The organism is Lysinibacillus capsici (assembly GCF_020217405.1).
GTDB classification, from domain to species: domain Bacteria; phylum Bacillota; class Bacilli; order Bacillales_A; family Planococcaceae; genus Lysinibacillus; species Lysinibacillus capsici.
Genome location: NZ_CP084108.1, coordinates 922,745 through 980,415 on the forward strand (window position 1 = coordinate 922,745; position 57,671 = coordinate 980,415).

Annotated in this window: 50 protein-coding genes and 1 riboswitch (2 of these 51 running past the window's edge); of the genes, 33 read left to right on the forward strand and 17 right to left on the reverse strand. The window is 37.4% G+C overall.

The annotated features are described in order from the left end of the window. From LCP48_RS04315 to LCP48_RS04390, 16 genes are all read left to right on the forward strand, one after another. Positions 1-117, forward strand: the final stretch of a protein-coding gene (locus LCP48_RS04315; protein WP_004224624.1) for a CoA-acylating methylmalonate-semialdehyde dehydrogenase. It extends 1,404 nt beyond the left edge of the window; 117 of the gene's 1,521 nt are visible here — the last part of the coding sequence; its start codon lies off the left edge, out of view; its stop codon occupies positions 115-117. Positions 118-180: 63 nt separating this feature from the next. Then, on the forward strand, positions 181-1,497 hold the full coding sequence (locus LCP48_RS04320; protein ID WP_004224627.1) for a GntP family permease: 1,317 nt from the start codon (positions 181-183) through the stop codon (positions 1,495-1,497). Positions 1,498-1,509: 12 nt separating this feature from the next. Beyond that, the gene (locus tag LCP48_RS04325; RefSeq protein ID WP_004224632.1) at positions 1,510-2,271 is read left to right on the forward strand and encodes a 3-hydroxybutyrate dehydrogenase; all 762 of its coding nucleotides are present in this window, start codon (positions 1,510-1,512) and stop codon (positions 2,269-2,271) included. 15 nt (positions 2,272-2,286) lie between these two features. Beyond that, entirely contained in the window at positions 2,287-3,471 is a 1,185-nt protein-coding gene (locus LCP48_RS04330; protein WP_009371206.1) for an iron-containing alcohol dehydrogenase, read from the forward strand. 151 nt (positions 3,472-3,622) lie between these two features. Continuing rightward, positions 3,623-4,390 carry a 2,4-dienoyl-CoA reductase gene (gene fadH, locus LCP48_RS04335; protein ID WP_009371207.1) on the forward strand — a complete coding sequence of 256 codons (768 nt, stop codon included), beginning with the start codon at positions 3,623-3,625 and terminating at the stop codon, positions 4,388-4,390. Positions 4,391-4,453: 63 nt separating this feature from the next. Continuing rightward, positions 4,454-4,693, forward strand: coding sequence for a hypothetical protein (locus tag LCP48_RS04340; RefSeq protein WP_004224638.1), 240 nt, complete (start codon positions 4,454-4,456; stop codon positions 4,691-4,693). A 199-nt stretch (positions 4,694-4,892) separates the two neighbouring features. After that, on the forward strand, positions 4,893-5,333 hold the full coding sequence (cbpB, locus tag LCP48_RS04345; protein WP_004224640.1) for a cyclic-di-AMP-binding protein CbpB: 441 nt from the start codon (positions 4,893-4,895) through the stop codon (positions 5,331-5,333). A 68-nt stretch (positions 5,334-5,401) separates the two neighbouring features. Next, positions 5,402-6,289 (forward strand): transcriptional regulator CcpC, encoded by an 888-nt coding sequence (locus LCP48_RS04350; RefSeq protein WP_004224650.1) that lies wholly within the window; start codon positions 5,402-5,404, stop codon positions 6,287-6,289. Positions 6,290-6,450: 161 nt separating this feature from the next. After that, a complete protein-coding gene (locus tag LCP48_RS04355; protein ID WP_216487078.1) occupies positions 6,451-8,844 on the forward strand; it encodes a DUF7408 domain-containing protein in 2,394 nt (797 codons plus the stop codon). Beyond that, complete coding sequence (locus LCP48_RS04360) at positions 8,844-9,779, forward strand: ABC transporter ATP-binding protein (RefSeq protein WP_004224654.1); 936 nt, start codon at positions 8,844-8,846, stop codon at positions 9,777-9,779. The genes LCP48_RS04355 and LCP48_RS04360 overlap by 1 nt, the downstream gene beginning before the upstream one ends. Next, entirely contained in the window at positions 9,776-10,621 is an 846-nt protein-coding gene (locus LCP48_RS04365; protein WP_103117519.1) for an ABC transporter permease, read from the forward strand. Before LCP48_RS04360 ends, LCP48_RS04365 begins: the two co-directional genes overlap by 4 nt. A 12-nt stretch (positions 10,622-10,633) precedes the next feature. Next, positions 10,634-12,061 carry a hypothetical protein gene (locus tag LCP48_RS04370; protein WP_225340741.1) on the forward strand — a complete coding sequence of 476 codons (1,428 nt, stop codon included), beginning with the start codon at positions 10,634-10,636 and terminating at the stop codon, positions 12,059-12,061. An 11-nt stretch (positions 12,062-12,072) separates the two neighbouring features. Continuing rightward, a complete protein-coding gene (locus tag LCP48_RS04375; protein WP_004224659.1) occupies positions 12,073-13,068 on the forward strand; it encodes an AAA family ATPase in 996 nt (331 codons plus the stop codon). Then, positions 13,065-13,940 (forward strand): DUF58 domain-containing protein, encoded by an 876-nt coding sequence (locus LCP48_RS04380; RefSeq protein WP_066037221.1) that lies wholly within the window; start codon positions 13,065-13,067, stop codon positions 13,938-13,940. Before LCP48_RS04375 ends, LCP48_RS04380 begins: the two co-directional genes overlap by 4 nt. 11 nt (positions 13,941-13,951) lie before the next feature. Then, complete coding sequence (locus LCP48_RS04385; protein WP_216487074.1) at positions 13,952-15,697, forward strand: vWA domain-containing protein; 1,746 nt, start codon at positions 13,952-13,954, stop codon at positions 15,695-15,697. Then, positions 15,681-18,275 (forward strand): VWA domain-containing protein, encoded by a 2,595-nt coding sequence (locus LCP48_RS04390; protein WP_004224662.1) that lies wholly within the window; start codon positions 15,681-15,683, stop codon positions 18,273-18,275. The genes LCP48_RS04385 and LCP48_RS04390 overlap by 17 nt, the downstream gene beginning before the upstream one ends. Before the next feature lie 186 nt (positions 18,276-18,461). Here LCP48_RS04390 and thiW read toward each other — a convergent pair whose 3' ends face one another. From thiW to LCP48_RS04425, 7 genes are all read right to left on the reverse strand, one after another. Further along, positions 18,462-18,962 carry an energy coupling factor transporter S component ThiW gene (gene thiW / locus LCP48_RS04395; RefSeq protein WP_004224663.1) on the reverse strand — a complete coding sequence of 167 codons (501 nt, stop codon included), beginning with the start codon at positions 18,960-18,962 and terminating at the stop codon, positions 18,462-18,464. 94 nt (positions 18,963-19,056) lie between these two features. Then, a riboswitch (TPP riboswitch) is annotated at positions 19,057-19,164 on the reverse strand. A 66-nt stretch (positions 19,165-19,230) separates the two neighbouring features. Then, the gene (locus LCP48_RS04400; RefSeq protein ID WP_004224664.1) at positions 19,231-20,427 is read right to left on the reverse strand and encodes an MFS transporter; all 1,197 of its coding nucleotides are present in this window, start codon (positions 20,425-20,427) and stop codon (positions 19,231-19,233) included. A 569-nt stretch (positions 20,428-20,996) separates the two neighbouring features. Next, entirely contained in the window at positions 20,997-22,070 is a 1,074-nt protein-coding gene (locus LCP48_RS04405; protein ID WP_004224665.1) for an ABC transporter substrate-binding protein, read from the reverse strand. Then, positions 22,067-22,864 (reverse strand): ABC transporter permease, encoded by a 798-nt coding sequence (locus tag LCP48_RS04410; protein ID WP_004224671.1) that lies wholly within the window; start codon positions 22,862-22,864, stop codon positions 22,067-22,069. The genes LCP48_RS04405 and LCP48_RS04410 overlap by 4 nt, the downstream gene beginning before the upstream one ends. Continuing rightward, complete coding sequence (locus tag LCP48_RS04415; RefSeq protein WP_004224672.1) at positions 22,861-23,670, reverse strand: ABC transporter permease; 810 nt, start codon at positions 23,668-23,670, stop codon at positions 22,861-22,863. The genes LCP48_RS04410 and LCP48_RS04415 overlap by 4 nt, the downstream gene beginning before the upstream one ends. Continuing rightward, positions 23,660-24,766, reverse strand: coding sequence for an ABC transporter ATP-binding protein (locus tag LCP48_RS04420; protein ID WP_004224673.1), 1,107 nt, complete (start codon positions 24,764-24,766; stop codon positions 23,660-23,662). The genes LCP48_RS04415 and LCP48_RS04420 overlap by 11 nt, the downstream gene beginning before the upstream one ends. Before the next feature lie 17 nt (positions 24,767-24,783). Continuing rightward, positions 24,784-25,326: a helix-turn-helix domain-containing protein gene (locus tag LCP48_RS04425; RefSeq protein WP_004224674.1), complete on the reverse strand. Its 543-nt coding sequence runs from the start codon at positions 25,324-25,326 to the stop codon at positions 24,784-24,786. A 406-nt stretch (positions 25,327-25,732) separates the two neighbouring features. Here LCP48_RS04425 and LCP48_RS04430 point away from each other — a divergent pair, with 406 nt between their 5' ends. The 8 genes from LCP48_RS04430 to LCP48_RS04465 all read left to right on the forward strand — a co-directional run bounded on the left by LCP48_RS04430 (position 25,733) and on the right by LCP48_RS04465 (position 31,896). Next, positions 25,733-26,275, forward strand: a complete 543-nt coding sequence (locus LCP48_RS04430; protein WP_004224676.1) for a peroxiredoxin — start codon at positions 25,733-25,735, stop codon at positions 26,273-26,275. A 145-nt stretch (positions 26,276-26,420) separates the two neighbouring features. Next, complete coding sequence (locus LCP48_RS04435; RefSeq protein WP_004224678.1) at positions 26,421-26,876, forward strand: TlpA family protein disulfide reductase; 456 nt, start codon at positions 26,421-26,423, stop codon at positions 26,874-26,876. Between the two features lie 141 nt (positions 26,877-27,017). Further along, a complete protein-coding gene (locus LCP48_RS04440) occupies positions 27,018-27,680 on the forward strand; it encodes a potassium channel family protein (RefSeq protein ID WP_004224679.1) in 663 nt (220 codons plus the stop codon). A gap of 6 nt (positions 27,681-27,686) precedes the next feature. After that, positions 27,687-28,166 carry a hypothetical protein gene (locus tag LCP48_RS04445; RefSeq protein WP_202342400.1) on the forward strand — a complete coding sequence of 160 codons (480 nt, stop codon included), beginning with the start codon at positions 27,687-27,689 and terminating at the stop codon, positions 28,164-28,166. Positions 28,167-28,299: 133 nt separating this feature from the next. Then, positions 28,300-29,403: a GNAT family N-acetyltransferase gene (locus LCP48_RS04450; protein WP_225340742.1), complete on the forward strand. Its 1,104-nt coding sequence runs from the start codon at positions 28,300-28,302 to the stop codon at positions 29,401-29,403. A 16-nt stretch (positions 29,404-29,419) separates the two neighbouring features. After that, positions 29,420-30,385: a S66 family peptidase gene (locus LCP48_RS04455; RefSeq protein ID WP_009371219.1), complete on the forward strand. Its 966-nt coding sequence runs from the start codon at positions 29,420-29,422 to the stop codon at positions 30,383-30,385. A gap of 18 nt (positions 30,386-30,403) precedes the next feature. Next, positions 30,404-30,919, forward strand: coding sequence for a GNAT family N-acetyltransferase (locus LCP48_RS04460; RefSeq protein ID WP_225340743.1), 516 nt, complete (start codon positions 30,404-30,406; stop codon positions 30,917-30,919). Then, a complete protein-coding gene (locus LCP48_RS04465) occupies positions 30,916-31,896 on the forward strand; it encodes a S66 family peptidase (protein WP_225340744.1) in 981 nt (326 codons plus the stop codon). The genes LCP48_RS04460 and LCP48_RS04465 overlap by 4 nt, the downstream gene beginning before the upstream one ends. A 37-nt stretch (positions 31,897-31,933) precedes the next feature. On the opposite strand, the gene LCP48_RS04470 is transcribed toward LCP48_RS04465, so the two are convergent. From LCP48_RS04470 to LCP48_RS04480, 3 genes are all read right to left on the reverse strand, one after another. After that, positions 31,934-32,476, reverse strand: coding sequence for a GNAT family N-acetyltransferase (locus tag LCP48_RS04470; protein ID WP_004224690.1), 543 nt, complete (start codon positions 32,474-32,476; stop codon positions 31,934-31,936). A gap of 115 nt (positions 32,477-32,591) precedes the next feature. After that, the gene (locus tag LCP48_RS04475) at positions 32,592-32,795 is read right to left on the reverse strand and encodes a hypothetical protein (protein ID WP_221679630.1); all 204 of its coding nucleotides are present in this window, start codon (positions 32,793-32,795) and stop codon (positions 32,592-32,594) included. Between the two features lie 176 nt (positions 32,796-32,971). Beyond that, a complete protein-coding gene (locus LCP48_RS04480) occupies positions 32,972-34,234 on the reverse strand; it encodes a dicarboxylate/amino acid:cation symporter (protein ID WP_004224698.1) in 1,263 nt (420 codons plus the stop codon). Positions 34,235-34,629: 395 nt separating this feature from the next. Here LCP48_RS04480 and LCP48_RS04485 point away from each other — a divergent pair, with 395 nt between their 5' ends. The 3 genes from LCP48_RS04485 (at position 34,630) to mprF (ending at position 39,898) form a co-directional block, all read left to right on the forward strand. Beyond that, the gene (locus tag LCP48_RS04485) at positions 34,630-36,231 is read left to right on the forward strand and encodes an ATP-binding protein (RefSeq protein WP_225340745.1); all 1,602 of its coding nucleotides are present in this window, start codon (positions 34,630-34,632) and stop codon (positions 36,229-36,231) included. After that, positions 36,232-36,939 (forward strand): response regulator, encoded by a 708-nt coding sequence (locus LCP48_RS04490; protein WP_004224701.1) that lies wholly within the window; start codon positions 36,232-36,234, stop codon positions 36,937-36,939. A gap of 433 nt (positions 36,940-37,372) precedes the next feature. Then, positions 37,373-39,898, forward strand: coding sequence for a bifunctional lysylphosphatidylglycerol flippase/synthetase MprF (gene mprF, locus LCP48_RS04495; RefSeq protein WP_004224703.1), 2,526 nt, complete (start codon positions 37,373-37,375; stop codon positions 39,896-39,898). Positions 39,899-40,136: 238 nt separating this feature from the next. Here the strand turns inward: mprF and LCP48_RS04500 are convergent, their stop codons facing one another. Then, the gene (locus LCP48_RS04500) at positions 40,137-41,486 is read right to left on the reverse strand and encodes an IS1182 family transposase (protein WP_225340732.1); all 1,350 of its coding nucleotides are present in this window, start codon (positions 41,484-41,486) and stop codon (positions 40,137-40,139) included. Positions 41,487-41,834: 348 nt separating this feature from the next. Next, positions 41,835-43,100 (reverse strand): MFS transporter, encoded by a 1,266-nt coding sequence (locus tag LCP48_RS04505; protein ID WP_036219122.1) that lies wholly within the window; start codon positions 43,098-43,100, stop codon positions 41,835-41,837. Between the two features lie 509 nt (positions 43,101-43,609). On the opposite strand from LCP48_RS04505, the gene LCP48_RS04510 reads away from it, so the two are divergent. Beyond that, entirely contained in the window at positions 43,610-45,178 is a 1,569-nt protein-coding gene (locus LCP48_RS04510) for a glycoside hydrolase family 10-like protein (RefSeq protein ID WP_004224707.1), read from the forward strand. A gap of 59 nt (positions 45,179-45,237) precedes the next feature. Here LCP48_RS04510 and LCP48_RS04515 read toward each other — a convergent pair whose 3' ends face one another. Beyond that, complete coding sequence (locus LCP48_RS04515; RefSeq protein ID WP_225340746.1) at positions 45,238-48,327, reverse strand: efflux RND transporter permease subunit; 3,090 nt, start codon at positions 48,325-48,327, stop codon at positions 45,238-45,240. A gap of 99 nt (positions 48,328-48,426) precedes the next feature. Here LCP48_RS04515 and LCP48_RS04520 point away from each other — a divergent pair, with 99 nt between their 5' ends. Beyond that, on the forward strand, positions 48,427-49,260 hold the full coding sequence (locus LCP48_RS04520) for a TetR/AcrR family transcriptional regulator (RefSeq protein WP_225340747.1): 834 nt from the start codon (positions 48,427-48,429) through the stop codon (positions 49,258-49,260). Between the two features lie 46 nt (positions 49,261-49,306). On the opposite strand, the gene LCP48_RS04525 is transcribed toward LCP48_RS04520, so the two are convergent. The 3 genes from LCP48_RS04525 to LCP48_RS04535 all read right to left on the reverse strand — a co-directional run bounded on the left by LCP48_RS04525 (position 49,307) and on the right by LCP48_RS04535 (position 52,264). Further along, positions 49,307-50,095, reverse strand: a complete 789-nt coding sequence (locus tag LCP48_RS04525; protein ID WP_225340748.1) for a protein kinase domain-containing protein — start codon at positions 50,093-50,095, stop codon at positions 49,307-49,309. Between the two features lie 286 nt (positions 50,096-50,381). Continuing rightward, complete coding sequence (gene rnjA, locus LCP48_RS04530; RefSeq protein ID WP_004224711.1) at positions 50,382-52,049, reverse strand: ribonuclease J1; 1,668 nt, start codon at positions 52,047-52,049, stop codon at positions 50,382-50,384. Positions 52,050-52,054: 5 nt separating this feature from the next. After that, the gene (locus LCP48_RS04535; RefSeq protein ID WP_004224712.1) at positions 52,055-52,264 is read right to left on the reverse strand and encodes a DNA-dependent RNA polymerase subunit epsilon; all 210 of its coding nucleotides are present in this window, start codon (positions 52,262-52,264) and stop codon (positions 52,055-52,057) included. Between the two features lie 436 nt (positions 52,265-52,700). Here LCP48_RS04535 and LCP48_RS04540 point away from each other — a divergent pair, with 436 nt between their 5' ends. Then, positions 52,701-53,471 carry a Cof-type HAD-IIB family hydrolase gene (locus LCP48_RS04540; protein WP_004224713.1) on the forward strand — a complete coding sequence of 257 codons (771 nt, stop codon included), beginning with the start codon at positions 52,701-52,703 and terminating at the stop codon, positions 53,469-53,471. Between the two features lie 54 nt (positions 53,472-53,525). Here the strand turns inward: LCP48_RS04540 and LCP48_RS04545 are convergent, their stop codons facing one another. Then, positions 53,526-54,281 (reverse strand): DeoR/GlpR family DNA-binding transcription regulator, encoded by a 756-nt coding sequence (locus LCP48_RS04545; RefSeq protein ID WP_004224714.1) that lies wholly within the window; start codon positions 54,279-54,281, stop codon positions 53,526-53,528. Between the two features lie 151 nt (positions 54,282-54,432). Between LCP48_RS04545 and LCP48_RS04550 the strand changes: the two genes are divergently transcribed. The 3 genes in view from LCP48_RS04550 to LCP48_RS04560 are tightly spaced (each overlapping or abutting the next) and all read left to right on the forward strand, a layout consistent with a single transcriptional unit that may run on beyond the window. Beyond that, a complete protein-coding gene (locus LCP48_RS04550; protein ID WP_004224716.1) occupies positions 54,433-55,185 on the forward strand; it encodes an ABC transporter ATP-binding protein in 753 nt (250 codons plus the stop codon). Then, positions 55,178-56,809, forward strand: a complete 1,632-nt coding sequence (locus LCP48_RS04555; protein WP_004224718.1) for an ABC transporter permease subunit — start codon at positions 55,178-55,180, stop codon at positions 56,807-56,809. Before LCP48_RS04550 ends, LCP48_RS04555 begins: the two co-directional genes overlap by 8 nt. Further along, a protein-coding gene (locus tag LCP48_RS04560) for an extracellular solute-binding protein (protein WP_004224719.1) crosses the window boundary here: on the forward strand, positions 56,806-57,671 show its 5' portion. 121 nt of this gene lie beyond the right edge of the window; the window shows 866 of its 987 coding nt (coding positions 1-866); it begins with the start codon at positions 56,806-56,808; the stop codon falls past the right edge of the window. The genes LCP48_RS04555 and LCP48_RS04560 overlap by 4 nt, the downstream gene beginning before the upstream one ends.

Here is a 57,671-nt window from a genome sequence, read left to right on the forward strand (position 1 = left end):
ATGTTTGGCCCAGATCAAGCACGATTCTTTACAAAAACTAAGACAATTTCAGAGCGTTGGATGGCTGGTAATGCCTCCTCAGCATCCACATTTGCATTCCCAAGCAATAACGACTAATAAAACCTAGAGCTGTAGAGCTATACAGCTCTTTTTCTAAAAAAGGGGATGGGTGGGGTGTAAATGTTAGCGTATATTGGTCTTTTTGTTAGTTTAGCATTATTAGTTTATTTAACAATGAAGGGTGTAAATCTACTTATTTCAGCACCGTTAACTGCGCTTTTAGCAGCCTTAACAAACGGTCTTGCATTTTTTCCTCAAACAGCTGATAAAGATCAGGCCAACTTTCTAACGAGCTATATGGATGGATTCACAGGATTTGTTGGTTCATGGTATTTAATGTTCATGGCGGGCGCTATTTTCGGTAAAGTCATGGAGGACACAGGCGCTGCAGATAGTGTCTCTAAATGGATCGTAGAAAAAATAGGGGTGAAATATGCAACATATGCTGTAGTCTTAGCTGCTGCAGTACTCACATATGGTGGTGTTTCAGTTTTTATCGTAGCCTTTTCTGTTTATCCAATGGCTATTAGTTTATTTAAACAAGCAAACTTTCCACGACGTTTTATTCCTGCTGCACTGGGCCTAGGTTCTGTCACATTTACGATGACATCAGCAGGCTCACCTGAGATTCAAAATTGGATACCGATTCCATATCTTGGTACAACTCCATATGCTGGTTGGCAAGTTAGTATTGTCGTGGCTATTTTTATGGCCGTTGGTGGCTCGCTTTGGCTGAATTGGATGATTAAACGCGCTGTAAACAATGGGGAGATTTTCATTGAGCGCTCCACTGATCCAATAGCTGATAAAACACGTAAGCTACCGAGTCCCCTTTTGAGTCTCGTACCATTATTAGTTGTTTTAGTCATTTCTTATATTTTCCATGATTCACTTGGAACCTCTGCTTTAATTGTAGCCTTAACTAGTGGCTGTATCGTGGCTTATTTAGTGAGTTACAAATATGCAAAGTCAGTTGGCGCAACATTAGCAGCAGGTGCGATGGGTGCTATTATTGCCATTGCAAATACGGCGGCTGTTGTCGGCTTTGGTGGGGTAGTAAAAGCAACACCATCCTTTGTTGCAACTGTTGATGTAATGACCAATATCCCTGGCAGTCCGCTGATTGGAGGAGCCTTAGCCATTGCGGTTATTGCTGGTTTAACAGGTTCAGCATCAGGGGGACAAACAATTGCAATGCCCTTACTAGCACCACATTATATTGAGATGGGTGTAGATACAGAGGCGTTGCATCGGACAATCGCTATAGCATCTGGTTCCCTAGATTCATTGCCACACGGAGGATATGTTGTGACAACCATTAATTCAGTATGTAATGAAAAGCATAAGGATGCATATATGCCGTTTGGAGCTTTGACGGTTATTATCCCTATCATAGGTACAATACTTGCAATCATATTATTCTCATTAGGGATGTAGGAGGGATGGAGTATGCAAGGAAAAACGGTTTTTATTACAGGTGCAGCTCGTGGTATTGGTCTTGCCATGGCACAAGCATTTGCTGAGCAAGGGGCTAATGTTGTGATAACAGATAAAAATGAACAGCTTCTAGAGGAAGCTGTCGCACAATACCCTTCTTTAACTTCCTATATATGTGATGTGACAGAAGAACAAGCCATAAGAGAAGCCATCGATTTTACGATTAATAAATTCTCAACATTAGATATTTTAATCAATAATGCAGGATTTCAACATGTGTCGCTTATTGAGGATTTTAAGACAGAAATTTTTGAGTCAATGCAAAAAGTGATGGTCGTTGCTCCCTTTGTTGCGATGAAGTATGCGTTACCACATATGAAGAAAAATCAATTTGGTCGTATTATCAATATGTCCTCCATCAATGGCGTCATTGGGTTTGCTGGGAAGGCAGGATATAATGCAGCAAAGCATGGTGTGATTGGGCTTACTAAGGTAACGGCACTAGAGGTGGCGACAGATGGAATTACGGTAAATGCTATTTGTCCAGGGTATGTTGACACGGGATTAGTACGTAATCAGTTTATGGATTTAGCACAGACACGGGGTATTCAAGTGGAAGAAGTACTTGAACAAGTATTATATCCACTTGTACCGCAAAAACGTTTACTTGATGTCACAGAAATTACAGGACTCGCATTATATTTAGCAAGTGATATAGCAAAGGGGTTAACCGGTCAGGCCATTCTATTAGATGGTGGCTATACAGCTCAGTAGCTTAGGAGGGAAAATATGATTCAAACAAAAACCATTTTTACTGTTCATTCACCAGGAACGATTGTATATGGTCGTGATTCATTTGAAGAAGTAGGAGAGTATGCGAAAAAACTAGGTTCTAAGGCATTAATTATTAGTGATCCAATGATGGATAGTTTAGGATTTGTGAATAAATGCCATACACTGTTAAAGACCCAAGGGATAGAAGTCGTTTCATATATAGGGGTGATAACTGAGCCGGATGATACGTATGTAGCAGAGGGATTACAGCTTTTGCAGAAGGAAAACTGTGATGTCATTATATCTGTTGGTGGGGGTAGCTGTATTGATACGGCGAAGGCGATTGCAGTAGTGGCTACAAATGGCGGCTACATAGGAGATTATATGAAAATGGCAAAGGTTGCAGCTGTTCCACCAATTCCACACATTGCGATACCAACAACAGCAGGTACAGGCTCTGAAGCCACAGATGCAACTGTTATTACCAATACAAAAAGTGATGTAAAAATGATGATTAAGCAACCAGCTTTTATGCCAACTATAGCGGTTGTTGATCCTATTTTAACCATTACTTCACCTCCAGCAATTACCGCAGCAACAGGAATAGATGCATTGAGCCATGCCATTGAGAGCTATTTATCGCGTTTAGCTCATCCTTATTCGAATGTGCTCGCCTTATCTGCTATGGAATTAATTGTGAATAACATCATAAAGGTTTATGAACGTGGAGATGATATTGATGCTAGGGAAGCGATGTCATTGGGTTCGATGCAGGCAGGGCTGTCATTTTCAAATGCTTCTGTTGCCCTCGTACATGGAATGTCGCGTCCCATTGGTGCACTTTTCCACGTACCACATGGCATCTCCAATGCGATGCTTTTACCAGCTGTACTAGACTATTCAAAAAATGCTTGTATAGATCGATTGGCAGATTTAGGACAATTTTTTAATAAAACAAAAGAACGCCTACCACAGGAGGAGCTTGCTCAGCTTGCTATTACGTCCATTAAAGACATATGTAAGTATATGAAAATTGGCAATTTAAAACAGTGGGGAATAGAGGAGGATGCTTATTATCAGTCTATTCCTAAAATGGCTGAGGATGCACTTGCAAGTGGAAGTCCTGGTAACAATCCCAAGATACCAACTTTAGAAGAGTTAATGGAGCTATATAAAATTGTCTATACGTATGAGTTTTAATGATATTGGAGAGCTATTCATTTGAATGAATGGCTCTTTTATATTTTTTTGAAAATTAACTCGCATTCTATAGAATTAATATGACATATTCGAGAATATATAGTAAACTTTTAGTGAATCATCATTCATTTTTAACAAAGGGGGAAATGGAATGTTGCAAGGGAAGACGATTATTATTACGGGTGGATCAAGTGGCATGGGGCTGTATATGGCAAAGCAGTTCGTGACTGAGGGAGCTAATGTTGTCATAACAGGTCGTAATGAAGAACGATTAGCAGAGGCAAAAAAATTTATAGCGGAGGCTGGTCCCTCTATTGAGACATTCCAAATGGATGTACGTGTACCTGAGCATGCTGAGGCTATGCTCGCATTTGCTATTGAAAAATTTGGTCAAGTGGATGGGCTTGTGAATAATGCAGCAGGTAATTTTATTGTACGTGCAGAGGATTTATCACCGAATGGCTGGAAGGCTGTCGTAGATATTGTATTAAATGGTACATTCTACTGTTCTTCAGTAGTAGGCAAGTATTGGATTGAACATAAGATCAAGGGGTCTATATTAAATATGGTAGCGACGTATGCTTGGAATGCAGGAGCAGGTGTGGTCCATTCTGCTGCAGCAAAAGCAGGGGTACTATCATTGACGAGAACGCTAGCTGTTGAGTGGGGGAAACAGTATGGGATTCGGGTTAATGCTATTGCACCAGGTCCAATTGAGCGTACTGGTGGAGCCGATAAGCTTTGGGAATCAGAAGCAGCGGCAGCTCGTACACTAGATTCTGTTCCACTAGGCCGTATAGGAACACCAGAAGAAATTGCTGATTTAGCTACATTTATGATGTCCAACAAAGCAAGTTATATGAATGGCGAATGTGTAACTTTGGATGGTGGGCAGTGGCTCAATCAATATCCATTCTAAAAATGTTTGCATAACGAATAGCTGGGTTGACGCATACTAAGGGTAAAGAAAGGAGTTTTGCCGATGGGTATGTGGTTAATACCAGCTCTAATTGCCATGATAATTATTTGTATAATTTCGTTTGTATACACGTTGAAAATTGCAAAGATGACTTCTGAACGGAAGTCTGAAAAGGATACTCCGATTTCAGAAACGGTTGAAGAGTATTCAACGATTTTGAACCCAATTGTTTGGGTCTATGCAATTTTTTTGCTTTTTTTAGGGATCATGATTTTTTACTACTGGAGTAAGGCTGGCTATTAGTTAAGAACACCATCTTCATTCGGTCACGAAAAACTTGACTGGATGAAGATATTCTAAGTTTTTGCTGTAAAGGCTAAAATAATTCATTGTTCGTGAAAAACTCTTCTCGGCCTGGTCATGGTCATACATAGAAAAGTTGTGATATGATGAAAGGGAAGGACTGTTCTACACAGTGAGGACAGAAAAGGAGAAGAAGTTCATGATTTCAACTAACAGCAAAGACTTATTAGCAATGCCAATTAGTGATTTTATCATTTCCTCTGAAAAAGTTGCACATGTACAAAGTGGAAATAGTGCAGAACATGCACTCCTTGTACTAACACGTACAGGGTACTCGTCCATACCTGTATTAGATTTGAAATATCGACTTCAAGGTTTACTTAGCATGAAAATGATTACCGAATCGATTCTTGGACTTGAGCATATTGAATATGAAAAGCTACCTGATATTAAGGTTGACTCTATTATGGAAAAAGAGATCGCTGTATTGAAGCTGACGGATACTTTCCAGCGTGCTTTGGATTTAGTTATTAACCACGCCTTTTTATGTGTAGTGGACGAAGATGGTACATTCGCAGGGATATTAACAAGACGTGTTATTTTAAAGCAATTGAAAAAATATATTTATCAAAAAGAGTAGTAGCTTAAGAGGGAACTCAGATGAAAATCATGAGGCCCTCTTTGCTTGTATTGGAGGTTTACAGATTGATGGCAACAGAGGCAGAAATTTTAAAAATCTTAGCTGAAGAACGCAATATGCGGAAAGCAGCAGAACGTCTATTTTTATCCCAACCAGCCCTTTCACAACGATTACAAACGATTGAAAAAGACTGGGGTGCCCAATTATTTATTCGTTCACAAAAAGGTTTAACAGCAACACCTGCTGGTGAACAAGTTATTGCTTATGCAAAGGAAATGCTAGCCAAAAAGGAAGAAATATTTGAAACGATTCAATCCTTAACGACAAAGGTAAATGGGACATTAAAAATTGCTTGTGCATCCATTGTTGGTCAGAACTGGCTACCAAAAATCTTGAAGGATTTTGTGTCAAAATATCCAGAGGCTAAAATATCCCTGATGACGGGCTGGAGTTCTGAAATTGTGAAAGCTCTTTATGAGGGCGAGGCACATGTAGGCATTGTACGAGGCCAAGTTGACTGGAAAGGAGAAAAGATCCACCTTTTCAGAGATACTCTTTATTTGGTGGACAAAGAGGTTAAAACAATTGAAGATGTGCTAAAGACAGACCGTCCATTTATTCAATATAAGAGTGATTCCAACTATTATCAAGAAATTCAGCAATGGTGGCAGCAGCATTTTGCCTCGAATCCAAGAAAACAAATTTTAGTGGATCAAATTGAAATTTGCAAGCAAATGGCATTAAATGGTATCGGTTATGCGATCTTGCCTTCTATTACGTTAAATGACCACGATGCCATTTACAAAATCCCTCTATCAAATGATGAAAAAGAGTTTGGTCTTACACGCGATACTTGGCTAATTGGTTATGAATCCTCTTTTGAATTAAGACAAGTAGAGGCGTTTGTGGAAGTAGTGCAGGATCATGCACGGTGTTTGTTTGATTATACTAAATAGAAAATCAGGCAGCTCCAGGTTGTTTTGGAGTTGCCTTTTTGCATTGTAGAATTCTTAAGAGTTTATGAATATTAATGAAGATAACATAAGAAATGGAACAAAATGCAATATAAATCGTATAATTATGTAACCATCTATTTACATAAAAAGGGGTTGAGCTTTTGAAAAAGACAAAATGGACGGCACTGACCTTACTAGTCATGCTGGTAATGAGCTTTATCTTGCCTACAACTCAGGCAAGTGCTGCTGCTACGCTAGAGGTAAAAGCAACAGCGGGTGTTTCTGGTAAAGCGAAATATCAATCAGTAGTACCACTCCAAGTTACAGTGAAAAATAATGGAGCTGACTTCTCAGGAGATATGGCGATTAATTCATCAAATTCTTATGAGGCAGCTTCAGCACTTGTCGTTCCAATTGATATAGCAGCAGGAGAGGAAAAGACATTTACTTTCTATCTTGATGGTTTAGCTGACTATAGTTATTCGGACACAGATTTATTTGCCTTTTATGAAGGAAACATTGAAAAAGGAAAAAAGATTGCCTATAAGGGAACTAAACGTCTGCAATCAAATTTTTTAGACCCCTCATCAACATTCATTTATACATTAACAGATAAAAGTGATCGACTTTCAGCCCTATTACGTTTATCAACATTTGTAGCTCAAAGTAATGTGGAAGTATTTAATATCAATCAATTAAAAGAGTATACACTTCCAGAAGATTCGCAGGGACTTGCGATGGCCAATGTCATTGTTGTAGATGAAGTGGCTATTGCTGATTTAACACAGAAACAACAAGAAGCATTACTAAAATGGGTACAGGATGGTGGTACCTTACTTCTAGGTGCTGCTGACCAAATCAATGCTACAGCAGGGATTTTTAAAGAGTATTTACCTTTGTCATTATCACAAGAAATGACTGCGATTTCTGCAGAAGCTTTAACTAAATTGTCAGGAGGCGGCATTTTTACACAGCCGATTTCAGTTTACGCAGCTACTAGTAGTGAAGGAAGTTTACCTGTATTAACAGAAAATAATGCAGTGTTAGCAGCAAAGAAAAAAGTGGGTAGCGGGGAAGTGATTCAAACAACCTTCTCTTTAGGTGATCAACCACTTGCTTCTATGGACGGCTACGGAGCACTTTTAGCCAAAGTGATAAATATTCAAAGTATTTCACAGCAAGGAATGATGAGACAGGGACAATCTCCTCTCGATCAAATATCTTATGAACTTCGTAACATTAATGAACTATTTCCATCATTTGAAGTATCAGTGAGCTATATGCTAATTGTCATTATTCTTTATATTTTAATAATCGGGCCAATTCTTTATTTTGTCTTGAAAAAAGCGGACAAGCGTGAGCATGCATGGTGGATAATACCGTCCATCTCTGTTGTTCTTTCCATTGTTCTCTTTATTGTCGGAGCGAAGGATCGTATTGTTCAGCCACAAGTTCAACAATCTGCGTTCTATAAAGTAAATGAAGACAATAGTGTAAATGGCTATTATGTAGAGTCCATTCTAACGAATCGCAGTGGGGACTTTGTGGTCAATGCTGACCAAAATACAACTGCCGTTGCATTAAGAAATTATAATAACTTCACAGGCACGATGGGACCATTACATGAATCTTCTTATGTAAAAGAAAATGCTAGCGGTTCAACACTAACATTACGTGATTTAAGCTACTGGTCTGTGCAATCCTTTGGTGGAAAAACATCAGCACAAAATATCGGGAAAATGGATATAGATATAACACTGAAAAATGAACAACTATCAGGAACAGTAAAAAATAATTTCCCGTTTGCATTAAAAGATGTCACATTAATCTCTGGTGTGAAAGAAGTAAAACTAGGTGATATTGAAGCAAACGGAACTTTACAGGTAAATAAGGAACTGAAAACAACGGTTCTTCAAAAACCATCTATTTTCAATAATTATAATTATAGTTACCCATCGAAAAAGGATGAGGTAGACCCAATGCGGATTGAACGAATGAAAACTTTAGCATTGCCGCTTGTCGAAAAGGATAACCAGCCAATACTTACAGCTTGGACAGATCAAGCTGTGGTAGGTGTTGAATTAGAAACGAGTGCCAATATGTCACCAATTACGATGCTTGTTCAACCATTTAAAGGAAAAGTTGAGCTAACAGGACCATTTACAATGAAGCGTAATAACTTCTCGTATTCAGTAGAGCCACTATCAGCAAATGGCTATTATGAAAAGATAGAGGAAGAATTGAATAAATGGTACCTATCTGAAGGATTGTACGAAGTAACGATGACCATGCCAGATCAATTTATGGATGCCGTTGAATCACTTAATGAGCTGACAATTTCTAATAAGGATGTCTCACGTATGCAGCTATCCATTTGGAATAATGAAACGAATATATATGAGCCTTTAGTCGATACAAAGCAAGTGTTTACAGACAAGGTTTCAACATACTTTAATCAAGATGGAGAGCTTCGAATTGAAATCAAATATGGTCCCGATCCATCAGGAGAACAAACGAAGTTACCAGACATAGAGCTGAAAGGAGTGGCAAAATAATGATTGAAATTCGTGATTTAACGAAACGATACGGCTCCTTTACAGCATTAGATCATTTAAACTTATCTTTAGAAGAGGGCGTTGTATTTGGATTTGTTGGCGCAAATGGAGCAGGGAAATCAACGACATTCTCTATTTTAGCTACACTATTGTCACCGACTTCAGGAGATGCTCTGATAAATGGCAAAAGTGTTGTGAAGGAACCAAAAGAAGTTCGAAAGCAAATTGGTTATATGCCCGATTTCTTTGGTGTTTATGATCAGTTAAAAGTAGATGAATATTTAGATTTTTATGGAGCGAGCTACGGTATCCAATTAGCAGAGCGTCAAGTGTTAATTCCACAACTATTAGAACTAGTGAATTTAACAAGTAAACGCTATGAATATGTTGATTTATTATCACGTGGGATGAAGCAACGCTTATGTTTAGCTCGTGCACTTATCCATGATCCAAAGGTACTGATTCTAGATGAACCCGCATCAGGACTAGATCCACGTGCTCGCGTGGAAATGCGAGATATTTTACGGAATTTAAAGTCTATGGGGAAAACAATTTTAATTTCGTCGCATATTTTACCTGAACTTGCTGAGATGTGTGATGAAATCGGTGTTATTGATAATGGAAAATTAATTGCACATGGAAATGTAGCTGCGATTCAGGCCCAGCTACAAGGAGAAAAGCGTATTGTGTTGAAAGTGACAGATCAATTGGATGCAGTACGAGCGTTTTTAGAGGAAGATCCGCATATTTCCTCAATTGATGTCATTGAAAATCGTTTAGAAATAGCCTTTAACTATCGAGGAACAGATGCTGAGCAGGTGGCATTGCTAAAAAAAGCTATGCTTACAGATTTGCCAATCTATGCATTAAGTGAAGAAGAGAAGGATTTAGAGGATGTCTTTATGGCGATTACGAAGGGAGCGGACAATCAATGATGGAAAGATTTTATAATCCAGTACTTGTTAAAGAATTGAAGTTACGCTTCCGTTCTTTTAAAAGCTTTTCAGGTTTAATGTTTTATTTAGCTGTACTGTGTATTTTCATTGCAGGGTTTTTATTGCTTACAACTGAATTTACTGGCAGAGGCTTCTTTAGACCAGAGACAAGCTTTATGATGTTTGCTGTGCTAACCATCTTGCAAATGGCATTAGTTCTTTTCATTACACCAAGTTTGACTGCAGGTGCTATCAGTAGTGAGCGCGAAAAGCAAACATTAAATATTTTATTAACAACGACACAAAGTTCTACACAAATTGTTATTGGAAAATTACTATCCTCCGTAGCATTTCTAGTATTGATGCTGGTAGCGGGATTACCACTTTACAGTCTAGTGTTTCTATTCGGTGGTGTGTCGCCTTCACAGCTTATTTCTATATTTTTATTTTATTTAGTCACTGTAGTAGCAATAGGTAGTATAGGCGTGATGTTTTCTACGATTACTAAGAGGACTATAGTTGCCATGATTGCCACATACGGCTCAATCATTTTCTTAGGAGGTATTACAGCATTCTTCTTCTTTTTAACAATGGCCTTTCATCAAATGGGCAATGCCATTGGAACAGGTGCCTCCTTTATGACCTATTTCTGGGCATCTATTAATCCAGGTGCCTTGATGCTGACACTTATTTCTCCAGAGATGGGGGATGCATTAGCAGAGCTTTCGGGTGTAGAACTACCTGTATGGATTACTTATTTAATTGCTTATGTATTCATCATTGTGCTTTGTTTAACGATTGCGATTAAAAAATTACGTGCCAACATGAAAAGTAACCGATGAGGAGGAATTGGTATGGAGCGTCGTAAGCAATTACGAAAATATATTCAGCGTGCAAAATCGAGATTAACTCTTGAACGAAGCATTCCCATTGCACAATACGGTTTGTTTTTGGCATTGCTATCGAGTGCTTCTCTCGTACTTATTTCCCGACTATTTGTCTGGCCATATTATCGCCAAATAGCATTAGGTGCCTTTATTACCGTTATTATTGCAACTATTGCTTATATTTGGTGGAAGCGGGTCAAAGAGAAAGAGGCATTGCATAAACTGGATCATTATTTCACACATAATGAATTAGTGACAGCTTTATCATTTAAAGATGATCAGGATCCTCTTGTTCAATCATTATTATCGAAAGCGATCCAAAATGCTGAAAAAGCTTTCGCAGACTTTAAGGCTCGAAAGAAAAATCTATTTCGTCCAAAGGCGTTTATCGGATTATTTATTACAACAGTTGTACTAGCTATTCTTTATATGTTCCCAGCAGCTACGCAAATTGAAGCAATAGAGGTTGAAAAGGAGCAAGCAGTTATCGAAGATATGAAGAAGGAAGTTGCTGAATTAGAGAAGAAGGCGGAAACAAAAGAAGTAAAGGAGCAATTGCAAGAACTTCAAAATACTTTAAAAGAGGCTGAAACAGCAGAAGAAGCTTTACGAGAAGTTGTCAAAAAGCAAAAGGAGCTAGCATTAAAGGAGCAGCAATTAAAGGATAAACAAACGGCTAGTCAAGATGGCACAACAGAAGGCAAAGGATTATCGAAGGAAGAGGTTGAGCAGCTAAAAGAGCTTGCCCACATGCAGCAAGGGCTCACAGAAAATGCAAATGCCACACAAACTGCTATGAGTAAACTCGGTAAACCAGCAAGTAACTCCTTACAAAATGCAATAGCGAGTGCCAATAATGCCAGCAGCAACAATCAAAACAGTCAACAGTCATCTGGTAATTCCCAACCTAGTAATCAACAAAGCCAGTCTAGTCAAAATAATGCGCAAAGTGGTTCTCAACAGCAAAATGGTAGTAGCCAGAGCAATGGACAGGGACAAGGCCAAGGACAGGGACAAGGCCAAGGACAGGGACAAGGCCAAGGACAGGGACAAGGCCAAGGACAGGGACAAGGCCAAGGACAGGGTCAGGGCCAAGGACAGGGTCAAGGTGGTCAAGGAGCAGGAAGTGGCCAAGGCGGTCGGAATTTGTTAACGACACCGAATCGAATTGGTGGGGCAAGTGAGACATCAGTAGATGGTGGCGCATTAGGAGATGGTTCCCATGTATCTGAGCAACAAGGAAATAGTCCGATAACAAAAGGTTCTATTCGACCTTATGAAGAAGTAATTGGCTCTTATAAAGACAGCTATTTAGAGAGTTCTGAGCGTTTACAATTACCGAAGGATTTACAAAATGTCGTGCAATCTTATTTCACGTCAATTGAGTCGCAGTAGGAGGAAAAGAAATGGCCTTTACAGAGCAACAGTATGTAGATATGAGTACGAAATTACAACAAGTTAAAGAAGAAATTCATCGCTTCATTGTTGGACAGGAAGAAGCAATTGATTATACCCTGTATGCAGTATTAGCAGATGGTCATGCATTGTTAGAAGGTTTACCTGGCTTAGGAAAAACGATGTTAATTCGTACCATTTCAGAGGTACTGGATCTGTCGTTTTCACGTATTCAATTTACACCAGATCTTATGCCAGCAGATATAACAGGAACGAGCATGATTGAACGTACACCCGATGGAAAGCAGCAATTTACCTTTCAACCTGGGCCAATCTTTAGTCAAATGGTATTGGCTGATGAGATAAATCGGGCAACACCCAAAACCCAAAGTGCCTTGTTGGAAGCAATGGGAGAAAAAACCGTAACAATATTAGGGGATACAAAAAAAATGGCGAGACCATTTTTCGTGTTGGCAACTCAAAACCCTATTGAAATGGAAGGAACATACCCATTACCAGAAGCACAGATGGACCGTTTCCTTTGTAAAATTCTTGTACCCTATCCTGAAAAAAGCGAACTTATTGAAATTATGAAGCGAACGACAGGTGCCCAGGAAATTGGTTTACAGAAACAGATGGATACGGATGCTCTCATTCAAGCTCAGCAAATGGTAAAGGAAGTGATGGTTGCTGATGAAATGCTAGAGTATGCAACTGATCTAGTGGTGGCTACGCATCCTGAAAGATCCGATGCGCTTGATGAGGTTAAACAATATGCAATGTATGGCAGTGGACCACGTGGTTTGCAGAGCTTAATCAAATTGGCAAAGGCAAGAGCTTTAATGAATGGTCGTTTTCATGTTTCTGTAGCGGATATTAAATCTGTTGCTAAGCCTGTTTTACGTCATCGCATGCTGTTGAATTATGAAGGGGAGGCTTCAGGAAAAACAGCGGACGATGTGATTGATGTTATTTTAGAAAAAGTTCAGCAAGGTATTAGCAAGTGACAGCAAAATACTTATTGCCCGAAGACTGGTTAGCGAAAATCAGTCGCTTCCAAGTAGCGACGGCCTCCAAACTACGCGGACAACATAAGGGCTCGCACCGTTCTCAACGCTTCGGGGCATCCCTTGATTTCTCAGATTTTCGAGAATACCATTTAGGAGATGATGTACGCCAAGTGGATTGGAACGTCTTTGCTCGTACAGATAAATACTTTATTAAAAGGTTCTTAGATGAGCAAGAGATGCGTGTACATATTCTACTAGATGCTACCAAATCGATGGGGCAACATGCTAAGTGGTTATTTGCTCGTCAAATTGTGGCCTCCCTCGGTCTAATGGTATTAGGTCGAGATGATCGTCTATCCTTTTCTTTTGTCCAAGATGAAGTGAAGCCACCATTTCGACGGAAGGGTACCATGTATCGCCGAGCTTTTTTACAACTAGTAACAGATATAGAGGAAGCTAATTACTCTAATCGTTTTGCCAAGGATGCACTTAAAGCTTTACCTAAAGATAGTACCGTATTATTCATTGTTACAGATGGATTAGAGCCAATTGAGGAATGGGAACAGCTATTAAAAAGGCTACCACGCTATGCTGGAGATGTTCGCATTTTGCAAATTGTAACGCAAGAAGAACTGTCACCAAATTATTCGGGTGATGTACGTCTCCTTGATCGTGAAACAGGTAATGATGTGAATGTGACGATGTCCTCTAAAGTATTAGAGTCCTACCATGCAAGACGCATACTACATGAAGAAGAATTTGAAGCCATTTGCCGTCGCTTTGGTGTTCGAAAATTACAATTGAAAGTGGAAGATGGATTGCAACATGCGATTTTCCAGCAATTATTAAAAGCACATTGGATTAGGTGAGGTGAGCCGTATTGGGCTTTAGTCAAATTATATTTAGCTGGACGGCCATCATCCCGGTCATTGTCCTACTTTATTATTTCTTTCGAAAAAAATATACAGAACAAACTGTTTCTTCGACACTTTTTTGGTCGGAGATTATGCAGGAAACGCGTGTATCGCCTTATTTAAAGCATTTACAAAAAAATGCCCTACTATATTTACAGCTTCTTGCTTTACTGCTACTTGTTTTGGCATTAATGAATCCTTATATAAAAAAATCAACCATTGTTGGTGCACAAACCATATTTATTGTAGATACTTCAGCCACAATGCTGGCAGGCAAAGAGCAATCAACCTTTGACGCTCATAAACAGGAAATGCTGAACTTGATGGATGAATTGAATGGTCGACCTGTCACATTAATTACAACTGGCGCTACACCAAAAGCTGTTTTACAGCAAGAAACCAACACGAGTGAAATAAAAAAAGCTATTCAAGATTTACAAGTAACCTATGAAACTGCTGAAATGAATAAGGCGCTGGATGTAGCACAGGCATTTGTGGGCGATACACCAACTTCTATCTATGTTTTTACAGATACACTTGATAAAAAGCAATTACCGATGGACAATGATTCTGTGAAATGGCTAGTAAGAGGTGCTACAAAAGACTTAACAAATATCGCTATTACCCGCTTTGCTGCTACGACAGATGGACAAGCTTCGTTGGCACTTGTCCAACTCCATAATGATACAAATACCGAGCAAAAGGTAACACTCGCATTGAATAATGCAGAGGGGGAGGAGCTGGTAGCAGAAAGTGTCGTTGTGCCTCCAAATGAAGCCATTACGAAAACATTTAAAGATTTGCCTTTAGCAAAATCGATGACAGCTATTATTGATGCAAAAGATGATTATGACATAGACAATCAACAAACTGTTTTACTACAAACGACTACGTCCAAAATTATTGTTGATCAAGGCTTGCATCAACTGATACAAAAAGGTTTTCAAACAGTTAGTAGTGGCGTGAAAATCGTCCCTTCCTTGCAAGTCGCTGACAATCAAGATGCTACCATAATCACAAACCAATCAGCCTTATTGGAAAAGATGGACAACCCCGTCGTATTATTTGGTCGTGATGATGCAGAAAAAGTAGATGCGAATGGGACGGTAAGCACTAGCAGTGATGCATTATTTGCCTTTAGTGAACTAAAGGATGTTTATGTTAGTGCTGTTTATCCTGGCTTTGCGGACTATGAAACGATTGCTTCTGTTGGAGAAGAGCCATTCATCCAACGCTCCCCTAAAGGAGATATCGTTGTTTTAGCGGATATTGCTGATACAGATTGGCCCTTACATCCATCATTCCCACTATTTCTATGGAGTACAGAACAGCAGCTAACAGAATCAGTTGGGTCACTTGGGATTTTTTCACCCAATGAACAACGTGCAGTTGCTTTAGCGCAAGGAGACTGGAATGTTTATTCGCAAGAAGACGAGTTTCTTTCGTCTGTTACCAAGGGTATGCTAACTGCGCCCAAACAGCCAGGCATTTATATGGTACGCTCAAATAATGAGGAAAAACAATTGATTGTGCAATTGCAAGCCCAAGAACGTGTTATTGAACAAGGAACAAGCTTTACATTAGGTGATATCTCAGACAACGGAAAGGAAGAAGTTTCGATGACCTCTTTCGTGCCTTGGCTAATTGTAATTATTTTACTATTGCTTGTTTCAGAGTGGGAGGTGCAACGACGTCGTGGATTTACGAATTGATATGCCGTTAGTATTGTTGTTACTCCTTCCATTATTTTTGTATTTTGGATGGACATACTTTCATGAGCGGCGGCGACTCAAAAGAAGTCATATTGTTGTACTTACTATTCGCATAGTGGCAGCAGGCTGTTTAGTTTTTGCACTCGCAGGTCCATATCTATTATTACCAATAAAAGAAGAACAAATTGTTTATTTAGTAGATCGTTCTGCTTCTATGAATGGTACGGAAGATGAGATGGTTCAGTTTATACAGGAGAGCCTACAATCAAAAAAAGAACCACAACTTGGGGGCATTTATTCATTTTCCTCTACTTTACAAACAGAAGCTATTTTGTCTAAAACATTAAAGGAAGTACCAAAACTAACTGAAATCAAAGCTACCGATCAAACGAATATAGAACAAAGTCTACAGCTTGCTTCAGGGATTATAGATCCTAAAAAAGCAACTCGTCTTGTGCTATTAACAGATGGTAATGAGACAAAGGGAGATGCTTTAGAATTTGCTACGAAGTTGAAAGGCTCCAATATTAGTGTGGATATTAAGCCTTTTAGTCAACCCGTTGTCAATGATGTATCACTAAAAAGCTTTGTATCCCCTCAGGTGGCTTATGTTGGAGAGCAACAACAATTAGTGACAGACATATATGCAACCTCAACAGGCCAAGGTGAGCTGTTATTATATGAAAATGATGAGCTTATTCATCGAGAGGCAGTTGAGCTGACAGAAGGCACGAATGTGTTTACCTATAAACATGCAGCAACAGCTGAAGGACTTGTAAAATATGAAGCCGTTGTTCAAGTTGGTCAGGATGCTATTTTTGAAAACAATAAGTTAACTAGTGTCACAATGGTTCAAAGTGAACCACATTTATTAATCGTTAATGGTTATGATACAGCTTCACCCATCGCAGCAGCACTTGGTAGTCAATCCATTGCCTATGATGTTGTAGCACCTAAAAGTCTACCAAATGAACTATCCAGCTATTTGCAATATAATGCTATTATTTTCGACAATGTACCAGGTCATTTAGTGGGTGAAGCAAAAATGAGTGTTATTGAGCAAACAGTCAAAAACTTTGGAGTTGGTTTTACAATGGTTGGTGGAGAAAATAGTTTTGGTCTAGGCGGCTACTTTAAAACACCGATTGAAACCTTATTGCCAGTGGAAATGGAAATTAAGGGCAAAGAGCAATTACCTTCCTTAGGATTAGTGATTGTACTTGACCGTTCTGGCAGTATGCAAGGCTCGAAGCTAGAGCTTGCTAAGGAAGCTGCGGCACGTTCTGTTGAGATGTTGCGAGATGAGGATACATTAGGATTCATCGCCTTTGATGATCGTCCTTGGGAGATTATAGAGACAGGGCCACTTAGCAGTAAAGAAGAGGCTGTGGATACTATTTTATCCGTAACACCTGGTGGGGGAACAGAAATCTATAGTTCATTAGCTAAAGCCTACGAGAACCTTGCTGATTTAAAGCTCCAACGTAAGCATATTATTCTCTTAACAGATGGGCAATCACAGGCAGGGAACTATGAGGATTTAATTACTGAAGGAAAAGAAGATGGTATAACCTTATCGACAGTAGCGATTGGACAAGATGCCGATGCGAACTTATTAGAAGCACTTAGTGACATGGGCAGTGGACGTTTCTATGATGTCATAGATGAGCAAACCATTCCTTCTATTTTATCTCGTGAAACTGCTATGATTTCCCGTACCTATATTGAGGACAATCCATTTTACCCTGCAATTTATAATGCAGCAGGATGGAACACACTGTTTGCTAATGGTGTCCCACAAATGAATGCATACATTGGGACAACGGCAAAACAGGGGGCTACTGTCGTAGCAGAAAGCGAAAAGGAAGATCCTGTGTTAGCGCAGTGGCAATATGGTCTTGGTAAAACATTTGCCTTTACATCTGATTCAACGGGTAAATGGACAGGAGATTGGGCAAGATGGCAAAATTGGGGAGTATTTTGGCAAACACTTATTTCTCAAATGCTACCAAGCTACAATGATGTAGCCTATGATGTAAGATTGGAAGCAGATGGTTCCTTTATGATTACAGACCCTACAAATGAAGCTGCATTTTTAGATATTGTTGCAGTAAATGAAGCAGGGGAGGAGCTAGAAACACAACTTGAAACCATTTCCGCATCCCAAGTTCGAGCTGTAGTACAAGCTGAACCTGGATTAATTTTCTTCCGTGTAGCAGATGAAAAGCAGGCCATTTATCAGGCAGGGCTAAGTGTTCCTTATAGTGCTGAATACGAGCTACTCCCTGTAAATAACCAACTGATAGAAGAGTTAACGCAACGAACAGGAGGCACTGTTTTAAAGGAACCACAAGATGTCTTCCGTGACTTTACGACAAAAGGAGCAGATCGGCAAAATATTGCCACATGGCTACTCTTAGCGAGTATGCTTCTTTTCTTTATTGATATTACCATAAGACGTTTTGGTTGGAATTTCCTAACGAATGCGAAGAAAAAAGAGCCGCTGGTTGAGGAAAAAACTATACCAGAAGACACGAATGTAGCACAGTTGTTAAAAGGCATGAAAAAACGATCTTAAAATAGAGGAAGCAGTGCAAACTCGAATAGTTTTGCACTGCTTTTTATATTCCTTGAAATAGAGAGCTATCCCCTTTGTAAAGAGGGTAAGAATTATCTAAAAAGTAGGCTCTTTGCTCATAAAGAGAAGAAAAGCGCTCCAAATTGGACTACCCCAGCTCAATGAATGCTCATAATTCAATCCCTCTCAATAAAGAGAAGAATTAAACCTCTTTACTAACTCTGTTTTACGCAAGCTACTCGCAACCATTACACCTAAAATGGCGCCGATTGTACTAGATGTTAAAAAGGCTGGTAGGAAGAAGAATGCTGCTACAGATGTTCCCATGAATAATTTTGCGTAAGGGACGGCAATAAGTGAAGCCAAAATGCCAGTTCCGATAACTTCTCCGATACTAGCTAACCACATTTTATTACTATATTTATAGGCAAAGGCAGCACAGAACGCGCCGATGATACTACCCGGGATGGCTAGTAGAGAGCCTGTTCCAGTAAGAATACGAATGATAGCAGTGACAAAGGCAACTATAACTGTTGGTACGGGTCCAAGTATAATAGCTCCTATCACATTAATCGCATGCTGAACGGGGTAAGCACGTGCGATGCCTGTTGGGATGGATACGAAAGTAGAGCCTGCAACAGCAATGGCTACTAATAAAGCCATGACTGTTAATTTACGAATTGACATAAAGTTCACTCCTTTTAGTAAAGTTGGTGAGGAAAAATAAAAAGGCCACCCCCTTTAAACAATAGGAAGCGGCCTTGCGTGTATATAGTGACAACAGCAAGTAGCGCCACTTCCCTCCGCTAGTGTGAACTAGATCAGGTTCAAAGGGTCCGTATATTACCATATACGTCTCAGCCTTTTAAAGACTCCCCTAGTGGTTAAGATTATTCAATTTAGTGAATCAACAATAATGTAACATACTGCTAAAAATAGTCAATGATTTTTCAGACTATTTTGTATCGGGTTGCATTAAATGAGGTGCTTTTTTCACTGTCCAGATGAGTGCAAGGAAGAAACAAGCTAATAATATGATAGAACCAAAAATATAGGGGCTATTCATATTCCAGTCAAATAATAAACCTGCCAAAGCGGGTCCAATCATATTCCCAAGGCTCATATAGGCATTATTCAAGCCCGCAGCGAATCCCTGCTCTTTTTCTGCAAGTTTTGAGATAAGTGTATTAACAGCTGGACGAATTAATGTCGTTGCTGTAGAGAAAATTGTTGCTACAACTAATATAAGGGCAAAGCCAGAAACAAATAATATTAAGAAAATAGCAACGGATGCAATAAACAAATTAACTAGTACTACTTTCATTTCACCATAACGATTGAACAGTGGTGTAATAATAAACATTTGTACTACTACTCCAAAAGCACCACCAACAACTAATATAATCGCTATATCTACAGGTGTGTAATTAAACTTTTCTGTCACAAATAATGACAATGTCGTTTGGAAATTTGCAATTCCAAACGAGAACACCAGCATAATTATGAGCATAACAAAATAAGGCATATGTATGGAACGAGCCATTTGCTTCGCCAGATTGTCTTGCTTTTGTTTCTGTTGCGCAGTGTTTGGTTTGGTAGAAGGTAATAAAAAGTAAGATAAAATAGATGCTACAATGGCTGCAGCTCCAGCTGTGAAAAATGGGAAATGTAAGCTTACCTTTGCTAAAAAGCCACCAATACCAGGTCCAATCATAAAGCCAAGAGACATAGCGGCACCCAACATCCCCATACCTTTCCCGCGTTCTTCATAGGTTGTGACGTCAGCGACAAAAGCCATAATAGGAGGAGCAACAAATGCAGAACCTAGACCACCTAAAAATCGTGCTAAAAAGAGCATCCATACATCTGTAGCAAGGCCAAATCCGATTTGTGCAAGACCTGTTACGATAAGACCGAAAATGATTAAATTTTTTCGACCGTACTGATCTGAAAGATTCCCAGCAATAGGAGAAAATACGAATTGAGCTAAGGCGAACGTTGCGATTAGCATACCTAGAACTTGTCCTGCTGCACCAAATATTTTTAAATACTCTGGCATGACAGGAATAATAATGCCAATACTCCCCATTGCGATAAACATATTAAACATTAAAATATACAAAGCCGCCTTATTGGACTTCTGCTGGGTCATCGAATGAACCCCCTTTTTGTAATCAAATTTAGTACAGTCTATCATAAAGAATTATTGCTTGGCTAATAGTTAAGATTATCGTACTGGTTCTATATTTAGAATGGTTTTCCACAAAAGTTTTCATCTGCGTACCTAAGGATGATGAAATAATACATTTTAGTCATAAAAATTGAGGGAGGAGAACTATAGAATCGAGCAACAACAATCGATGGATTTCTCTTATAAAAGAAGAATTAAAAAATTTGTGAGTTTGTCTGTAATGGTCTATAAATTGTAGCGACTGTTATAGTAGTGGCATCAAAATTATGGAATACCAAAAGTACACTTATGGCTTATTTATTGTTAATACAATGGATAAAGAATATATAAATTTATGCAGATTAGATGAAAAAATCTATAGGTAAAGTTTCCCATAACAGATGATGGGAGCATCTATTAAAATTTAGATAAAATATTTTCTAAATATAATAATACAAATAGTCGATTGAAAATGTTCTTATTTAATAGGAAGTTAGATAGGCAGAGAAAAAAACTAGCGAATTGGTGTGAAAACCAATTCGCTAGTTTAATTATCGGATACTCATTTTAAATTCTAAAAATAATTCGTTGTATTTCCCTAAATAATCAGGTCCCAAATTTTTGTAGACCTCTAATGTATCGCGTTGTTCTTCAGAAGGATAGTAGCGTTCGTCGGAAACAACTTCTGCGTCCATCAAGTCCATGGCTGCAATATTAGGAGTAGAGTAGCCTACAAAATCGGCATTTTGAGCACCTGATTCAGCACTTAACATGAAGTTAATAAAGGCGTGGGCACCATCAATATTTTTCGATGTTTTTGGGATGACCATATTATCAAACCATAAGTTTGAGCCTTCCTCAGGTACAGCAAAGTCTAACTCTTCATTTTCATACATCATGTCAGCTGCTTGGCCAGACCATGTAAGGGCAACAGTTGCCTCATTATTAATCATTAACGGTGTAATTTCATCTCCAATGATCGCTTTTACATTTGGTGCGAGTGTGATTAATTTGTCAGTAGCTTCACGAAGTTCCTGATCATCTAGTGAATTCAGAGAATAGCCAAGACTGTTTAAGCCCATGCCCATGACTTCACGCGCACCATCTACTAAAAAGACTTTTCGCTTTAAAGAAGAGTCCCATAGATCGTCCCAAGAGGAGAAGTCTAAGTCTCCAACAAGGCTTGGATTGTAGACAATACCTACTGTTCCCCAAAAATAAGGGACAGAATATTTATTGTTATCATCGAATGGTAAATCTAAAAAGTAAGGATCAATATTTTTTAAATTAGGGATTTTCTTCTTATCTAAAGGAATCAATAATTTTTCTTCCTTCATCTTCTCAATCATATATTCAGAAGGGACAGCAATATCGTAAGCTGTTCCGCCTTGTTGAATCTTTGTCATCATAGCTTCATTGGAATCGAATGTTTCATAGATAACATGAATGCCTGTTTCTTTTTCAAATTCTTTTAACAAATCAGGATCAATATATTCTCCCCAGTTAAAGATGGTTAACGTGTCTTTTCCACTTTTACCGCCACCAGCACTTAAGGCATCAGCCGCGTAGAATAAAAGGGCTGAAACGAAAAGGATGGCGATGGTAGCTTGAATTAGTGACTTCATCGTTGACCCTCCATTCTTTTACTCGTACGACTAGTAATGAAATAATAACCAACAACAACTAAAACCGTAACAAAGAATACTAAACCAGAAATTGCATTCACCGTTAGAGAAATTCCTGCGCGGGCCATTGAATAAATTTCTACGGATAAAGTACTAAAGCCATTACCTGTTACAAAGAATGTCACGGCAAAATCATCTAATGAATACGTAAGGGCAAGGAAGAAGCCTGCAAAAATACCTGGCTGAATATAAGGAAGAATGACACGCATCATAACGTCCTTTTTCGTTGCTCCTAAATCTAATGCTGCATCGATTAATGAGTTATTCATTTCTAGTAGCTTTGGTAAAACCATTAATACCACAATCGGTACACTAAATGCGACATGCGCTAATAAAACAGATGCAAAGCCCAGTTTAATGCCTACCATTGTAAATAAAATTAAGAAGCTAGCCCCGATAATAACGTCTGGGCTGACGATTAAGACATTGTTTAAGGATAATAAAGTATTACGCATTTTAGAATCCTTAACCGTCACAATCCCAATTGCTCCCAGCGTACCAATAATAGTAGAAATGAGAGCAGAAAGTAATGCCACGATGACCGTATTTATTAATATAACAAGAAGACGTGAATCTTCAAAAACAGCTTGATAATGCTCCAAAGTAAAGGATTCAAAATTATTCATGGAGCCGCCACTATTAAACGAGTAAAAGATTAAATAGAAAATTGGAGCATAGAGAACGATAAAAACAATTGATAAATAGACTTTGGCTGAAGCAGATAGTTTGTTCATCGTACGCCACCCCCTTTATCCTTTTGTCCCGTAATTAGCATGATAATCACCATGAATAAAATTAAGAATACAGCAATAGTGGAACCCATACCCCAATTTTGTGTCACAAGGAATTGCTGTTCAATCGCTGTGCCTAGAGTAATGACACGGTTCCCTGCAATTAAGCGAGTAATCATGAACAGGGATAGGGCAGGGATAAAGACGACTTGAATACCAGATTTAACGCCATCCATTGTCAATGGTAAAACAACACGACGGAAGGTTGTAAAAGCCGAAGCACCTAAATCACGTGCTGCATAAATGAGTGTTGGGTTTAAACGATCTAAAGAATTGAAGATCGGTAAAATCATAAATGGAATAAAGATATAGACCGACACAAAGACAAAGCTAATATCGGTAAAGAGCATTTGCTTTGGATCAAAGCCAAATACTTCGATAAATGCATTAATAGGCCCGTATAACCCAAAGATGCCGATAAAGGCATATGTTTTTAACAAAAGATTAATCCATGAAGGAATAATAATAAGTAGAAGCCAAAGTTGTTTATGCTTTGTCTTCGTTAAAAAATAAGCAGTTGGGTATGAAATTAATAGTGTAAAGAATGTAATTAAAAATGCATACCAAAACGAGCTCAAAGTCATCTTTAAGTAAACCGAAGAAAAGAACGCTTTGTAGTTATCGAGCGTAAAGTTGCCATGTAAATCAAGCAGGGAATAATAAACAACGAGTGCAATTGGCGCGATAACGAAAAAGGCAATCCATAACACATATGGAAATAACGCTGATTTCGATGTTTTAGTTTGCATCTTCATCGTCTCCATACGATTCTAATCGTTTATCAAACTCTTCCTCTGTTTCGTTTAAGCGCATTACGTGAATCGCTTCAGGATCAAAGTCTAAACCAATCTCAGTCCCTACTTCTGCTTTCTTCAATGAATGGACTAGCCACTCATTACCATCTTTATCATATGTGGATAATTCATAATGTACCCCTCGGAATAATTGTGTATCCACTTTTACCACAAGTTTGCCTTTATCAATTGTTGTCATTTCTAAATCTTCTGGTCGAATGACAATATCTATTTTTTCATTTGGCTTCATCCCTTGGTCAACACATTCAAAAACATTGCCAGCAAATTCAACCTTGAAATCCTCAATCATCACGCCAGGTACAATATTGGATTCACCAATAAAATCAGCAACAAAGCGGTTAATCGGTTCATCATAAATATCCACTGGTGTACCTGATTGCTGAATTTGGCCTTCACTTAAGACAAAAATTTCATCACTCATGGCAAGTGCTTCTTCCTGATCATGTGTAACAAAGACAAATGTTTTGCCAAGACGTTGCTGTAATTCACGTAGCTCATATTGCATTTCTGTACGTAGCTTTAAGTCTAAAGCTGAAAGTGGCTCATCCAGTAAAATTACTTCAGGGTCATTGACAATGGCACGTGCAATCGCGACACGTTGTCGTTGTCCACCAGACATTTCAGATATTTCGCGGTTACCATACCCTGCCAAATTGACAAACTTTAAGGCTTCAGCTACACGCTCTTTTATGTCCTTTTCAGGAAGCTTTTTAATACGTAGGCCAAATGCGACATTTTCAAACACATTTAAATGAGGGAACAGCGCATAATCCTGAAAAACAGTATTAACTTGACGTTCATTGGCAGGAACTGCATTAATCTTTTTATCATGGAAAAATACATTTCCTGTTGTAGGTTCCGTAAATCCTGCAATAATTCGTAAAATGGTTGTTTTACCACAACCTGATGGACCAAGGAGTGTATAAAATTTCCCTTTTTCAAGCTCCAAATTGATATTTTTTAAAACGACGGTGCCGTCACTATATGACTTTGAAACATTTTCAAAGCGGATAATTGAATTGGTTGTCATGGATGCGCCTCCTTAAGCTATAAATAAGAATCTGTTGCGACAAGTAAAATTTTTGTTTCATCATCATGTGCATTAAAAATCTGATGATGGTCTGTCGCGTCATAATAAAGTGCGTTACCTTCACTTGCGATATACTGTTCATTCCCTAAAACGAGACGAATACGCCCTTTAACCACATAAATAAATGTTTCAGAAAGTGAAGGCTCAAACTGTTTGAACTCGCCATCTGCCGCAAAGGTTAAGAAAATGGGTTCCATCTCTTTTTCATTCGAAGTAGGAATCAGCCATTGAATTTCATATTTTTTTTCTTCATCTGTATAGGTAGATTGATCTTCCTCTGTATAAACAACCTTTTGTTCAGGTGATTCATCATCAAAAAAGTCTTTGGGTCTTGACCCTAATACTTCTAATATTGAAAATAATGTTTCAATTGAAGGTGAGTTTAGATCCCGTTCTAATTGGGAAATATAACCTTTGCTTAAATCTGTACGTTCTCCAAGTTCCTCTTGGGTAAGACCTTTTTTTAAACGAAGCGCTTTAATTTTTGCTCCTATTTGCATCTTTTCCCTCCTAAGAGAAGTTTAGCAATGATAAACTTTTGAAATATGAAGTTTACTTTAACGAAACTTTTAGTTTACTAAAACCATTACAATTATACATAATAATAAAAAATTTGCAATCGTTTTTCGTGAAAAAAATAGCTATAAAAAGTTGTGAAAAGGGGTATAAATGAAAATGAGAAAAATTTTGAATAGTGTAGAATATTATTGTCAAAGATAGCTTGTAGATAGACAGTAGCAATAATTCCAGTTATGGATTTGACGAATTTTTGTCAATCCATTTCAATCATCCAAACGGGCGGAGTTTACTTGTTTGAAAAACTGCGGTTACTCTGCTATCGTAGAAGACGAGTTCGCTAGTGCGAATGGAATATATAAACTACATATTTATTCGGAGGGATTTATTATGGCAGAACGCATGGTAGGTAAACAAGCACCTGACTTTACAATGGAAGCAGTACTTTCAGACAAATCATTTGGTAAAGTATCATTAGAAGATATTAAAGCACAAGATAAATGGACAGTTCTTTTCTTCTATCCAATGGACTTTACATTTGTATGTCCAACTGAAATCACTGCAATGAGCGATCGTTATGACGAGTTCGAAGACTTAGATGCAGAAGTAATCGGTGTTTCTACTGACACAATCCATACACACTTAGCATGGATTAACACAGACCGTACGCAAAATGGTCTTGGTGAATTAAAATACCCATTAGCTGCTGATACAAACCATCAAGTATCTAAAGAATATGGTGTATTAATTGAAGAAGAAGGTATCGCATTACGTGGTTTATTCATCATCAACCCAGAAGGCGAATTAAAATACCAAACAGTATTTGATAACAACATCGGCCGTGATGTTGATGAAACACTACGTGTACTTCAAGCACTACAAACTGGTGGTCTTTGCCCAGCTAACTGGCGTCCAGGCCAAGCAACTCTATAATTTAAATAGAGGATTATGCGAAAAATTAAAAGTCCCCACGACAAGCTTGTGGGGACTTTTAACTGAATTTTTGTTTTGGGAAAGAGTTTTTTTACCCCGTTATCTAAATATTTGAAGACAAACGATCTTTTAGAGGAGGATTTTTATGAAACTTCGTGAACAAATGCCTGAATTAGTTGGCGCAACGACTTGGTTAAATGGTGAAGTAACTAAAGCAGAATTAGTAGGCAAAAAACCAACATTAATCCACTTCTGGTCAGTAAGCTGTCATTTATGTAAAGAAGCAATGCCAGATGTGAACAATTTCCGCGATCAATATAAAGATGAATTAAACGTTGTAGCAGTACATATGCCACGTTCTGAGGCAGATACTGATTTAGATACAATTAAAGCAGTAGCAGCAGAGCATGATATTGTACAACCAATCTTTGTAGACAGTGAAATGAAGCTAACAGATGCTTTTGAAAACCAATATGTTCCAGCATATTTTGTGTTCGATAAAGATGGACAGCTGCGTCATATGCAAGCTGGTGGTAGTGGTATGAAAATGCTAGAAAAGCGTGTAAATCGCGTTTTAGATGAGATGCGTAACGCTGAATAATAACGATATGTTGAAGACGGGGATTGAGATCCTCGTCTTTTTTGTTGTCCACCATTGACGAATTGGCTCTTGTTTTGACAATACATATCGCAGAGAATAGGCTACAATGGTGGTATAGTAGTTTTCGGAGGGATTTTTATGATGAAAAAAGAGTTTGCAGTCATAGGGCTTGGACGTTTTGGAGGTAGTATTGTTCGTGAATTAATGAGTCAGGGCGCACAGGTAATGGCAATTGATCATTCTTCAGAGCGTGTAGATGAGTTTGCTTCCATTGCGACACAAGCTGTTATTGCAGATTCAACCGATGAATCGGTGTTGAATTCATTAGGTATTCGTAATTTTGAGCACGTGATTGTAGCAATTGGGGAAGATATACAAGCAAGTATATTAACAACAATCATTTTGAAGGAAATTGGTGTTGAGCAAATTACAGTAAAAGCTCAAAACGATTACCATGAAAAGGTTTTACGTAAAATTGGCGCAGATTTTGTCGTCCATCCAGAGCGAGATATGGGTATTCGTATTGCTAATAATATGTTGTCGAATACTGTTCTAGATTATTTAGAGCTATCAGATGAACACTCCATTATGGAATTAAAGGCTAATGATGCGATTGCTGGCTATTCCATTATGGATTTAGATATTCGCGCTAAATATGGCATCAACATTGTAGGAATTAAACGTGGGGCTGATATTATCGTATCTCCACAGGCTAGTGACAAGATTTTATTAGGAGATATTATGCTTGTTATAGGCGCTGATGTTGATATAAATCGCTTTGTTAAAAAGGCCTTGAACGGGTAAGGGCAAATGACGAAACGCAGATGGAGACTTGTTATATTCGCTGGTATTTTATTAGTCGGTGCTTTTATTATGCAAAACAGAGAAAAAAGTGAAGATGAAGCAATTTCTCTTGTTCTAGATCATGCCACAGAAATTGACCACATTGAATTATTCCAAGGAGATCAATCACTATTTCGTGCTACAGGCGATGAAGCACAAGACTTTATTGAGAAATATCCTTTAAGTCATGTAAGGAAGCTTTCCAAAAAGGAAAGAACTATTTTTGAAGAAAAGCCTGTATATCATATCGTTTATAAAATGAAGGGTAAGCCTCTTTATGAGGTAGAAATATTAAAAGTGGCTATTAGTTCTGAACTTGATGAAGAGTTACAGCAAATGGTTTTTCGTGTGGATGATGCACAATATTTGGTTTATTGGGCAAAAGAGAAAAAGGTACTCGAACAATCGACCAACACGCAACGATTACTTGAACAATACGGGCAATAATGCGGGTAGTGATACAGCAATTCAAGCTGGTCACTACTTTTTTATACTATTTTTAAGAAAAAATTGGAAAAAAGATTTGATTTCATCGTGAGAGTTAGATTAAACTTTGACATAAAGAAGGGGGCTAGTTGTTATGAAAATCATGTCAACTAATTGTGTAATCGAACAATTACAACCAGAGCATTTTACAGATATACAAAAACTCTACTCTAATAAACAAGTTCGAACTTATCTCGGTGGTGTTCCATCAAACAGCTATATAGAAGCATCTTTTAAAGGCATGCTAGAAGCGCCATTCCCTAATACATATTTATATATCACCTTAAAGGAGACAGGTGAATTTATAGGTCTTGTCTCGATCGATGAATACCATGATAAGGAGTTATATGAGCTTTCCTATCAATTTTTACCTCAGTTTTGGGGGAGGGGGTTAGCTTTTGAAGTGCTAACGCAGGTAATTCAGGATGGTTTAAATTATCTGAATATAGAATCTATTGTGGCGGAAACACAAACAGCGAACAAGGCATCATGTCGCTTGCTCGAAAAATTAGGAATGAAGAATGTACAGGTGTTAGAAAGATTTGGGCAGGAACAAGCTGTCTATGAATTAAGTAAAAATAATGAACCGATAAGACAAATCATTGCCCTATCAGGTGGTGGGTTTTCTCAGCAGAACCCTTCATTTATCGATGAGTACATTTTACGACAAACTCAGAAAAATGAACGAGTTAAAATTTGTTTTATTCCCACAGCAAGTAATGATGCACAAGGGTATATCGAGAAGTTTTATGCAGCATTCCATCATTGTGATGCAACCCATATCTTGCAAAAAGATATGCGTGATAGAAGCATTGGAGAAAAATTATTAGCGCAGCATATTATCTATGTGGGTGGTGGGAATACAGGCTATCTTCTTGAAAAGTGGCGAGAATATGGTTTTGATGAATTGTTAAAGGAAGCTTATCAAAAAGGGATTATATTAGCTGGCATCAGTGCTGGGGCAATGTGCTGGTTTGAAAAATGCTATAGTGAAAATACATATGATGATTTTGAGGAATGGAATGGCTTAGGGCTATTATCAGGTACCTATTGTCCCCATTATAATGATCAAGAGAGAAGGAGGGCATTTGATCGCTGGATAAAAAATCATCCCACATTACAAGAATACGCACTCATAGATACTGAGACACTCCATTTTAGGAATGAAAAGTTAGTAGCTAAAATTCAAAGCTATTAGAAGGGATGAAGAAAGTATGAGAATTCCAGCAAAACTAACACTGGGTGATGAGATTCGTGTTATTGCTCCAAGTAGAAGTGCCCAAGTTTTAAAAGTAGAGATGGTTGAACAAACGAAGATCATATTGGAAAGATTAGGGTTTCGCGTATCATTTGGTGCCCACATTTTTGAATGTGATTTGCAGCACTCTTCCTCCATCATGCACCGTGTTGAGGATATACATGAAGCTTTTCGAGATCCACAAGTGAAGGCGATACTCACGGTGATTGGGGGATACAACTGTAATGAAGTTTTACCTTATTTAGATTATCAAATGATTGCTGAAAATCCGAAGATACTTTGTGGGTTTAGTGATATCACGGCCTTAGCTACAGCTATTACTACAAAATGCGATTTTATCACTTATTCAGGGCCACATTTTTCTAGCTTTCGTATGGTGCAAGCACAAGAATATCAGCTTTCCTATTTTCAAAAATGTTTAATGGAGAAGAATCCATTTTCTCTAGTTGCGTCTAGCATTTGGAGTGATGATGCATGGTATATTGATCAGGAAAATCGTCATTTTGAGGCAGCCAGCTGGAAGGTCTATTCGGAAGGCGCAGTGAGTGGACAGCTTTATGGTGGTAATTTATGTACGTTAAATTTATTGCAAGGAACAGCTTACATGCCTGATTTATCGAATTGTATTTTATTTTTAGAGGATGATGAGCTTGTGAATCCTGCCATTTTTGCACGTGATCTCACGTCATTATTGCAAGCAACGACTACAATTAAAGGATTGGCAATAGGTCGATTTCAACGAGCTTCTGCGATGACAGAAGAACAATTACATTTTATTTTAGACAAGCATCCACTATTAAAAGCTATCCCTGTATTATATGATGTGGATTTTGGTCATACTCAGCCGATTTTTACATTCCCTATCGGTGGCAATGTCCATATAAATACAAAAGAATTGAGGATTCAGGTGACTATATTTTAGAAGGAGAACGTGTCCAACATGATCATACGAGAAGCAACCCGACATGACAGTGAACGAATTATAACTGTTATGACAAATGCAGAGGCATCAAATTTTATGTTATTTGGACCAGGTGAGCGCAATTTTGCACCTAAGCCATTTGGGGAGTATATAGACAAGCTATATCATAGTCACCACTCAGCTTTGTTCGTAGCTGAAATGGATGAGCAGGTTGTGGCGTACTTAATTGTACAAGGCAATGAGCCGAAAAGAATTGCTCACCGTGCTTATCTTGTCATAGGCATACATAGTGACTATAGAGGAAGAAAAATTGGAACGGCTTTATTTCAACACGTAGAAAATTGGGCAATGGAGAATGGTGTACATCGTCTAGAATTAACCGTCATGGAAAATAATGAGGCTGGTGTTGCTTTGTATAAGAAAATGGGCTTTGATATCGAGGGAACGAAGCGGGCTTCGTTGTATGTAGATGGACAATATATTAATGAATACTATATGTCAAAACTATTGATTGGGAAAGGAACTAACGTATGACTTCAAAAGTAAACATCGGCATTTATTCACCGTCCTCCCCAGCAACGGTGACGGCTTTGGAACGATATGAACGTGCTAAAGCATTTCTCGAGAATAAAAATTTTCGAATCGAGACAGGTTCTCTAACTGGTAAATCCGATTATTATCGTTCAGGTTCGCCAAAAGAAAGAGCAGAAGAATTGAATGAGTTATTACGCAATCCAAATGTGGATATGATTATGTCTACAATAGGAGGCACCAATGCCAATAGCATGCTACCTTATATTGATTATGAGGCTTTTCATCAACATCCCAAAATGGTCGTAGGTTATTCGGATGCAACGGCCGTTCTACTGGCACTTTATGCAAAGACAGGTATTTCAACTTTTTATGGTCCAGCCCTCGTACCTTCCTTTGGTGAGTTTGAACCATTAGTAAATGATACCTTCAAATTTTTTGAGCATTATTTCTTTAAACCCCAAGCATTACCTTACGAAATTCCAATCCCTTCTTATTGGTCGGATGAACCTGTTAATTGGCTTGAGAAGACAGTGGATAAAAAACTCCAAAAGAATGAATGGTTAGCGATTCAGGGTGGGGTTGCTGAAGGAAGGTTAATTGGTGGGAATGCCAATGCCATGTATGGATTTATTGGTACGCCGTATTTCCCTAAAATTGTGGAAGGTGATATTTTATTAGTGGAGGACTGCTTAAAAAATGCTGCTGTTGTTGAAAAGAATTTTGCAATGCTAAAATTGCATGGTGTCTTTGACAAAGTTAGTGGGATTATTTTGGGGAAACATGAATGCTATGATGATTTAGGAACGGGTCGACAGCCATATGATATTCTACTTGAACAATTGGATGGAATAAAGATTCCTATATTAGCAGAGGTGGATATTTGTCATACACATCCTATGCATCCAATTGCGATAGGCAAACGAGTAAGGATAGATGCCACAGCTAAAAAGATATACTGTATAGAAAGATGGTTGTAATGATAAAGCCTTGCAAACCTTAGCAAGGCTTTATTTTCTAGAGGTTTCTATAATCTTCATCAGTTATAGCGTACATTTTTACATTTTGGTATTGGCCCTTAACAAACATACTTTTTCGTAATAGCCCTTCAAACTGCATACCTGACTTCTCCATAACCTTTTGGGATCCAATATTTTCTTCAAAACATCGTGCTTGGATACGTACTAAATCTAATTCATTAAAACCGAAGTCAATGAGTTTTTTCGTTGCTTCTGTTGTAAACCCCTTATTCCAAAAATCCTCAGAAAGCACATAGCCAATTTCCGCGTATTTATGGGTATCATTAATCGTGACAAAATCAATCGTTCCAATAATTGTGCCTGCATATTCAATACCCCATAACATCAGATTGCCTTGCTGATAACCGTCAAATATTAATGCCATAAAAGCCTTTGTGTCCTCTAAGCTAGTGTGTGCTTGCCATGTCACATAACGCGCCACATTTTCACTGGAAGAGTAGTGAAACATTGCTTCTAAATCCTTATGTGTAATAGGTCTTAATAGTAACCTTTCCGTTTTCATAATTGGTATGTTACTCATGATTTACCCCCTTTAACAAATAGTATATAAAAAAATCGACCTATAATAATGAATTAGGTCGACTTTTTTATTTATTCATTTTTGTAGCACGATAATTAAAAATTTCACCTTCACATTATGGATAGCGCTTATCTGTTGCTGAGGAATCCTTAGTTTTGGTTTTATGTTTTTCATCTTTTACTTTTTCATTCAATTCTTCGACAGGTATTGGATCTACTGTTTTCATGTCCTCGTGTTTATCAAAAATGCTTTCTTTATCTGTATCCAATACATCAGGGTTATTCGTATTACGTGTTTTCGCCTGTTTTTTATCATTCATTCACTATCACCTCTTACTATTAACTTTCACTTTTTTACTAGAGTGTAAACATTTTATTTTGAGTGATAGTGTAAGCTAATTGTTTGTTGTTAGCGCCAAACCATAAGTACATAGCTTTTACTTGAATGATAAAGAGTGTAGTGAAACAGAGATGGCTATCATTCCTACCATTTTTCTTAGGAGGAAATAGTGGTCTTTCCTTGCAGTGCACGTTCTTCCATAGCTATATCAAACTCTTTTTCAGATTTTGACACGACAACACAAGCTACACCATTACCAATTAAATTAGTTACAGCACGAGCCTCAGACATAAAGCGATCTACACCGATTAACAGCGCTATTCCTTCCACTGGTATCATTGGGAAGGCAGCCAAAGTTGCTGCTAATGTAATAAAACCTGAGCCTGTTACACCTGCTGCACCTTTAGAAGTAATCATTAAAATTCCGAGCAGTGTAATGATTTGAATCCAAGTTAGCTCCATTCCATATGCTTGTGCGATAAACAATGCAGCCATGGACAGGTAGATGGAAGTCCCATCTAGATTGAAGGAGTACCCAGTAGGAATGACTAAACCTACAACCTGCTTCGAGCAACCATAGTTCTCAAGCTTTCGCATCATAGATGGCAGAGCTGATTCAGAAGAGGAAGTCCCAATTACTAAGAAAATCTCATCTTTGATATAAGCGATAAATTTAAAGATGTTGAATTCAAAGAACTTTGCAATGGCACCTAAAATAAAGACAACAAATAAAAACATTGTTATATATACGGCAGCCATTAATAAACCTAGATTACCTAAAGATTTTAAACCAAAATTCCCAATTGTATAGGCCATTGCACCAAAAGCTCCGATTGGTGATATTTTCATAACCATACTTACAATCTTGAAGAATATCTCTGCTACTTGCTCAAAGAATGTGATGACTGGTTTTGCGGGTGCGCCTATTGAAGCAGCTGCTAAGCCAAATAAAACAGCAGAGAATAGGACTGGTAATAACTGACCTGTTGCCAATGCACCAACTACATTTTCTGGAATAATACTAGAAATGAAGGCACCCAAGCCCTGCTCAGATTCAGCTGCAGCAGTTGTATATTTTGAAATATCAGCATCAGATGCACCTGATGTATCCAAGCCTGTACCAGGACTTACGATTAAAGCAACAGCAATTCCGATTGCTAATGCAATTGTGGAAACTATTTCGAAGTAAAGCAATGCCTTTCCTCCGATTTTCCCGACCTTTTTCATATCTCCCATACTGCCGATTCCAATAACGACTGTTAGGAAAATTATAGGGGCAATTAACATTTTAATTAATTTGATGAATAGGTCTGCTAAGATTTTCAAGCTGGCACCGAACTCGGGAAAAATGGCTCCAACAATGATCCCAAGAATGATAGCCACTATAACCTGAACAGTCAAATTTTTCAGTAACTTCATTTTTTGCTACCTCTTTTCTAAATTTTCTCTTTGATATCGCTTTCACTAAAAGTATCATAGCGAATATTTCTTTAAAAAAGAGATTTAGAAAATAAGAAACATATCGTTCATTAAGTACATTTACTTACAATTACATATAAATATAGTAATATCAATAACTATCCCTGTTATGGTACGCTATAGTTCATTAATGATTGTTATAATACAAAAACATAGAGTGATAATTAAGTTCTTTTTAAATTATCAATTTATAATATTGTTCATTAAATTCAATATTTTCTGCTACTTATATAGACTAAAGGTGTTGTCAAAAGATTTTTTTGCAGATAATCTTAAAACTAAATATGTGTGCCAGTGATTATGAGAATGCAAATTTGAAAGGAAGGAATTTTTTAATGTTGAAAATGCCTGTGAACGGCAAAATACTGTTAGTGACATTTTTAATCATTGCACTCTCCTTTTTACTAGGTGGTATTTTCTTACTCGGTAACCTATTATCTGAACAGGAAAGAGATTTTGGACAGCGGGCAATGCTTGTGGCAAGAACTGTATCAAATGTACCAGAGCTTAGTGTACATTTGGAAAATGACAATATAAAAGAATCTGCAAAAAGTATTAATAAAATTGTAGATGGCATTAGAGTGATTCATAAGGCCGAGTATATTGTTGTAATGAATATGGAACGTATTAAACTATCACACCCAGTAAGTAAAGAAATAGGAAAACGCAGTGAGTCGCAGGATTTAAACGCCGCATTTAGTGAACATTATTATGTATCAAAGGCACGTGGAGAATCAGGTGTTATGATAAGGGCTTTCGTGCCAATTATTAATGATAAAAGGGAACAAGTGGGCATTGTAGTCGTTGGCTATTCCTTACCAGATTTTATGGAAATGTTACAAAGTTATGAGCGAGAAATTATGATAACTATTATTATATCGCTGATTTTCAGTATTTTCGGTGCCTATACACTTGGACGACATATAAAAAAACAAATGTTTGGGCTTGAACCTCATGAAATTGCAAAAATGTATGTGGAAAGAACAGAGACCTTTAATGCCATGCATGAGGGAATAATAGCGGTCGATAAGGAAATGAATATCACCATTTTTAATGAAAAAGCGGCCGAAATTTTAGGGGTTACTAGGAAAATAGAGGACTGTATTGGACAAAAGATTTATGACGTTTTGCCTGATACCCGTCTGCCTGAAATTGTTGAAACAGCAACACCTGTTTATGATCAAGAGCTTTACATTAATCATCATAGTATCTTAAGTAATCGTGTACCTATTATTGTGAATGGAGAGCTAGTTGGTGCAGTTGCTATGTTTAAGGATTTAACAGCTGTGAAAAAGCTTGCGGAGGAAGTAACAGGTGTAAAGGCCTTTGTTCAAGCATTACGTGTACAAACCCATGAGCATAAAAATAAGATTCATACGATTGCGGGACTACTGCAATTGGGGCATACAAAGCAAGCACTTGAATATGTTACTGTTACTACTGAAAATGAAGCCTCATTGACGAAGTTTTTAAATGAACGCTTTCATAATGAAAATATTTCAGGTTTGTTATTAAGTAAAGTAAGCTATGGAAAAGAATTGGGCATTGAGGTTGAAATTGATCGGAAAAGTCATTTTAAACGCTTTCCACCTCTATTAGATCATCATGATTTTGTTGTGTTGTTTGGCAATTTAATTGAAAATGCTTTTGAGGCTTTAAATGTCCTTTCGAAGGAAGAAAAATATGTTGCCATCTCTGTAGACGAGCATGATGGCGTCTTAGCGATTGCAGTTACCGATAATGGAATTGGCATGACCAAAGAGGTGCAGGAGCGTATGTTTGAAAATGGATTTTCGTCCAAGGCTAGTGAAAATCGAGGCATTGGCTTGCATTTAGTCTATGAAATTGTAAGAAAAGGCAATGGAGATATTGAAGTAACAAGTGAATTTATGAAAGGAACAAGTTTCTTAATTTTATTTGAGTTAGGAGAAGTATAGATGGATGTAATAAATGTCTTATTGATTGAAGATGATCCAATGGTACGAGAAGTGAACAGACAATTTATTGAACAAATCAAAGGTTTTTCATTAGTTGGCTATGCTAGCAATGGAATTGAGGGAATTCAAAAAATTAAACAATTAACCCCAGAGCTTGTCTTTATGGACATTTTTATGCCAGAGCAGGATGGCATTATTACGTTAGGGAAAATCCGAGAAGAGCATCTTCATGTTGATGTTATTGCTGTAACAGCTGCGAATGATATGCCCACAGTGCAGCGAATTTTACACTTAGGTGTCTATGATTATATTATGAAGCCTTTTACGTTTGAGCGGATTGAGCAGACTTTAAAAAATTATCAAAGCTATAGAAGGAAAATAAGTGGCATGCAAGATTTAACTCAGCATGATGTCGATCATTTAATGCAACAGCGTCTTCCTGAACAAATTATAGTAGAAACAACAGGAATGGATGCCATTCTTATGGAAGAACTCCCAAAAGGGTTTAATCGAGCTACCTTAGATAAGGTACTTGCATATATAAAAAAAAGTGGCGAGGCAGTATCAGCGGAGGAGGTATCAGCATATATAGGTACAGCACGTGTTACAGCTAGACGCTATCTAGACTTTTTAGAAAAGCAGAAACTATTAAAAGTAGATATACAATATGGAAACGTAGGACGTCCTATTCATCGTTATTATATTTAATGATTAGTTACCTAAAATTTTTAGCCGAAATAGTAAAGTTTAGGAGGCGTTCTAAAAGCTTTATTTACGAGAATGCAAGAAGCTCCATATCCCGATACATAAGAGGCATTAGGTAAATTTGAATATCATGGAGTAGAAAGGAGCCTCCTTATTAAGGTATGCTTTAAAATGATTATTTTTATTGAATATGGACATTTTTATTTCTCTAATATATAAGGGAAATGAAAATGTCTTTTTGGGGTGATGGGATAGGAGTAGGAAGGTGAGGAAAATTGTTCAAATTGTTTGTTGATTAGTATGAATAGTAGTACTTTACTTTGACAATACATATAGCAAAGATATATTACAATATGGAAATAGTCAGTTACCTAAAAAATAAACTGATTTAGGTAATAGAAGTATTAAGTTAGCTCATGGGAAGTAGGTTAGGCATATGTTTAACGTCCGAAAAGAGACATTATTGAAATTTTTAAAGATTCTATTTCCAATATTACTTTTGGTGGTAGCTATTTATGAAATCCAACAGTCAGTGAGTGGAATAGATGTTCATTTACTAAAAGAAGAAGTGAGCGAGCTTCAGCTATGGGAACTTTTATTGATTTTCCTAATCACCTTTTTCGCGATTACACCAATGATTTTTTATGATGTTATTTTAGCAAATATATTAGGTATCAACATCAATAAACGTAATTTGCTCAATCATTCATTTATCGTAAATACTTTTTCAAACCTTATTGGCTTTGGAGGGTTAGTTGGTATATTCTTACGTGATTATTTTTATTCCAAATATAAAGACGATAAGGAAGGTATGATAAGAAATATTGCTTCGGTCACCCTGTTCTATTTAACAGGGATTTCTTTGTTAACGTGGATTATGTATATATTCTTTTGGGATTTCCCGTTGCTAAAAGAAGAACGATGGTTATCGATTGCAGTTGTTCTTGTCAGCCTATATGTACCAGCTTTTTGGGCGATGTATATGATTCGATATAAAAAGGAAAGCTCTTTAAAACCAAAAATATCACTTCAATTGATGGTTACTTCAATAGCTGAGTGGCTTGCTGTATTTTTCGTAATCTGGGCTTTAACGCTTATTTTAAAGATTCCAATAGAATTATCCACATTAATTCCTATATTTTTAATTGCTTCTAGTGCAGGAATAGTCAGTATGATACCTGGCGGAGTTGGTTCCTTTGATCTCGTTTTTTTGTGGGGAACACAAAGTATAGGAATTGCTGATGAAAAAGTGTTGTTTCTATTAATTCTGTACCGTGTTGGCTATTTTGTTTTACCATTTTTTGTTTCCGCTCTCTTATTTATTAAAGAATATTGGATGCGGTGGAATCAATCATGGGATGACTTACCAAATATTATTTTTCAGAAACTAAGCCATATGCTATTAACAATATTGGTGTTTATTTCTGGCATTATTTTATTACTATCTGCAGCAATGCCAGGGGTGCTAAGTCGTCTAAAAATTGCTCAGGAATTTTTATCCTCACCAATCATGAATGTCTCACACCAAATGACGGTAGCGGCAGGCTTTATCCTCCTAGGGTTATGTAGGGGGATAAAATACAAAGTAAAAAGGGCATATCAGCTCGCTATAGTAGTGCTAAGTAGTTCGGCGATATTTTCTATTTTTAAAGGCCTTGATTATGAAGAAGCTATTTTTTTGGTAATAGTCACAGTGTTATTAATGGTTTCCAAAAAGCAGTTTTATCGAGAAAGTTATGTTTTGACATGGGGAATTGTCATACTTGACCTTGCTATAGTAACAGTTATTACAGCTATGTATGTGGTAATTGGTTATGTCAATTTACCTTCTGCCAAAATTCATTTTCCTAGTGCCTTACAGGAATTTATTATAACCGATTATCAAGACCTTTTTTATAGTGCTATCATCGGTATTCTTATCGCCATTGTTATTTTTTATATAGGTTATTTTATACGTACACCTAAGAAAATGGTAAAACTTTTATCCAATGAGCATGAGGAAGCCATTAAAAATCATTTGACGACCTATAAAGGAACAGAGTATTCACATCTGATTTTTTTGCATGATAAATTTGTACATTGGAATGAAAAAGGAACTGTTTTATTCTCTTATCAAATTTATGCAGATAAGATTATCGTTCTTGGAGATCCAGTTGGAAATGAATCCGATTTTTTATCTGCTATCCAAGAATTTTTGGAATTGGCAGATAGGCATGGTTATACACCTGTCTTTTATGAGATTAACAATAAAATTTTCTCTGCATTACACGAATATGGATATAGTTTCTTTAAGCTTGGTGAGGAAGCCTTTGTAGATTTAGAGAAATTTACATTCACAGGTAAAGAAATGAAGGGGAGTCGAGCGATAAAAAATAAGTTTGAAAGAGAAAATTATATAGTGGAAATACTGAGTCCTCCGTATTCTCAGGAAGTCATGAAGGAATTGAAAGAGGTATCAACAAAATGGTTGCAGGGAAGGGCGGAGAAAGGTTTTTCGCTTGGTTTTTTTGATGAACACTATTTAAGCACTTCCAATATTGCTGTTTTACGTGGCACGCAAGGAACGTTCGGCTTTGCTAGTATTATGCCTATGTATGATCAAGGAGAAAGGATTTCAGTAGATCTGATACGTTTTAAGCCAGGCTCACCATCTGGAACAATGGATTTCATTTTCTTATCACTATTTGAATGGGCAAAATCAGAAGGCTATCGTGTCTTTAATATGGGGATGTCGCCTTTATCCAATGTCGGACAGTCTAGGTATTCCTTTTTAAGTGAAAAAATAGCTGCACAAATCTTTCTACATGGACAGCATTTCTATCATTTTAAAGGATTAAAAAACTTCAAATTAAAATATGCAGATTTTTGGGTACCAAAGTACGTAGCGTATCGGAAAAAATCTTCATTACCGTTCACAATGGCACAGATCACGTTGTTAATCGGGCAAAAGAGGAAAAAGTAAGTCATGTAAACTTTATAATTTTTTAGCGCGGTATTGAAGCAAGTAAAGCACAAAAGAATTATTCTATAGAAATGGATAGAGACGAAAAAGCCCTGCATAAAGCAGGGCTTTCAGACTGTAGACAAAAGCCCTCGCGAAGTTCACTCTCGAGGGCTTTTGTCATTTTTCTTCCTATGTCGTCTTGATATTTGGTCATACATTGCCAAATCCAACATACGCTTCGAGCATAGTTGCTCTCTTAAGCTACTTGCCACGTCCAAGTAGCCAGTTTCTTTAAATTCATGGCAGCAAAAGTAAGCATCGCCTGCATGGACAATTTTTTTATACCTCTTAAGGTTGTCCATCGCATACCATGCTTTTCCTTTGCATCTGCAAAGACACGCTCAATCGTTTCTTTGCGCTTTGCATAGATTTGTTTGATTTCATTGGAATGACGTAAATGTTCTGCTTCCTCTACATATGATTCCCAAATATGACGTTGAATGAGTTTTTGATGTTGCTTACTTTCTGTACATTGGGATAGGCTCGGACACTTCGCACAAATCAAAGGATTCGATTTATATTGACGATACCCTTCTTTAGTCGTTGTCGTATACTTCAATATCTGTCCTTGTGGACAAAGATAACAATTATAGTGCTCATCATATATATACTCATGCTTTCGGAAGAAACCATCTTTCGTTTTAGGACGTGTATAAGGAAGAACAGGCAACATTTGATTCTCTAATAAAAAGTTTGTAATTGCGGGTGTTTTATAGGCTGCATCTGCCGCAACAGCTAATGGTTTTTGAACGTTTTTAATGACTCTTTCCACAAGTGGCTGTAATACATGACTATCGTGCACATTTCCCGGAGTCACAATGGCACCCAAGACAAAGCCCTTTTCATCTGTCGCTGCATGAAAAGAATACGCAAACTGTTTCGTACGTTCATCCTTCACGTAATAGCCACTTTCAGGATCTGTCGTGCTTTCCTTTATTTCTTTCCATTCTTCTTTTTCAAATTTCTCCGGGGAAAAGGGCTTTTTTCCGTGTTCCTCACGATCAATATTTAACTCTAATTGAAGTTTCTCTTCATAAGCCCGTGTTTCTTTTCGCACAACTTTTTTATCATACTTTCGTTTATTCGCACTCGCTTTCACATGCGTAGAATCGATAAATAAATGGTCTGCATGGAGGAGTCCTTGATGCATAATCTCTTTTAATATACGATAGAATATCTGCTCAAATAGATCAGTGTCTTGAAAGCGACGGACATAATTTTTACCAAAGGTAGAGAAATGCGGAACTTCTGTATGGAAGCCAAATCCTAAAAACCAACGATACGCCATATTCGTTTCAATTTCTTTGATGGTTTGACGCATGGACCGTATACCAAAAACGTACTGAATAAACGTCATTTTAAAGAGAACAACAGGATCAATACTAGGGCGTCCTTTAGCAGAGTAGAGGTTTTCTACTAAAGGATAGATAAATGAAAAATCAATAGCCGCCTCTAGTTTTCGTACTAAATGATCTTGGGGAACTAATTGATCAATCGTTAACATTTCTAATTGTTCACGTTCATTGATTTGATTTTTCGTCATCATGGTTGATCACCTCGAAAGTGTACTTTTTATCAATAGATGAATAAGGAATTCTTTATGTAGAAGTTGATTGGAACGAAGGGTGGCGACTCCTGCGGGAAAAGCGGGAAAGTCGAGATCCTGGACTGAGCGAAGCGAGGGAAGCAGCTCGACCCCGCCCGCGGAAAGCGTCCGCCCGTAGTGGAAATCAACGGCTTTACTTTATTTTATTGTAAAAGAAAAAAGACTGTGGGCAAACTCAAAATTCATTGAGTTTGTCTACAGTCTGAAAGCCCTGCATAAAGCAGGGCTTTTTAGCGTCTAAAATATAAAAGCTAAGTTTTAATTATTTTTATCAACAGCAATCATCTCTTATACGAAGTCTTCACTTTTTTCTAGCGTTTCAACATCCATAGGCTCAGCAGTAGGTTTACCAGCTTTTAATAAGACTTTACTGCCCAGAAGGAAAAATCCTTGGATGAAGAGTAATAATCCTGTACCGATGAGTAGCCACTCAATAGCAATAATATCAGCTATTGGCCCAAAAATTAGCATACCTAAAGGCATCATAGAGGTAGATATCATACTAAGAATGCCAAATACTCTTCCCATATAGTCACTTTCCACTTTTTCTTGTAATAACACCGTTGCAGGTGTATTAAAGATTGGCATGGCTATGCCAGTAATGGCCATGATTCCGAGATACAGCCAAAAAATAGGAATGACGCCGAGAGCCATTGTACAAAGACCAAATAATAAAGCCGATAATGTCATCGTATGCACTTTATTTTTAAAGCCACCCCATGTTGCGATTGCGATACCACCGATTAACATCCCAATGGCAAAGGCCATTTCGATGGCAGTCAAACGCCATACATCATTGCCAAAAGTTCGTGTAACTTGTAAAGGCGTTAAAAAGGCAGCAGGTGCAGCAAGCAGCATGAAAAAGGCAAAGAACAAGAATAATTGTTTCAAGAAAGCATGCTCTTTAATATAGATGAAGCCTTGTTTCATATCACTAAAATAGCCTGTTGTTTGTGGCTGATTAGCTTTTGCATGTGCAGGGATATGCAGAAATAATAAGAAGATAGCGATGGCAATAGCCGCTGTTGTCACATCAATAAAGAAAATGGATTCAATAGAAGCCATTGTTAATAATGCACCACTTGCCATAGGTGCAAGAATCATAATGAAAGCTTGAATACTGCTATTTGCACCATTGACCTTCATTAAATGCTCTTCAGGCACAAATTGTGGCAAAATTGCGCCTACTGCTGGTGTTTGAATACCTGCACCAACTGCACGTACGGCTGATATAACAAATAGTAGCCAGAGCTCATCATAGCCGATTAAAAATAAAATAGCTAAAATTAGGGTAGATAAGGCAATCATTCCATCTGCTAAAATAATAAGCCATTTACGGTTATAGCGATCTGCCCACACACCAGCAATAGGTGCTAAAAAGAAGGTTGGTAAAAAGCCGCAAATGATCGAGATGGTCATCATGCTGCCTGATTGTGTTGTAAGTGTGATGTACCATGTAATGGCATATTGCACAAGAGCAGAGCCAAAAAGTGAAATCGTTTGACTACTTAAAAAAAGTATTGTATTCCGTTTCCAATGTTCCAATTTCGTCATCCCTTTCTAACAGAAGTGCCTGTGTGGAAAGTAAAAGACAACACAAAAAAAGAGGGGAGTAGAAGTCCCCTCTTTTCCAGTATTCCTAAAACAGACTAGACCTAATTCCATTTCCCTTGCACAGCAGGCAAAGTGTACACATATTTAATTAGTAAGGTGAAATCGTAGTCTAATTGAAGCTGTCATTTGGAATACCCTCCGTTCTATATAAGTTGTGTTGATTGTAGCATAAAGTTCATCTATGCGTAAAGAATGAATTAAGCAAAAATTAGGTTGAATTTAAAAATATGGAAATTGTAAAATCAATCTAAAGGAAAAGTACTATTCATCTTATCGCCTTGACAGTAGTTTTTTAGGGTTAGTATTCATATTTTGAAACTAACGTGAACGTTTGTTAGACGTGAAACTTATTATCTACTTGCATTGATCGCGATAAAGTTGCTTCAGAGACGTGCATATAGCGAGTACTTGTCATATACTAAAATAGAAAAATGGCAAATGGAGGAAATATGAGAAAGAAAAATAGTAAATGGAAGATCTTAACTTTAGTCGCAATGATTTTTGTGTTATGCCTATCGACAATCCCTACAAAGCCTGCCATGGCAAGCACGACACAGCCAAAAAGGGAGATGAGGGCTGTCTGGATTTCAACCGTTCTTAATCTTGATATGAAAGCAGGTATGACGAAGGAGCAGTACACGGCTTGGACACGCCAAACTTTGGATCAACTAAAAGCCAATAAATTCAATACGGTTATTTATCAAGTAAGACCAACAAATGATACAATGTATGTCTCTGATCTAGCGCCATGGTCATCTTACATAACAGGCAAAAAGCAAGGCACGAATCCAGGCTACGATCCTCTTGCGATCATGATAGAGGAAAGTCATAAACGGGGTATGGAGCTGCATGCATGGATGAATCCTTATCGTGTAACAATGTCTGGACAAAAACTGACAGACCTTGCTGCTGATAATGTGGCTAGAACACATCCAAACTGGGTTATCAAATACGGTAAGCAATATTATTTAAATCCTGGTTTACCAGAAGTACAAGACTATTTAGTTGAAGTAGTAAGAGAGATAGTAGCCAATTATGATATTGACGCAGTGCATATGGATGATTATTTTTATCCATATAAAATTGCTAATGAAGTTTTTCCAGATCAAGCAACTTTTAAAAATTATGGTGCTTCCTTTAAAAAGGTGGAGGATTGGCGACGAGATAATGTCAACCGTCTTGTAGAAAATCTTTATACGGCCATTAAAGACACAAAGCCATATGTTCAATTTGGTATTTCACCATTCGGTGTATGGCGCAATAAATCGCTAGATAAAACAGGAAGCGATACAAGGGCTGGTGTTAATAATTACGATGATTTATATGCAGACGTCAGAACATGGATTCAAAATGGCACAATTGATTACATTACACCACAAATTTATTGGTCAAGAACATTATCTGTTGCGAAATATGGAACGCTGCTAGATTGGTGGAGCCATGAAGTGCAAACCTACGCAACAACACACCCTGTGCATCTATACATTGGGCTTGCTGATTACAAAGTTGGTAATGATAGTGATGCAGCATGGAAAAATAAAATGGAGCTACCAAGTCAAATACTAGCGAATCGTTCGGAAAAGGTAGCGGCTGAGGGGCAAATGCATTTCTCCTTAAGAAGCTTTCAAAACAATAAACTAGGCTATGCAACGATTGTTAGTCAACAATTATATAATTACACAGCACTGACACCAGAAACAACTTGGGATGATGACACAGTGCCGAACGTGCCGACTTTTGTGCAAGTGACAAAGGAAGCGGCAGGTCGCAAGATAGAGATTATAGACGAAAATGAAAGACAACCACGCAAGTATGTCATTTATCGTTTTTCAGGAAACAAAGAAGGCTCTTATGATGACCCTCGAAATATAGTGGATGTTGTTTATAATATGGATGGCCTCACTAAATTTGTGGACAAGTCAGCTCTTGCTAAGCATAGCTATACATATGGCATTAAGGCCGTATCAAATACAGGTGTGGAAAGCAAGGAAGTTTTTGTAGTAATAGAAAATCAATAAAAAGCTTAGAAAACAAAACAACCACTCATGCAAAGATTGCATGAGTGGTTGTTTTGTTATTAATTTTCTTCAATATCTTTACGGTTTTTCTTTAACATTTTAGATAGCATTTCATAAACAATTGGTACAACAACGAGTGTTAATAGGGTAGAAGATAATAAACCGCCAATTACAGTAATAGCTAAGTCTTTGGAAATTAATCCACTACCGCCAGTACCAAGTGCCATTGGTATCATAGCACCAATTGTAGCGATGGCTGTCATCAGGATAGGACGTAAACGTGTTGCTCCTGCTTCAAGGATCGCCTCACGCATGGCAAGACCATCATGTTCCATATGAATGATACGGTCAACTAATACGATGGCATTTGTTACGACGATACCAATCAACATCAATAGACCCATCATGACAGATACAGAAATAGTTTGCCCTGTAACGAATAAACCAATGAATGCACCAATTACTGCGAATGGTAGTGAGAAAAGAATAGCGAATGGAGCTAAACCTTCTCCGAATGTTACCACTAGAATGAAGTAAACAATGGCAATGGCTGCTAACATCGCAATACCAAGCTTAGTGAATGTTTCTTGCATATCTGCAGCAACACCAGCAACACCAAGTGTTACACCTTTTTGTAAATCTAATTTATCAATTTTTTTATCAGCAGCAGTAGTGGCTTTTGAAATATCGTCACCGATAATCGCACCAGATACTGTTGCGAAATATTCACCTTTTGAACGAGATAATGAGTTAAGTGTTGTACCTTCCTCAACATCTACTAGTTCTCCGATAGTCATTGTTGTACCCAATGCTGTTTTAATTTCAGTGGCTAAGACATCATCAAGTGAAGTCGCAGCTGCTTTAGCATCGCGTTGAACGATAACTTCGATATCTTTACCATCGTTTTTCACGGTAGTTAATACTTCTTGTGATGTATTTGAATTTAATGCCATCACGATTTGAGCTGTTGTTAGCCCGTATTGAAGGACATTTTTTTGTTCAACTTTTAGCACATGCTCAACATATGGATCTTCATTATCAGATTTAATATCTTCTAAGCCATCCACTTCTTTTAGAGCGCCCTCTACTTGTTTCACAGCATCTCGCAGTTTATCTAAATCATCACTATACAGTGTATAGCTGACTTCGTTTGATGACATCGACATAGAAGTGAAGTTTTGAGACTTCCATTCTCCTGATTGCCCGATGTTAAATACATAGTCTTCAACCTCTTCACGAGCTTTAGGGAAGTCTTCCATATCCGGATCAAAGATAAGGTACATTAATGCACCGCCAGCACCTCCACCCATCATCATTGCTGATGGATCGACATTCTTCGCATCTGTAATGGAAACTTGTAAAATATCAACATCTTTACGTTTCATTAATTCTTTTTCTACTTTTTCAACATTAGCTGCCGTTTCGTCAGCCAGCTCTCCCGTTGCAGGCGTATACGTTAAGTACATTACTTTTTCTTCTTGTGAGCCCATAAAACTAAAACCAATAAGTGGTGTTAATGCAAGAGAACCAACAAGTAAAAGAATCGCAAGGACAGATGTGATAATTTTGTGATTTAATACTTTTTCTAAGACACCTTTGTACCATGTAGCAAGTTTACCAACTTCTTTATGTTGGCTTTCAGTCTTCTCACCGTATAACTTTTTACGGAATAAGAAGTGAGATAAAGCAGGTACAATTGTGATTGCAACTAATAATGATGCACCTAATGCAAATGTCATTGTAAGGGCAAATGGCATGAATAATTCGCCTACCATACCACCTACGAAAATAAGAGGAGCGAATACAGCGACCGTTACCAATGTTGAAGAAAGAATTGGTTTGAACATTTCAATTGTTGCTTCACGAATTAGGGCACGACCTGTAAGTTTTTCTTGTTTTAAGTGAATTCGTCGGTAAATATTTTCTACAACTACGATTGAGTCATCGATAACACGACCGATTGCGACGGTAATCGCGCCGAGGGTCATGATGTTTAATGTGATATCCATCCAGTTTAATAGGAGTAATGCCATGAAGATAGAAACTGGGATAGAAATAATTGAGATAATCGTTGATTTGAAATCACGTAAGAATAGTAAAATGATTAATACGGCAATTGCGCCACCAAAGACTGCTTTTTCGATCATTGTAAATACAGAATCTTCAATTGGGGCACCTTGGTCAAGAGAGATCTCTACGTTTAAGCCGTCTAATCGTTTTTCCTCATCCTTCATAAGGTCTTTTACGGCATTAACAACTGTCACCGTATTAGCATCTTGGCCTTTTACGATTTGAATAGCAATGGCGTCTTGACCATTTGTACGTGAAACAGATTGCACTTTACCTTCTACTTCAATTTTTGCAATATCACCTAGACGAACGAAAGGTGAAGGATTTGTAGCTGAAGGTGTAACTGGAATTAATAAGTCTTTTAGTTCATCCACTGATTTTACCTTACCGTCTACTGAAACTGCTTGTTCCCCGACAGTAAATTGATATAAACCAAGTGACAGTGACATATCACTTGCCTGAATCATTTGTTTAACAGTATCCTCTGTTAAACCAAGTGCTGCCATTTTTTCTTCATCATATTTAAACGATACTTGTTCAATATGCTGACCTGTGATGGTAGCGGATGCCACACCATCAATTTTTTCGATTTTAGGCAGTAAAACATCTTCAACTGTTGAAGTTAAATCAACAATATCTTCCTTAGAGCTACTTACAGATAAAGCGACTACAGGCATCATGTTCATGCTGATTGCCATAATAGTAGGCTCTTGAGCACCTTCAGGTAGTTTAAGATTATCTAAAGCTGCTTCTAATTGTCGTTTTTTCTCATCCATATCAATTCCATAGTCGTATTCCACTTGAACTTGTGCTACGTTGGAAGAGGATGTTGAGTAAACAGCCTTCACATCTTCTAAACTTTCTATGGATTTTTCGAACGGAATGGACAGATCATTCATGACTTGTTCAGGCGTTGCGCCAGGATATACACCCATGACAATTAAATACGGAATCGAAATATCGGGTATCGATTCCATTTTCATCCTTGTACCCGAATAAATACCAGAGACAGTGATGATAATTGTTAATAACCACACTGCCAATTTGTTCTTTAATACGAAATTAACTAAACCTTTCACCTTCACACCTACCCTTTATTGACTATCTAAATTCAATTATTTATACTAATGACTAATCGGTCATTTGTCAACGAAATGCATTAGGAGAGAGTTAAAAATATGTTAAAAAAGCAATTAATTATGGAGAAAGCGTTAGAACTATTTTCTGAACAGGGTTTTGAAGCTACGTCAGTACAACAAATTACAGAACGCTGTGGGATTTCTAAAGGTGCATTTTATTTATCCTTCAAAACCAAAGATGAGCTTGTTATATCTATGGTTGATTACTATTTACAGCAGTTTATCACAGATGTTGACCAAGTAGTCAGAGGAGCGTATAACAAAGAAACTGTTTTGGTTGAATTTTATAAAAGTATTTTTCAAGCATTCAAAGACCATTCTGCATCCGCACGTGTATTCTTTAATGAAAAGGTCTTTTTAACAAAAAAAGAGCTCTTTCATAAAATAACAGCGTATGAAGCAGAAATGTCGAAATCAATTCTCTATATGCTGGAGCAGCTTTATCAGGATCAATTACAAGAAACGAAATATGATGTAATGTATTGCATAAAAGGATTTATGAAGAGCTATGCTGAGCTTTTTATTTTTTCAGATATGCCACTTGATCTAGAGCAATTAGCTAAATCTTTAGCAGAAAAGACAGATATTATTGCCCATCATACAACCATTCCATTTATTACAGCAGATCTTGTGCCGTTTATTGCAAAGCCGTGTGAGGAAGACGTGTCAAAAGATGCTTTACTACAATTATTGGAGCAAAATATAAATCATACTGAGGATTCTATAGAAAAAGAATCCATTGAGTTGTTAAAGCAAGAAATAGAAAATCCTACTTATGGTAAAGCAATCATTAAGGGGCTAATTGAAAATCTACGTTTAGACCCAGCGTATCATTGGATTGCATATGTAACTGCAAAATACTTTAATATTTGAACTCTAGGATAGAATTGTTCACGTTTGGCGGTGAACAATTCTATTTTTAATGGTTTTTATCTATGGATGGAGGCATAGATTGCAAGGCCTCTAACGCACTTGCAAAGGGTTCTTGAATCCATAATAGGCGCTCAAGAAAATCTTGGACTTTGATTGGTAATTTTAATTCCTGCTGCCAAGCTTTCTCTTTTTTCTTGCTTGGCTTGTAGTCTGAGTATAGTAAAAATAATAAAAAATGGCCGACAAAATAAAGATCACTAATATGATTTTCGGCACGTTTTGGATTTTCAATCGTAGAGATATCGATTAGCTTTTGATAAGTGGTAGCTAGACCAAAGTCAATAATATGCAATTGCTGACCTACTAACAATATATTCGGAATCCGTAAATCGCGATGTACAATACCATAATTGTGTAACTGTACAATTTGTTCTAATAGCTGCTTTGTAATAGCAAGGGATTGAGCGATTGTAAATTTGGCACCATTCTGAAAAATAAGCTGCTCAAAAGTTTGCCCATTGACATAATCCATGATAAAAAATGGGCTGTTTGAAATTGTTCCTACTGAATGGATGGTAGGAACATAGGGTAGTGAAAGTTGCTGGAGTATGTGAATTTCTTGTTGAAATTTGTGAATGGTTTTCTGGTGATGACGATGTTTGGGTCGCAAGCATTTTAAAACAAATAGACTTGCTGAAGAGCAATCTTCAATTAAATACGTACGACCATATGAGCCATAGCCAAGAAATTTTTTAAAAGAAAAATTGGGATGTTCGGCTATGTAAAGTTCAACAGCCTGGTCAAAACTTTTTTCGGAAAGTCGTTTCCACCACATTAGCTACTAAAAAAACTCATAGAGCTGAAAAAACTGCGTGAGCTTTTACGAGAGCTGTGCTTATAATGCTTGTGACCATAATAATTATGTCGTTTTGAATATCTACTACGGCTACTTGAGGAAGAATAATGGCGTTTGGATTTACTATTGAATAAGGAATGAAGAATTTTATCTAGCATAAAAACGCTCCTTTTTGATGTTGTTATTACTATATACGCAAAAATAAAAAGGAGGTTTCAAAAATAAAAAAGAAACTATGTAAATTTTACATAGTTTCTTTACGAGGTTAAACCTCCATAATAATCGGTAAGATCATTGGTCGACGTTTTGTTTTTTCGAATAGATAAGGTCCCAAAACGTCTGTAATTTCATTTTTCAATTCTGTCCATTGAGGAGTTTTGCTTTGAATTGTTTCATTCAGATGACGGTTTAGCATTTTTTGTGCCTCATTGATCATCGTACCTGATTCACGCATATAGACAAATCCACGTGAGATAATGTCAGGACCAGAAACAATTTTTTGGTTTTCCATATCAACACTTACAACTACAATTACAAGACCTTCTTCAGAAAGAATACGACGATCGCGTAACACGATATTACCGATATCGCCAATACCATTGCCATCAATGTAAACATCTCCTGAAGGAATACGGCCAGCTACATGTGCTTCATTGGCACTTAGTGCTAGAACATCACCATTTTCCATAACAAATGTATTGTCTAGTGGGACATCGCAATCTTCAGCTAGATGTGTATGCATTTTTAACATACGGAATTCACCATGGATAGGCATAAAGAACTTAGGCTTCATTAAGCGAAGCATCAGTTTTTGTTCTTCTTGAGATCCGTGACCGGATGTATGAATATTGTTTAATGCGCCATGAATGACTTCTGCACCTGCACGGAACAATAAATTAATGATTTTATTAACACTCACGGTATTGCCTGGTACAGGCGAAGAAGAAAAGATAACTGTATCGCCAGGCTGTATTTGAATCTGACGGTGTGTCCCATTGGCAATACGTGATAAGGCAGCCATTGGTTCACCTTGAGAGCCTGTACATAAAATCATAACTTCGTTTGCAGGAAGTCGATTGATGCTTTGAGCATCAATAAATGTATCCTTTGGAGCAGTAATGTAACCTAGCTCACGACCAATCGTAATAGCATTGTCCATTGAGCGACCAAAGACAGCAATCTTTCTTCCATATTTCACGGCTGCGTCTGTGGCTTGCTGTAAACGGTGAATATTTGATGCAAAGGTAGCAAAAATAATACGGCTATCCACCTTACGGAAAATCTCATCAATACTTTTTCCAACTGTGCGCTCTGACATTGTGAAATTAGGCTTTTCAGCGTTAGTACTATCAGATAGTAAGCAAAGCACGCCATCACGTCCAATTTCAGCCATCTTTGTTAGGTTGGCTGGTTCACCCACTGGTGTAAAGTCAAATTTAAAGTCACCTGTGTGAACAATATTACCAGGTGGTGTTTTAACAACAATTCCATAAGCATCAGGAATACTATGTGTTGTTCTAAAGAAGCTAACAGATGTTTTTCTGAATTTAATAACATCCTCTTCCTTAATTTCAATGAGTTTTGTTGTACGTAGCAAGCCATGTTCTTCTAATTTATTACGTAATAAGCCAAGTGCGAGCTTACCGCCATAGACAGGAATATTTACTTGACGTAAAAGGTATGGAATACCCCCAATATGATCCTCATGTCCATGGGTAATAAACAGTCCTTTGATTTTATCGACATTACGTACTAAGTACGTGTAATCAGGAATAACATAGTCAATGCCGAGTAAGTCGTCTTCTGGAAATTTAATACCGGCGTCAATTAAGATAATTTCATCTTGAAATTGAACGCCATAAGTGTTTTTGCCGATTTCGCCCAGTCCGCCGAGCGCGAAAACAGCTGCTTGGTCATTTTTAACAAACTTCATGTTTGTTAAATTTCCTCCAAGACGAAGTTCGGGCTTGCTTGTTCGTACTCTAAGTAGTTACCCTCAAGCAGTTGAATGAACTCGATGTTGTAGTTTCGGTCTTTTAGCTTTTCACGTACTTCACGTTCTGAAGTAGCTTCTAGGTATAGACTTTTAGTATTTTCGCGAACTGGAATCTCATTTGCATTTTCTTGATAATAAACTTTGTAAATCATAGTTTGCTCTCCTTTAATTGCGTACAATTTTCTTGCACCTTTGACTACTACCACACACGTGCTACAAGAAAACAACGAATTTCTTTTATTGAAGAAATGTACGTTTGTAATACTTGTATCTCAATACTTCAGATGTGCACTATGTTATAAAATTGTATAGGAAGTAGTGAGACAGTGGTTGCGTATAGCCAAATAAATGCATTTCCTTTATATTATCACGCACTTCCTCTAAAATAAAGAAAAGCCCTTCAAATAATGAAGGGCAAATGTTAGGCAATTGATTTTTTTCCGAGTACGCCACGAAGTTGCTTCAACAATTTCCGTTTGAGTTTCTTAAGCATGGCACATCACTCCTTAGGATCATTATAATTAAAATTATTATCTATGTAAAGTAATTTAGCTTGAAAGGATAATATTTATGGAAAGGGTTAATAGAATGAACAAAATTTTATTTTTTGATGTCGATGGTACTCTTTATAACAGTGAAAAAAAGTTACCTTCATCTGCAAAAGAGGCACTTTTGACAGCACGACGTAATGGTTATGAATTGGCGATTGCTACTGGTCGAGCACCATTTATGATCGAGTCATTACTAGAAGAATTAGAGATTGATACCTATGTTACCTTCAATGGTCAATATGTCGTCTATAAAGGTGAGGTTATCTATACAAATGGGATTGCGAAAGATGAACTAACTAAAATTATTGCCTTTGGTGAGGCGCGTAACGAACCTGTAGTGTTTTTAGATGATAAACGGATGATTGCCTCAGTTGGCGATCATCGTATGGTAGCTGAAAGCTTAGATACTCTTAAATATCCGTATCCAGAATTAGACTCATCTTATTATATGCAGAACAATGTATATCAAACACTTATTTTTATGGAAGAAAAAGATGAACCTTTATATAATGAAACCTTCCCAAATGTTCAATTTGTACGTTGGCATCGTTATTCTTGCGATATTTTGCCAAAAGGAGGTTCGAAGGCTGCTGGTATTGAAAAGGTGCTTGAAAAAATGGGCATCACTTTACAAGATGCCTTTGCTTTTGGCGATGGCATAAATGATATCGAAATGCTACAGGCAGTTGGGACAAGTGTTGCTATGGGGAATGGCCATGATCGAGTGAAGGCAGTCGCTCATCATATTGCAGACCATGTAGACGAGGATGGGCTCTCGAAAATAATGCGTAAGCTATCTATTATATAAAAATGAAAAACAACTAGTTGGAAATTTCCAACTAGTTGTTTTTTGATTAATGGTCTATGCCGTATTGACGGTTTTTATTTGAACACCTTTTTCTGAAAAATGTTGAATCGTCTTTTTGGATAGTGCGTCATCTGTGATAATGACATCCACGTCATTCACTGGACAAACTTGAATCGCTACATCTTTATTAAATTTTGAGGAATCTGTAGCTACGTAGACTTTTTGAGAGATGGAAATAATTTGCTTTCTAGTGATTGCTTCATCCAAGCTAAAATCGGATATGCCTTTTTCAATTGAAACCCCACTAGCGCAAATAAAAGCTTTATTGATATTAAGATGCTCGAAGCGAAATAAAAATTCATTCGAGGTCACTGATTTTTCAGAATGACGTACTTTACCCCCAAGCAATATAACCTCAATGTTAGAGCCTATTAAATCAAATGCTACAGGTAGAGAATTTGTCACCACTGTTAGTTTTTCCTTGTCCAATAAAAAGGGTGTCATTTGATAGGTAGTTGTTCCACTATCAATGAAAATACATTCCCCATCTTGAACGAGCGAAGCACATGCTTTGGCAATGGCAATTTTCTCTGTTAACTGTTCGTGAAGTCGCTGATCAATTAGTCCTTCTACTGGCTCAATATATTTAACGCCCCCATAAAATTTTTCAATTTTTTTGTCTTGCATCAACTGTTGTACATCGCGACGGATCGTTTCCATCGAAACGTTAAACTCTTTTGTGAGTGTTACTAATTTTACTACCTTATGTTGACGTATAAACTGCAAAATTAGTTGTTGCCTTTCTATCATGTACATTTCATCACCTCTACTAGATATTTACTCAAAATGATCATAACTTTGTCAATAGTTGGTCAGAATTTACTCAACATTTACACAAATAAGCATTTTCCTTTACAAATGGTCTCTATACTGAAGCTAAGAACTGAGTGAGGTGACCAATTTGTTAGAGCTAAAAAATATCTCAAAAAGCTATAAAAATAAAAAAGTTTTAGTAGATATCAACGTAACCATTGAATCAGGTGAGATTATTTCTTTGCTAGGGCCGAGTGGCTGCGGTAAAACTACTTTGCTTAATATCATTTTAGGACTTGTAGATCCAACTGCTGGTCAGCTTGTCTACAATGGACAAGATATTTCCAAGCAATCAATGCAAGAAAGAGGATTTAATATAGTGTTTCAGGATTTTGCGTTATTTCCTCATTTAAATGCATACGACAATATCATTTATGGATTAAAAAATAAAAACGTGAAAATGTCCAAAGAGGAGATACAAGAATACATTGATTTTTTAGAGCTAACTCCCCATTTGCAAAAGAATATTCATGAATTGTCTGGTGGGCAAAAACAACGCGTTTCCATTGCAAGAACACTCGTGATGCAACCTAAAATTCTATTATTAGACGAACCACTAAGTGCACTAGATGGCGTTATAAAGGAATCTATAAAGGAACGTATTAAATCCATCGCCAGTGAATTTAATTTGACGACGATTATCGTGACACATGATCCAGAAGAAGCCCTTACCTTGTCTGATAAAGTCATCATTATTAATGAAGGTACAGTTGCTCAATTTGGCACACCTCATGAAATTGTAACAGCGCCAAAAAATCAATTTGTAGAGGACTTTATCTTAAGGCAGCTTCATATTAAGCGACATAACATCTATCAATTGTTTGGAGAAACCTATGCTTAAAACGAATAAAGTAATGAAATTAATTTTTCTACCGATTCTACTATTTTTTCTATTCTTTTTAATTGTGCCATTGCTTTATATGCTTTGGCAGTCATTCAAAATAGGTAATGTCGTGACCACTCAAAATTATATAGAAGCTTTACGGAATATGGAAATTCGTGAAGCTTTTACGAATAGTTTTAAAGTTTCTTTTGTTGCATCAGTGATTACAACCATTTTAGCCTTTTGGTTGGCCTATGCTGTTCATTTTACTACGATGCATCGCCATACAAAAAAACTAGTTCAAATTGGAATTACGTTGCCGATGCTACTGCCAACCATCACCTATGGCTTTGTATTGATATATACATTTGGTAATCAAGGAATTCTAACAAAATTAGTAGGGCAGCCTCTTTTTACAATCTATGGGTATAACGGCTTGGTGATCGGTTACGTCTTATACACATTACCAGTTGCTTTTATATTAATGCAAAATTCCATGCAATATATCGATAAACGTTTTTTACTTGTTTCAATATTAATGCATGATCAGCCCATGCGTCGTTTTTATCATACCGTATATCGTCCTATGCTTGGGACAATTGGCGGGGCATTTATTTTAACATTTGTTTTAAGCTTCACAGACTTTGGAATCCCTGCATCGGTTGGTGGAAATTACAGGGTGATAGCTACTGAGCTCTACCAAGCTATGTTAGGTTCCATTGTACATTTTGAACGTGGAGCAGTCATTTCTGTGTTAATGCTAGTACCTGCTGTATTAGGTGTTGTCATGCTAACGATTTTAGAGCGCTTCAATTTTCAATATAAACAGGTTGGGCAAAGTGAACTTGTAAAGCATCGTTTACGAGATGCGCTATTTACAATTTATTCAATTCTCTGTGTAACAGCTGTATGTATTATTTTTTCAACCATGTTTATTGTGCCTTTTACCAAAGGCTATCCGTACGATTTCAGCTTTACATTAGAGCACGTTCAAAATGTACTTGCAGAAAAAGATTTAACGAAGGTTTATATCAATTCTCTCATTGTAGCGGTTCTAACAGCCATATTCGGTGTGGGCATAACATTTATGTCGGCGCTTCTTAATACAAGGACACCATTAAAGGGAAGAAAAAGCTTAGATGTAACTTCTATGATGACAAATACAGTTCCAGGAATGGTGCTTGGATTATCCTACTTATTTTTCTTTAATGGAAGTTCTTTAAAGGGTACTTTTCTTATCATTATCGCATGTAATATAGTCCATTTTTTTACGACACCTTATTTAATGGCGAAAAATTCGTTGCAAAAAATGGATCCTACGTGGGAAGTGACAGCTGAGTTGTTAAAGGATTCGTGGTTAAAAACCGTGATACGAATTATTTTACCGAATATTAGGCCAACAATTTATCAAATGTTTAGCTACTATTTTTTAAATGCGATGGTTACGGTCAGCGGTGTTATTTTTCTTGTCAGCACAAAGACAATGCTTGTATCGACAAGGATAAAAGAGCTACAGCATTTCGCAAAGTACACCGATATTTTTGTTTTATCGATATTCATTTTATGTACAAACCTCATTGTGAAATTAGGTTGTGATTATATAGCAGCACATAAAGAAAAAACGGAGGAGATTATAAAATGAAGAAGTCAACAGGCATGATGTTAGGGACAGTAAGTGCAGCAGCAGTCGTTTTAGCTGCATGTGGAGGGGTAGCAGCAGATTCCAAAGAGCAAGTCATCATTTATTCAAATGCTGATGATGAAGCTATTGAAGTGATGGAAACTACATTGGATGACAAGGGCTATAAAGGTAAGTATTTAATCCAGTCGTATGGTACTTCTGAGTTAGGTGGCAAAATGATGGCGGAAGGGACAGATATTGAAGCAGATGTTGTGTCAATGGCTTCTTATTTTATAGAAAGTGCACAAACCTCAAAATCCATGTTTGTGGATATTTCTTCAGACTTAAAGCCTCTTGATGGGAGTGTTACGTATGCATTACCGATTTTAGGCAATGTAGGCTCTATCTTTATTAATACAGAGATATTACAACAAAAGGGGCTATCTATCCCGAAATCCATTAAAGATTTGACAGACCCTGCTTATAAGGATTTAGTGTCATTCCCAAACATTATGGACTCCTCAACAGGGTGGCTTCTCGTACAAGCTATTATAAAGGAATATGGTGAAAAGGAAGGGAAAAAAGTTTTAGCAGAGCTAATTAAAAATGCAGGACCACATATTGAGAGTTCAGGCTCTGGCCCTATTAAAAAGGTGAAAACAGGAGAGGTTGCTGCTGGCTTTGGTTTACGTATCCAAGCTATTGATGCCAAAAACGAAGGGTTGCCGATTGATTATATTGACCCGACAGAAGGAAACTTCACTTTAACAGAATCTGTAGCTGTTGTAGATAAAGAAGGTGAGGAAGTATTAGCGAAAGAAATTGCAAAGGTAATTGCCACAGAGGCTCGTGATGGTCTTCTAGAGCAATATCCTGTAGCCCT

Excerpts from the sequence above, each read along its gene's own strand:
- LCP48_RS04320 (WP_004224627.1), top strand. The coding sequence starts at position 181 with ATGTTAGCGTATATTGGTCTTTTTGTTAGTTTAGCATTATTAGTTTAT.
- LCP48_RS04325 (WP_004224632.1), top strand. The coding sequence starts at position 1,510 with ATGCAAGGAAAAACGGTTTTTATTACAGGTGCAGCTCGTGGTATTGGT.
- LCP48_RS04330 (WP_009371206.1), top strand. The coding sequence starts at position 2,287 with ATGATTCAAACAAAAACCATTTTTACTGTTCATTCACCAGGAACGATT.
- fadH (WP_009371207.1), top strand. The coding sequence starts at position 3,623 with ATGTTGCAAGGGAAGACGATTATTATTACGGGTGGATCAAGTGGCATG.
- LCP48_RS04340 (WP_004224638.1), top strand. The coding sequence starts at position 4,454 with ATGGGTATGTGGTTAATACCAGCTCTAATTGCCATGATAATTATTTGT.
- cbpB (WP_004224640.1), top strand. The coding sequence starts at position 4,893 with ATGATTTCAACTAACAGCAAAGACTTATTAGCAATGCCAATTAGTGAT.
- LCP48_RS04350 (WP_004224650.1), top strand. The coding sequence starts at position 5,402 with ATGGCAACAGAGGCAGAAATTTTAAAAATCTTAGCTGAAGAACGCAAT.
- LCP48_RS04360 (WP_004224654.1), top strand. The coding sequence starts at position 8,844 with ATGATTGAAATTCGTGATTTAACGAAACGATACGGCTCCTTTACAGCA.
- LCP48_RS04365 (WP_103117519.1), top strand. The coding sequence starts at position 9,776 with ATGATGGAAAGATTTTATAATCCAGTACTTGTTAAAGAATTGAAGTTA.
- LCP48_RS04370 (WP_225340741.1), top strand. The coding sequence starts at position 10,634 with ATGGAGCGTCGTAAGCAATTACGAAAATATATTCAGCGTGCAAAATCG.
- LCP48_RS04375 (WP_004224659.1), top strand. The coding sequence starts at position 12,073 with ATGGCCTTTACAGAGCAACAGTATGTAGATATGAGTACGAAATTACAA.
- thiW (WP_004224663.1), bottom strand. The coding sequence starts at position 18,962 with ATGTCAATTCGTAAATTAACAGTCATGGCTTTATTAGTAGCCATTGCT.
- LCP48_RS04400 (WP_004224664.1), bottom strand. The coding sequence starts at position 20,427 with ATGACCCAGCAGAAGTCCAATAAGGCGGCTTTGTATATTTTAATGTTT.
- LCP48_RS04405 (WP_004224665.1), bottom strand. The coding sequence starts at position 22,070 with ATGAAGTCACTAATTCAAGCTACCATCGCCATCCTTTTCGTTTCAGCC.
- LCP48_RS04410 (WP_004224671.1), bottom strand. The coding sequence starts at position 22,864 with ATGAACAAACTATCTGCTTCAGCCAAAGTCTATTTATCAATTGTTTTT.
- LCP48_RS04415 (WP_004224672.1), bottom strand. The coding sequence starts at position 23,670 with ATGCAAACTAAAACATCGAAATCAGCGTTATTTCCATATGTGTTATGG.
- LCP48_RS04420 (WP_004224673.1), bottom strand. The coding sequence starts at position 24,766 with ATGACAACCAATTCAATTATCCGCTTTGAAAATGTTTCAAAGTCATAT.
- LCP48_RS04425 (WP_004224674.1), bottom strand. The coding sequence starts at position 25,326 with ATGCAAATAGGAGCAAAAATTAAAGCGCTTCGTTTAAAAAAAGGTCTT.
- LCP48_RS04430 (WP_004224676.1), top strand. The coding sequence starts at position 25,733 with ATGGCAGAACGCATGGTAGGTAAACAAGCACCTGACTTTACAATGGAA.
- LCP48_RS04435 (WP_004224678.1), top strand. The coding sequence starts at position 26,421 with ATGAAACTTCGTGAACAAATGCCTGAATTAGTTGGCGCAACGACTTGG.
- LCP48_RS04440 (WP_004224679.1), top strand. The coding sequence starts at position 27,018 with ATGAAAAAAGAGTTTGCAGTCATAGGGCTTGGACGTTTTGGAGGTAGT.
- LCP48_RS04445 (WP_202342400.1), top strand. The coding sequence starts at position 27,687 with ATGACGAAACGCAGATGGAGACTTGTTATATTCGCTGGTATTTTATTA.
- LCP48_RS04450 (WP_225340742.1), top strand. The coding sequence starts at position 28,300 with ATGAAAATCATGTCAACTAATTGTGTAATCGAACAATTACAACCAGAG.
- LCP48_RS04455 (WP_009371219.1), top strand. The coding sequence starts at position 29,420 with ATGAGAATTCCAGCAAAACTAACACTGGGTGATGAGATTCGTGTTATT.
- LCP48_RS04460 (WP_225340743.1), top strand. The coding sequence starts at position 30,404 with ATGATCATACGAGAAGCAACCCGACATGACAGTGAACGAATTATAACT.
- LCP48_RS04465 (WP_225340744.1), top strand. The coding sequence starts at position 30,916 with ATGACTTCAAAAGTAAACATCGGCATTTATTCACCGTCCTCCCCAGCA.
- LCP48_RS04470 (WP_004224690.1), bottom strand. The coding sequence starts at position 32,476 with ATGAGTAACATACCAATTATGAAAACGGAAAGGTTACTATTAAGACCT.
- LCP48_RS04475 (WP_221679630.1), bottom strand. The coding sequence starts at position 32,795 with ATGAATGATAAAAAACAGGCGAAAACACGTAATACGAATAACCCTGAT.
- LCP48_RS04480 (WP_004224698.1), bottom strand. The coding sequence starts at position 34,234 with ATGAAGTTACTGAAAAATTTGACTGTTCAGGTTATAGTGGCTATCATT.
- LCP48_RS04485 (WP_225340745.1), top strand. The coding sequence starts at position 34,630 with ATGTTGAAAATGCCTGTGAACGGCAAAATACTGTTAGTGACATTTTTA.
- LCP48_RS04490 (WP_004224701.1), top strand. The coding sequence starts at position 36,232 with ATGGATGTAATAAATGTCTTATTGATTGAAGATGATCCAATGGTACGA.
- mprF (WP_004224703.1), top strand. The coding sequence starts at position 37,373 with ATGTTTAACGTCCGAAAAGAGACATTATTGAAATTTTTAAAGATTCTA.
- LCP48_RS04500 (WP_225340732.1), bottom strand. The coding sequence starts at position 41,486 with ATGATGACGAAAAATCAAATCAATGAACGTGAACAATTAGAAATGTTA.
- LCP48_RS04505 (WP_036219122.1), bottom strand. The coding sequence starts at position 43,100 with ATGACGAAATTGGAACATTGGAAACGGAATACAATACTTTTTTTAAGT.
- LCP48_RS04510 (WP_004224707.1), top strand. The coding sequence starts at position 43,610 with ATGAGAAAGAAAAATAGTAAATGGAAGATCTTAACTTTAGTCGCAATG.
- LCP48_RS04520 (WP_225340747.1), top strand. The coding sequence starts at position 48,427 with ATGTTAAAAAAGCAATTAATTATGGAGAAAGCGTTAGAACTATTTTCT.
- LCP48_RS04525 (WP_225340748.1), bottom strand. The coding sequence starts at position 50,095 with ATGTGGTGGAAACGACTTTCCGAAAAAAGTTTTGACCAGGCTGTTGAA.
- rnjA (WP_004224711.1), bottom strand. The coding sequence starts at position 52,049 with ATGAAGTTTGTTAAAAATGACCAAGCAGCTGTTTTCGCGCTCGGCGGA.
- LCP48_RS04535 (WP_004224712.1), bottom strand. The coding sequence starts at position 52,264 with ATGATTTACAAAGTTTATTATCAAGAAAATGCAAATGAGATTCCAGTT.
- LCP48_RS04540 (WP_004224713.1), top strand. The coding sequence starts at position 52,701 with ATGAACAAAATTTTATTTTTTGATGTCGATGGTACTCTTTATAACAGT.
- LCP48_RS04545 (WP_004224714.1), bottom strand. The coding sequence starts at position 54,281 with ATGATAGAAAGGCAACAACTAATTTTGCAGTTTATACGTCAACATAAG.
- LCP48_RS04555 (WP_004224718.1), top strand. The coding sequence starts at position 55,178 with ATGCTTAAAACGAATAAAGTAATGAAATTAATTTTTCTACCGATTCTA.